Here is a 55,932-nt window from a genome sequence, read left to right as displayed (position 1 = left end):
GTCCGAGCGACAGGACGAGGCTCGTGGCCATTACCGTGTATTTGTTCATGTCCCCGTTGGTTTCCGCACTGGATGATCTTTGATGCCTGCGGAAGCATAAGGGCTCCTGACGATCCTAACTCCATGGCCCCAGAGCGATGTTCACCGGCTGAAGGGTGGCTCGCCGCCCCCTACTTCTGGTGGTGAGTACCTCTGGGTGCCGCACCCGGGTCGTCGCCCTCGCGGCCCTTGTCGGTTTCGTCGAGTTCACGCATGCGGCGATGGACCGCCTCCCGTAGGCTCTCGCCAGCCCGCGGGGCCTCGTCCGAACCCTCGCCCTTCGGAGCCGGTTGCCGGGAGCGGCGCCTGAGTTCGTCGATCGCTGCGCGCAGTTGCTCTGCGCGGGCCTTCCTGTTCGCGGAATCCTCGCTCATAAGGGCCTCCTCGACCGACCCGCCAGGGGCCGCTCGCAGTCACTCGCTCACCATGTCCTCAGTCGTGCTCAGTCACCCTCAGCCATTGTCGCCGTCTGCCCACGCCTGCGCGTCGGGGTTCGCACGGCGCAATTCGTCGATCTGTCCGCGCCATGCTTCGGCGCGGGCGCCCGTTGACTCACGAGCTGCCGCCATGAGTTCCCTGGCCGCCTCGAATCGCTCGGTTTCCGGGCCGCTGCGGGCGATACGGCTGACCGTCTTGGTCTTGGCGTCGACGGCCGCGCGGATGTTCGTGCCACTGGCCAGCCGTCCCAGTTTCTCGAATTTCGGCTTGTTGCCCTCGAACCAATGCTGCTGCCACCACTCGTCCGTCAGGGGATTCCGCCAGCTGATGTATCCCCCACGCAGGATCTGGCGGGGCTCCTTGATGTGGCCGCCGAAGCTGTAGCGGACGCCGTCGGAGGCAACCGGATCGTAGAAGCGAGGTGTGAAGAAGTCCGAGACGAGCAGCCCATTGACCATGTAGCCGAATTCAGCGGCTTCGGACGGGTCCGCGACCTCGACCAGGAACTCGACCAGGCCCTGGTTCGGATGCGGGGACTTTCCCGGGATCAGCCGGTTCCCCCATGGATCGGCCAGCATCTCGAGCATCTCGTGGCTCGCGGTCAGTGACCAGCTGTCGCTGAACTCGATCAGCGAGAACGGCTGTCCGTTCTTGTCGTGGTGGTATCCGGCGGCGTCCTGGACGTCGTCCACGACGATGAGCGGCCAATAGCCGACCGGAACATCCTCAAGACGGTCGAATGCGTCGACGGTCGCCTCGACCTGCCACAGCGGACCGAAGTCGCGGGTGGCCTGCTTCTGGAGTGCGGCAGCGACTCGATTCAGTTCGGAAGGGGTGATCGGATTGCTCTGCGTTTCGGACACGAGTGCGAGCTGGGTGAGGAACATGTTGAGGCTCCCACTTCACCGTCGACTGCGGGCATATGAGGGTTAACACCGTGCGAGATCCCCTAAACACAGCGGCTCTTGGACGCGGCGGCTGGGGTAATCGCCGGCCGGAACGAACCACGCGTACTGCCGCCCTCGTGCGGTCACCGGCCTGCCGCGCAACTCCTCGACGAGAGGCTGTTCGCTTCCGGTGGCGGCCGGGGCCTGACGATCCATGCGCAGGGGCGGCCCGCTCCGACCCTGATTCCACGGCTGGGCGGTGCCGGACGTCCCCGTACCTGGCCGGGGTGAGGCGAGCCGACTCACCTGTGGTCGACATCGCCCGGGCGACTCAGTGCGAGCTCTTCGACCGCTACGTGGCCTACGCGCGGAGCGTCCTTGCGGACAGCAGACCGGCAACCTTTCCGTAGCCGGGCGGTCCCGGCACGGTCAGGGTCGGCGGCACCCGTCGCGGGACAGTCACCGCGGGATTCCGCGCCGGCCTCCCTCTTCACCCAAGCGCGTCGGCCACGAACGCCGCGATGTCGGCGACGACGCGATCAGGCTGCTCCCAGTGCACGACGTGTCCGACGCCTTCGTACACCAGGATCCGTGACCCATGGATGGCATCGAGTGTGACCTCCTGGTCGGCGCGCGGAAGGAAGCCGTCCTGGTCGCCCCAGATGACGAGGGTCGGCACCAGGATCCCGGCGAGGGTGGCGGGAAGATCGGCCTCCATCAGGCCGCGCATGGTCTCCTGCCAGACACGGGCGGGAACCTTGAGGTTCTCCTCGGTCATGGTCTCGATGAGCCCCGGGGCGATGGGCCGGGCCGTCATCGTGCTCATGAGGCCGTCGACGTACTCGCGCGGGACGGGATCGGAGAGCCCCTGGATCTCCTCCCAGGCGTCGGCGATCACCGGCTTGTCCGCGAGCGTGGCGGGTACGCCGATCAGGACCAGGCCCGAGATGCGGTCGGGGTGGCTGCCGGCGACCATCCGGGCGGCCACACCGCCGCTGGAGGCGCCGACGAGGACAGCGCGCTCGATCCCGACGGCGTCGAGGAAGCCCACGATGTCAGCGGCGAAGTCGTCCGGCCGATAGCCCTCGTCCGGACGGTCGGCGTCGCCGTGCCCGCGCTGGGTGAGCGCGTACCCGTGCAGGGCCATCGGCAGCCGCCTCAACATCGGCTCGAAGGACCACCATGAGTCGGCGATGCCGTGAATGAAGACGACGGGCGTGCCACCGGAATAGCCGGCCTCGGCGTAAGGAAGGGTCGGCCCGTCCCGCAGAGACGCGCTCTTGACGGAGATCGTGGTCATCCCGTTCAGCGTCTCCCCGAGACGCGGGCGCGGCAACATCTCGGCCGCCGTCCGGACCCTCGCCCTCCACGGCGACACCGCCGCACGAACGTTGGCCCACGCCGAGTACTCCGCCCTGCGGGGCAACCGGTCGTACCGTCAGCGCAGGGGTGTGACCCGACCCGAAAGCACGGCCAGTCGGGCCCAGAGGAGGTGTCCGAGGGATTCGGCCGCCAGGGCGGCGATGGCGAGCAGCGGGGGAAGACTGTCGCTGAACACGATGACGAGCAGCGGGATGCAGATGCCCGGCACGGCCCAGACCGCGATGCCGGGCAGGCGGCGTCCGTAGCGCAGGGCGATGGCGGCATGTGCCGTGTGGTAGAGCGCCTGGCCTCCCGCGACGGCCACCACGGCGCCGAGGGCGAGATGGGGATGACTCGCCTCGTCCACCGCGGTGGCGAGCCCCGCGGCCATGGCGATGATCCCGGCCGTGACGAAGAAGTGCAGGAACCCGGCCGTGTCGCGGGCCAGGAGGTACGCGTCCTTGCGCTGGGCGGAGTCGAGGACGCGCTCGGCGCTGGAGGAGGCGAAGTCGAAGTACGACCACCACAGCGAGGTGAGCAGGACGAATCCCACCACGGCGACGGTTCCTGACGCGGCCGTCCATGCGTGGTCGACGGCGGTGATCAGGCTGACCACTGATTCGCCGAGCACGATGATCACGAAGAGGCCGACACGTTCGACGAGGTGGCCGGCGTGCAGCCGACCGGGACCTTCTGGCCAGGTGTAGCTGAGCAGGAGCACGATCTCGAAGGCCAGCGACACCGCCCACAGGACGTACCGCCCCGGCGCGGGCACCACGGCGGACACCGCCCACAGCGCGCCGCTGCCCAGGCAGTAGGCGACCGGCCGCCAGCGCGGCAGACTCACGGGGCCCGACAGCCTGGTCGCCGGCCACCACAGCGTCCACAACACGACGCGGGTGCCCGCGTACCCCAGGGCGTAGGCGGGCGCGCGGTCGCCGAACGCGTCCGGGACGGCCGCGCTCATCAACGCGAGGCAGAGCATCGCCACCAGCATCAGCAGCCGTCTGCGCGGACTGTCACCCTCGAACAGGTTGGCGAAGAATGTGATGTTGATCCAGACCCACCAGGCCGGGAAGTACAGCGCCAGGAAGCGGCCGAAGTCCGCCGCGCCGGGATTCCCGTGCAGGGTGTGGGCCAGCTGGGCCGCCACCGCCACGAACACCAGGTCGAAGAAGAGCTCCAGCCAGCCCGCGTGCCGTACCGGCCGGTGCTGCGCCCCAGCTGAGGCAAGCGTCATCGTGCCACCTTCATCGCCGTTACTCCGTCGGATCACCCGCACCGAGCCGCCCACGGGGCGGGAGGGTCAGCCGGTGGAGACCCAACCGGCCGTCTTCGAGGTCGTCGCGGAGCCGTCGAGGTCCGCGAGCTTGGTGGCGACGAAGTCCCGCGCCCAGTCCGAGGTCTGGACGCGGAACGCCGGGCGCTCGGCGTTGAGGGCGTCGATGATGTGCGCGGCCGCGTCCTCGATGGTCTGCGGCGTCGAGAAGCTTTCCCTCACATGGGCGAGGTAGTTGGTGAGGGCAGGCGCGTACGGGCCGGCGGCTGCCAGGTAGGAGGGAATGTCGATACCCACATTCGCCACGAACTCGCTTCCCACGGCGCCCGGCTCGACCACCACGACGTCCACTCCGACCGACCCGGCCAGCGGGGCCAGAGATTCCATGAAGCCCTCGACGGCGAACTTGGCTGCGCAGTATGCCTCGTTGAAGGGCTGTCCGATCACACCGCCCACACTCGACACGGTGATGACGCGGCCACCCGAGGCCCTCAGGTGCGGCATCGCGGCCTTGGTCACGGCGACCACGCCGAAGAAGTTGACCTCCATCGTGTCGCGAACGTCCTCGATGGTCTCGAGCTCGATCGTGCCGACGTGACCGGCGCCGGCGTTGTTGACGACCGCCTGCAGCCCGCCGAACTCGGCGACGATGTCCTCGAAGCAGGCGGCGACGGAGGCGGGGTCGATCACGTCCAACTGCTTGAGCCGCAGCTGTCCGGTGACACCGGCGGCCTCGGCGGCTCTCACGAGGGTCTCGGACCTGCCCAGGTCACGCATGGTGGACATGACCGTCCAGCCGGCGCGGGCGGCGGCCACGGCTGCCGCCAGGCCGATGCCGGAGGAGGTGCCGGTGATCAGGACTGTCCTGGGGGTGTCGGACGCCATGGACTGAATCCCACTTCCGTAAGGGTCGGCTGACCGCTCTGTGTATGGTGCGCGCAGTTTAGGCGGACCACGAGGAATGTCCGCTATCAGCATGTATGTCGGTTGGTGCCGGGCGCTCTGCCCATGGCTGTCTCCGGGTGCGTTGACTGCCGATGGTGAGGCGATCGGATGACACGACCGCTTGTCGCAACGACACACGGTGGCCTTCCTCCGTAACGTGGGCCCATCCCAGGCGAGGAGGCGGCGCGGCACGGCGCTGTCGTGGGGTATGCCACGGCCCCGCCTGCCGGGGACGTGACGTATGCCACCGCGTCTGTCCAACACGCGGTGGCGTACGAAGCGTCATAGCGGCTGCGGCTTTGTGCGCCATCGTGGTGAAGCAACGGTGGGAGCGTATTCAGTCACAGCCGGCGGAGGCATATTCGGCCCATGAATGTGAACCCCATCGAAATGCAGAAGTCGCTCAGCGGCGTGGACTACCCCGCCTCCAAGAAGGACATCCTGAAGCAGGCGGAGAACAACGGCGCCGGCCGCGAGATCAAGGAAGCGCTCAAGTCGCTCCCGGAGAAGCAGTACGACTCCCCCGCAGCGGTCAGCAAGGAAGTCGGCAAGTAGACCCGCCGGCGGACCGGCCCTCTCACGGGCCCACGCGAGGCCCGGGCTTTCGGCGGTCGCCGCCGGCCCGGGCCCTCTCACGGGCCCACGCGAGGCCCGGGCTTTCGGCGGTCGCCGCCGGCCCGGGCTTCAGGCGTTCGAGAACGCGACGGGAAGCGCCCTCTGTCGTCCGGCGCCCGGTCAGGTACGAGGACCCTCTCCCGGAGGCACTCGCAGGGCGAGTATGGCGATGTCGTCGTCGTTGTCGCGGGGACGGGTCCTCTCCATCAGAAGGTCACTGAAGGCTTCCAGTGGCCGGTGCGCCAGGGACGCGGCGTGCCGGCGTAGTCGCTCGAGGCCGTCGTCGATGGGGTGGCCGGGGGATTCCACCAGGCCGTCGGTGTAGAGCACCAGTGTGGACAGCGGCGGCAGGTGGACCGTTCCGTTGGTGCGTGTGACACCGGCGGCGTTGGCGCCGAGGAGGATGCCGTGTCCGTCGGTGAGGTACTCGGTCCGCCCGTCGTGCGTGACGAGCAGGGGCGGCGGATGGCCGGCGTTCGTCCACTGGAGCTGCCACCGGCCGTCGGCGTCGGTCGCCAGTCTGCCGAGGATCATGGTGGCCATGTCCACTTCCGTGATGTGGGGAAGGGCCTGGTCGACATGGCTGACGATGACGCTGGGGGGATCTTGGCGGGACCAGGCGTAGGCACGCAGGATATTGCGGAGCTGGGCCATGTCGGCTGCGGCGTCCAGGTCGTGCCCGACGACGTCGCCGATGACGAGGGCCAGGGCCTGGTCCGGGAGATGGAAGGCGTCGTACCAGTCGCCGCCGACCTGGGAGGCGTGCGGCGCGGGCAGATAGCGGGCGGCCATCTCCAGGCCCGGGACGTGAGGCATCTGGGGCAGCAGGTGGCGCTGCATCGTCTCGGCCACCTTGCGCTGGCGTTGGTAGAGGCGTGCGTTGTCGAGTGCCAGGCCGGCGCGGCGGGCGATGTCCTCGACCAGCGGAATGTCGAACGCGGTGAAGTCGTCGGGCTGCTTGGATCTGCCGAGCGTCAGAGCTCCGAGGACTTCGCGCAGTCCGTGGATGGGCGCGATGACCGCCGACCGCATACCGGTGGTCTCGAACAATCTCCGCTGTTCGACGGCGATTCCGGAATCGGGAGGCCCTTGGTACGTCCTGGGTGTGGCAAGCGTGGAGCCGGCGCCGCGCAACGCCCTGGAAAGCGGCAGCGGCGAGGACTGCGGCACCGGTGGCATGGCTCCTTGCAGGTCTGTCAGGCGTGACGGCCTGCCGCCGTCCTCGTACGCGACCACTGCGCGCCACACTTCGTCGTTCTCCGTGATGAGGTCGATCACGGCCCAATCCGCCAGTTGGGGAACAACGAGCCGCACCAGTCGCTCGAGCGCGTCGTCGATGTCGAGGGTGGAGGTGAGCTGAGTGGTGGTCTCGGCCAGCAGCGCCAGTCGCTCCAGCTCCGGCAGCGGCCCCGTCCGGACAGGTGCCCCCTGCCCCCGGACGCCGGAAGGCTCATGTGCGTGGAACACGACGAGCGCGCCCAACTCGTCGGCCGTGAGGCGAAGCGGGGACACGAGCCACGACAGGAGCGCCGAGGTCCCGTCGCCGCGTTCGAAGTACCCCGACTCCTCCTGCCTGGCCCGTCCGGCCACGAAAGCCTCCATCATCGGGCACTGGCTTCTGGGCATGGCGTGCCCATGAGCGTCCCGGTGAAGCAGATCATGCGCGTCCTGACCCAGCAGGGTGTCGGCACGGCGTCCCAGCAGCGCTTCCAACTCGGTGTTCACGGCGACGATGGAGCCGTCGGCGTCCACCACGTACGCCCCGGCCTCGAGCCGGTCCAGCAAACGCTGCCAGTCGTCGACACGCTCCTCGACTCCCGTCCGTTCCGGTGGAACGCCCACTTCCGCACACCTCCGCACTCGTGCCGCTGTCGCTTGACCGTCTGCTACCCCGATCCGGCGCCTTGGATCACCCTCTGCCGGCAGCAGCGACGACGCAGAGCTGTCGAAACCGCGCGGACGGTTCCACACGTGCCGGAGCGCGATGAGCCAGCAGGCTGAGTGGCGTACGACGAACGGGTCATTCGTAGGGGATGCGAGTGCCTGCGGCGGGCGACTCTGGAATATTCCCCTGGCACGGTAGTTCGCGGCGCTGTCGGCAAGGCCGAATGCTGGTTCCAATGCCGAAAGAGCCTGGGCCGGAAAGATAGGGAGACCTGTAATGGCCGTTAGCTACGACCCGGCAGACCACTTTATCGCCAAGAACACTACACTGGGCTTTTTTTGGACCTTCGGGGGTAATGCCTACAAGGGTCCGATTGTCCTCGGTGCCGCGCCCAGAACGAAGAATGTGGCACTAAACGCTTCGCTTGGGCATGTGGACTTCACTGCGATCGGCAGTCTGACCAGTCCGTGCGGCTACCACAACACGGTCACGAACAACAACAACTTCGGAGTGACCTACCGAAGTCATGCATTTCATGATTGAACGGAGGCGTGATGAACAAAATCACCCTGGTCACCGATGAGGCCGGAAACGTCATCGGTGGCTCGCTTACCAGCAGGTCAGAGCGAGAGAGCCGGGCAGACTTCTACCAGACCATCGTGGCTCTGGAAGGGCAACACGTCCACCACGATGTCGACTTGCCGTCGGATCTGCTGTCGCAGCCGGACGTGGACGCACTCGTCGAGGAGCTCCTGAAGCACAAAATCGATTCCTCCGGGCAGCTCGTGCGCAAGGGGTGAAATATCGCCTTTGCTTCGAGCGCCGAAAGGGTACATCGGGCGACGCCTACCTGGCCGGCCTGGACCCCGGCACCGGACACCCCCGCCTCGGTGGGCCAGGAGTCGATCACGGCGGTGGGTCTCGACGGTGTGGCGGCGTGCCCGCTTCCTGACTGCCGATGTCCGCGCCTCAGGTCCCCGATCCGACCCTCGTACGGCGGCAGAGGTGACGTTGGACGGCGAAGGCCGAGGGTACCGATGACGTCGGCGCGCGAGGTTTCGCCCGGGGTCGCTGGGAGGTAGGCGTGGACGCTTCGGTGGACCGGATCGCTGAGCCGTGGGGCGGCCGTACCCCGTACGGACGCCATGAGTCCTGGCCGGCGCGTGTGGACACCCACTTGGCAGAGGGCGTCGAACCGGACGCGGTGCGGCAATGGGTGCAGTCGGCGTCGATCCTGCACTCCGACGGAGACGCGATGGACATCGCCGTCCGGGACGGCCGGATCGTCGGCGTACGAGGACGCCCGGAGGACCGTGTCAACCACGGGCGGCTGGGACCGAAGGACCTTTTCGGCTGGCAGGCCAACGCCTCACCGGACCGCCTGACCCGTCCCCTGGTCCGAGAGGGCGGGCGTCTGGTGGAGACCGATTGGGACACCGCGATGGAACGGGTCGTTTCCCGTTCCAGAGCTCTGCTGGATGCGCGGGGTCCGGGTGCGGTCGGCTTCTACACCACCGGTCAGCTGTTCCTGGAGGAGTACTACACGCTCGCGGTCCTGGCCAGGGCGGGAATCGGCACCAACCATCTGGACGGCAACACACGACTGTGTACCTCCACCGCCGCGGAAGCGCTGAAGGAGTCCTTCGGCTGCGACGGGCAGCCCGGCAGTTACGACGACATCGATCACTCGGACGTGATCGCGCTGTTCGGCCACAACATCGCCGAGACGCAGCCGGTCCAGTGGATGCGCGTCCTCGACCGTTTGGAAGGCAGTGCCCCGCCCCGGCTGGTGTGTGTGGACCCGCGCCCCACTCCGGTGGCGCGCCGGGCCGCTGTCCATCTGGCGCCGCGCCTCGGAACCAATGTGGCGCTGCTCAACGCGCTCTTGCACGAGATCATCCGCACCGACCGGGTCGACCACGACTACATCGCCGCCCACACCGTCGGCTTCGACGAACTGGCGGCGGGCGTCAAGGACTGCACCCCTCGGTGGGCCTCCGGAATCTGTGACGTCCCGGCCGACCGGATCTCGGAGGCGGCGGAGCTCCTCGGCGCGGCGGACCGGCTGTTGTCCACGGTGCTCCAGGGCGTCTACCAGTCCCATCAGGCCACCGCCGCCGCCGTGCAGATCAACAATCTGCACCTGATCCGCGGGATGCTCGGCCGGCCTGGGGCGGGGGTGCTGCAGATGAACGGCCAGCCCACCGCGCAGAACACTCGCGAGTGCGGTGCCAACGGGGACCTGCCCGGCTTTCGCAACTGGGCGAACGACGAGCACGTCGCCGACCTGGCGAAGGTGTGGAACGTCGAGCCGCGGGCGATCCCGCACTACGCCCCGCCGACGCACGCCATGCAGATGTTCCGGTACGCCGAACAGGGCTCCCTCCGCCTGCTGTGGATCAGCGGCACCAATCCGGCCGTCTCCCTGCCCGAGCTGTCCCGTATCCGCTCGATCCTGTCCCAGGAGCGGCTGTTCGTCGTGGTCCAGGACCTGTTCCTGACCGAAACGGCGCAGCTGGCCGACGTGGTGCTGCCGGCGGCGACGTGGGGCGAGAAGACCGGCACCTTCACGAACGCCGACCGCACGGTGCATCTGTCCGACAAGGCCGTCGAGCCGCCGGGCGCGGCCAAACCGGACCTGGACATCTTCCTGGACTACGCCGCGAGGATGGACTTCAGGAACAAGGACGGCGGCCCGCTCATCACCTGGCACGACCCCGAGTCGGCGTTCGAGGCGTGGAAGCGGTGCAGCGCCGGCCGCCCCTGCGACTACACCGGGATCACCTACGCCAAGCTGCGCGGCGCGAGCGGCATCCAGTGGCCCTGCAACGAGGCCGCACCCGGGGGGACGGAGCGTCTGTGCACCGAAGGCGCCGCCTGGGCCCACCCTGACGTCTGTGAGAGCTACGGCAAGGACCTCGTCACCGGAGCGGCGAACGGCGTGGTCGAGTACCGCTCGCTCAACCCGGAGGGCAAGGCGATGATCAAGGCCGCCGCGTACATCCCGCCACACGAGGAACCGACCGACGACCACCCCTTCCAGCTGACCACGGGTCGGACGATCTATCACTTCCACACCCGCACCAAGACCGGGCGCGCCGCAACTCAACGCCGCCGCACCGGATGTGTGGGTGGAGATGTCATCCCCGGACGCCGACGTGCTCGGCCTCGGCGAAGGAGACCTGGTCGAGGTCACCACCCCGCGCGGTGCCCTGCGGGGGCGTCTGCGGGTCACGGACATCCGCCCGGGTCTGCTGTTCGTGCCCTTTCACTACGGGTACTGGGACACGCCCGCCGGACACGGCCCGGGCGGCACCACGGAGGGGCGGGCCGCGAACGAGGCGACCGTCACCGACTGGGATCCCGTCTCCAAGCAGCCGCTGTTCAAGACAGCGGCAGCCGCCGTGCGTCTCGTCGAGCGCGGTGACGGCAAGACCGCTCCGGCACCCACCACCACCGCGTCCGCCCCCTCTCGGGGCGCCCACCTGCCCCCGACCGTGGGCGGTCCTCCGGCCTACGTATCGCAGTCGGCAAGCGCCCCACGGAGCACGCGCGAAGGAGACGGCACGTGAACGGCATCAGGCTCGTCCTGCGCGCTGTCCATCACGGCGAGCGGCACTTGGCCGGGGAACTCGTGGCCGTGGCGGACCGGCACCGCACCGAGCACGAGATCCACCACGTCGCGACGGACCTCGCAGCCTGGTCGCGCGAGCACGTCCGGCGACTGGCCCGGACAGCCGCGGACTACAGCCTGAACCTGGGAGATCCCCCGGACGAGACCTCCTCCGGCTTTCTGGCGACGGTGCGGCGGAAGATGGCCGAGGCGGTGGGGCGCCGACCCGAGCCGGGGCTGCTTCTCCTGCGCGATCTGCGCGATCTGCATGTGAGCGCGTCGGAGAATTCGTTGTACTGGGAGATGCTGGCCCAAGCCGCTCAGGCCACGAAGGACGACACGCTGCTCGAGCTGGCTTCCTCGTGCCACCCGCAGACGCTGCGGCAGATGCGCTGGACCAACACCATGGTCAAGACCCTCGCCCCTCAGATCCTGACCAGCTTGTGAACTGATGCAGGGAGGCCGGGAGGTGGGCCTCCGGAGCCGGAGTACGGACCGGCAAGCGATCACGCGCGTACGCGCTCGCGGGTTTCGAGGTACGGACCAGCACCTGGCCCGGCGCCGGGTCGGGGACGGCGACCTCGGCGATGTCGAAGCAGTCGGGAGTGGCGAGCCCCCCGGGCCGTGTGACGAGCCGTGCCACCAGCCCGGTCCCAGCGATGCCGGGAAGGGCAGCGCGGCACGACGGGAAGCATGGGGGCGACCCCCGGCGTGCCCGCGCCACCCTCAGGACCGGCCTATGGCGCTCCTCACATGTCGTGACGCAAGAGCTCTACGATCACCGCCCACAGGGCGCGTACGCCCAGACCGGCGGCGACCCGTATCGCGAGTTCACGCCTCAACCTTGCCCGCATGGACGACGGCTTGTCGGCCATATCTCCTCCTTCCGGTCGGGGTCCGCCTCGAGGTGGCGGCCCTCCCCCATCGATGGGCGTTGCCCCTACAGCTGGACACCGACGGAAAGAGACCCCTCCAAACTAGCTGCCACGAGCGTGAGTTCGGAAGAGCGCGCCCCCAAGGGGCTGGAGGCGACACCTCCCTGACGGGCCGGCGGGCCCAGTCGGCCCCCAGGGCGCGTCCGGGTGGGTGGATTCCAGACCCGGGCGGCGCAGTCCGTGTGGTGGGGGTAGCGGCCGCCGCTTTTGCTGGGCGCCATGACAGCGACAGTGATGCCACGACCGAAGACCCTCGTTGCCGCCGCGGGCCTCGGCCTGTGCCTGGCCGTGATTCCGGCCACGCGGGCGCACGCCCAGATCCTCGTTCCCTGTGGGAACACGACGGCCTTGCGGGCGGCGATCCAGCAGGCGAACACCACGGGCGCACCCGTCTTCCTGGCTCCGTTCTGCACCTATACGTTGACGCAGGCCGACAACACGTCCGCCGGCCTGCCCCGGATCACCGGCAACGTCAGCATCAACGGCTTGGGCACAACCATCCAGCGCTCCACCACCGCGAGCACCTTCCGCATCTTCTCCGTCGATTCCGGCGGATCCCTCACCCTGAACCAGATCAACGTACGCAACGGAGTGGTCGGAGGCGACGGGGGCGGTATCGAGAACCACGGCAATCTCACCGTCCAGGGCGGCTCCCTCACCAACAACCAAGCAACCGACGGCGGAGGCGGCCTGTACAACGCCTCTGACGGCCGCGCCACCCTGAACTCCGCGAATGTCAGCGGGAACAGGGCGACCGTGTTCGACGGCGGCGGCATTCTCAACACCGGCACTCTGCGACTGAGCTCCACCACTCTGCAGGGCAACAGCGCGGTCCACCGCGGCGGCGGCCTGGGCAACTTCAACGACGGCGTGGCCACCTTGACCGCCAGCCGGGTCGTCGGGAACACCGCCAGTACGGCCGACGGTGGACAGGGCGGCGGCATCTGGGAGCACCCCGGGTCCACGGTCAGCCTCGTCCAGACCAGCGTCACCGGGAACACCGGCGGCAACTGCCGCCCGGCCGGAAGTGTCCCCGGCTGCGCGGGCTGATCCTGTCCCCCACGGCGCGGCGGGCCTGCCGATGTCGTGTCTCTTCGGATCTCCGGCAAACACCCGGTCGGTCTCGTTACGAAACCGCTCCTACGGGAATTGCTGGATTTCATCCTCTTCCGCAGAATCGAGAAACGCCATGGTATTGAACCCGGGACACGGTGGCCTCCTCTCCCACCTCCTCCACGCCATTGAATCCCTGCTGGGAATCCTGCTGTAGCGGCACGAAGACAGGGCCTGGTCCTCGCCGAGGATCAGGCCCTTTTTCAGGTGCGCGTGGATCCGGTCGCATGATCTGAAGTAACCCCACCAGAAGCGTGTCTCGCTTGTCCTGTATGCCCGCCTTGGCACGATGCTCGGAATGAGCCCTTGCATCTGTCGAGATTGGTGAGGCGTTCTCATGCCCGCACGAACGCTCCCACCCCGTCTCTCGTGTCCGGCGGTGTGGGATCCACGCTTCGCGACACGCTTCACCAGGCCGTCGGTGCGGACTGCTGCCGTCCGGGTCTTCGGCGAGCTTCCGGCATGGGCCGTGCTCACCGACCGCGACGCCAGGGCCGTACTGGCGGACACCCGTTTCGCCAAGGACGTGAGCGCCGGCGGCCTGTCATGGAACGGCGCACCGATCGACGCCAGGGCTCTCACGAACACCGGTGTCCTGCTGGCTGATACGCCACAGCTGCTCGCCGCGAGCGGGCCCGCCCACCGGGAACTGCGCGGCGCGCTGGGCGAGCGACTCAGGGGCGCGTCGGTGGGGGCCGTCGCCGATGTGGTCGACGAGGCGTGTGCGGCGCTGGTGCGGCGGGCTGCCGCGCAGGGCGCCTTCGACCTCGTGACCGATGTCGCCGTGCCCCTGGCGGAGGCGACGGTGGCCGCGGTGCTCGGAGTGCCGGACGATCTGGCCCGTGACGCCGTGGCCGCGGTGGTGGGCGGCGGGTGGAGCGTGCGACCGAGTCCGTCGGCGCAGCGTGCGCTGGACGGCATCGCCGTACGCATGGTCGCGCATGCCCGGCGGCGGCGCAGCGACGGTGTCGCGGGTGTGCTGATGGAGGCGTACGAGGCGGGCCGGCTGAGCGGGCCGCAAACGCTGGCGGCCGTCGAGCTGATGGTGTTCGGAACGGTGGAGTCCCTGGTCACGGTCATTCCGGCCGCCTCGCTGCTGCTGATGCAACGCCCGGCGGTTCGTGAGCTGCTGTGCCGCGGGGAACAGGCTGTCCGCGACCGCGTACTGGAAGAGCTCTTCCGGCTCGCGCCCCCGTTCCCGTACTCGACCCTGCGGGTGGCGCGGGAGCCGCTTCGGCTCCCCGATGCCGACATCGGGCGGGGCGAGGCGGTCGTGGTCTCCTTCCTGCACGCCAACCTCGACCCCGAACGGTGGCCCGATCCGCTGAGCGTGCGGCTGGACCGTCCGGCTCCCGCCGCCCATCTGTCCTTCGGCTTCGGCGCCCACTTCTGCCCGGGAGCGGCGCTGGCCCGCCGGGAGGTACGCAGCGCGCTCCTCCAGATCTTCACCCTCATGCCCGACCTCGCCCTCGCGGTGCCCGTCGAGGCGCTGCGGGCCCAGGAGGGCGCGGTCGCCTCTCTGGAGAGCCTGCCGGTCACCTGCCGCGCCACGGCGAAGGTGGGTTCGGTGTGAGGGTGGACAACCGCGTCAGCGTGGCCGGTGCCGCTCAGTTGCTGCCGGGGATCCGCCATTCCTCACCGCACGTACCGGTTCCGTCCGCTCACTCGCGCCCCGGCATGAGCGGCGTCACGGCGACCATGCGCACCGGTCCGGAGCTGGCGTGCGAGGTGACGTGCCGACTGCTGCGGCAGACCGGGCAGGCGGCACAGCAACTGGATCTGCTGTGTCTGGCCCTGGGTTTCGACAACGGTGACGACTGGCGCCTGGCTCCCTTCCATCTCGCCGAGTCCTGTGGGGCGCGGGCAGCCACGGTGCTGGGTATGCAGCAGATGTCCAACGGCGGAGCAGCCGGCGTCACCCATGCGGTGATGAGCCTGTTGTGCGAACCAGGCATGGAAGCCGCGCTGGTGGTCGCCGCCGACAGCTTCGCCGACCTGTCCCCGGACCACTGGGGTCACGGTTCGGTCCAGGGTGTCGAACTCGAGGACGGTGCCGCCGCGGTACTGCTGCGCCGGGGTGGGCGCGGTCCGCTGTCCATCCGTTCCGCTGCGACGGCGGGCGTCCCCTTCGTACGCCAGTCCCCGGGCCCATCCGGCGCGCCCGAGCAGCGGCGCGGTACGCGCATGGTCGTCGACGACACGGTGCGAGGCCATCTCGAGCACGGCATGGCGGTGCTGCGGGCGGTGAAGACAGCCGTTCACCACGCTCTGCTGGATGCCGGGCTGTCGGTCGACGACCCGTCGATCGGCCTGGTGATGCTGCCGCGGCTCGGTCCGATGCTGGCGCGCCGGCTGCTGTCGGCCCTTCCCCAAGCGCTGCGAGCGAAGGTGAGCACCAGCGGACAGCACTCCGCGCACCTGGGGCCGGGCGATCTCCTTGCCGATCTGGCCTGGCTGTGCGCCCGCGGCGCCGACAGGACCGCACCGGTGTCGGTGCTGGTGTCGGTCGGCGTCGGCCTGACCGCCACCTGCCTGGTCGTGGAAACCCAAGCGTCCGGATGAACACACCCCGCGGGACCACTCGACGAGAAAGGTATTCGCCTTGTCCGCAATGCTCGATCTGCTGATCCGTACCCTGACCGACCACTTCGGGGTGGATGAAAGCTCCATCACCGGTCAGTCCCGGCTGGAGGCACTGGAGGTGGACTCGCTCGCGCTGATGGAGATGCTGACCATCCTGGAGGACGACCACCACATCACCCTGCCGGAAGACCTGAGCGGCATTCAGAAGCAGTCCACCCTCGCGGAGGTCGCCACGCTGCTGGAAGACATCCAGCCGGCGCACACCACCGCGGCCGGCGGGCCGGTGGCATGAGCCGGGACGCGGTGGCCGTCACCGGCGTGGGGATGATCACCTCGGCCGGCAGCGACGTCGCCGGGACGTGGGAGCGGATGCGCCTGGGTACCGGAACCGCCGCTCAGCAGCCCGAACTGGCCGGCTTGCCCGTGACGTTCTGCTGCCGGGCCGACGGTTTCGATGCCGAGCAGAGGCTCGGCCGCAAGCTGGTGTGGCGCATGGACCGCTTCATCCAGCTCGCGCTGGCGGCCGCCCGCGAGGCGGTCGGCCATGCGCGGCTCGATCCGGCCGACTGGGACCCCGTACGCGTCGGTGTCATCATCGGAGCCAGCGGGCAGAGCGAGGAGACCGCCGGAAACACCTGGAAGAAGTTCCTCGACGGCCGCGGCAGCAGGATCGCCCCGAGCACCATTCCGCGCAGCAGCCCCAACATGGCCGCGGGCGAGATCAGCCTCGACATGAACATCCAGGGTCCGGGACTGACGGTGAGCACGGCCTGCGCCTCGGGCGCCACCGCCATGAGCCTGGCACGTCACCTGCTGCGCTCCGGCACGTGTGACGTCGTTCTTGCCGGCGGCACGGACGTGGCCTGCGGCCCGATGGCGGCGATGTGTTTCGACCGGCTCCAGACGCTGTCGCGCCGCACGTCGGCGCCGGACGCCGCCAGTCGCCCCTTCGACCGTGACCGGGACGGGTTCGTCCTCGCCGAGGGCGCCGCGGTCCTGGTCCTGGAACGGGCCGAGCACGCACGGGCTCGTCGCGCCCCGATCCACGCCTACCTCGCCGGCGCCGCCGTCGCCGGCGAAGCGCACCACCCCACGGCTCCCACCCCCGACGGTTCGGGGGCCGCGCGCGCCATCCGCCTCGCGCTCGCCGACGCGGGCCTGCATCCGGCCGACGTCGACCACGTCAACGCCCACGGCACCTCGACCCGTCTCAACGACCTGGCGGAGGCACGGGCGCTGTGGTCGGTCTTCGACAGGCCGCCACCGGTCACAGCGCCCAAGAGCGTCACGGGTCACAGCATCGCCGGAGCCGGCGCCATCGAGGCGGCCCTGACCGTCCTCAGCCTCGTCCACCAGGAGATCCCTCCCACGGCGAACCTGGACTGTCTCGATCCGGACATCGACCTCGATGTCGTCACCAAGGTGCCCCGCCGGCACCGGATGAACGCCGCCATCAGCAACTCGTTCGGCTTCGGCGGACAGAACACCGTACTGGTCTTCACCACGGCCTGACCGTGCACCGTGCCGCGCGGCCCGACCGTGCGGCTGCCGCCCACTCCGCCACACCGACCTTGACGAGCTGACCATGAGCCCTCGCCTGCCCGACCGACGTTATGCCGCCACCGCCGTGGTGTGCTCAGGACTGTTCCTGCTCGGGCTGGATCTGACGATCCTCAATGTGGCCATCCCCGACCTCCAGCGCCGGCTCTCCCCGTCCATGGCCCAGGTGCAGTGGATCGTCGACGGGTACGCCCTCGTCCTGGGCGGCACCGTCCTTGCCCTGGGCGCCGTCACCGACAGGATCGGCCGGCGTCGTGCCTTCATGCTCGGTCTCGCCCTGTGCGGGGCGGCCGGCGTCGCGGGAGCCCTGGCCACCACCCCGGTACAGGTCATCGCGGCACGAGGCGCCATGGGCGCCGGAGCAGCGCTGCTCATGCCCGCCACCCTGTCCGTGATCACCAATCTCTTCCCCGAACCGGCCCTGCGCCGGCGGGCCATCGCCATCTGGGCGGTCATCGGCAGCGCGGGTGGCCTGACGGGGCCCCTGATCGGCGGCTGGCTGGTCGAGCAGTTCTCCTGGCGGGCCGGGTTCTGGTTGAACCTTCCCGTCGCCGCTCTCACCATCACGCTGGCCCTGTGGCTGGTACCCGAATCGAAGGCGCCCCGCACGGGACGCGTCGACCTGACGGGAGCTCTTCTGTCCACCGCGGCGCTGCTGACCCTCGTGTGGTCGATCATCGAGGCACCCCGACGCGGCTGGACCAGCACCCCCATGGTGACCGGCTACCTTCTGTCGGCTCTGCTCCTCACCGCTTTCCTTCTTCAGCAGAGCCGCGGCAGGGCCCCGATGCTGCCGCTGTGGATCCTGCGCGAGGGCCGTATCGGCGCGGGCGCGCTCACCCTGGCGATGAGCTCCTTCGGCATCTACGGCGCCCTGTTCATGATGACCCTCTATCTGCAGGGCGTCCTCGGCTACACACCCTGGCAGGCCGGCCTGCACACCCTGCCGCTCCTGGCCGCTCTCGGTGCGGGCGCGACGGCCGCCCTGCCCCTGCTCGCCCGGGGCGGGGAGATGCCGCCCATCATCACCGGACTCCTCCTGAGCACCGTCGCCTTCGCCGTACTGGCCGGCACCCAGGACACCTCCGGCTACCTCCGGTTGGTCGTCTTCCAGGTCATCGCGGGTCTCGGCGCCGGCATGGTGGCGGCGGCCGGCACGGAGGCGGTCATGAACGCCGTCCCGTCCGCGCGGGCGGGTCTGGGGTCCGCGATCAACGACGCCACCCGCCAGGTCGGCGCCTGCCTCGGGGTCGCCGTCCAAGGCTCGGTCCTCGCCACCGTCTGCACCGCCCGCCTGGACACCTTCGCCGAGGAACAGAGCCTCCCTCCGGGGATTCTCCGGGGCATTACGGAGCGCACGCCGCAGGCGGACCAACTCGCCGCTCTCCCCGACGCCGTGCGTGTCCGGCTGCTCGGCGCCGTCCACCACGCGTTCATCGACGGGCTCACCACGGCCGCCCTGGCCGCGGGAGCCGTGACCCTGACCGCCGCCTGCGCCGCTTTCCTCCTCAGCCGGCCCCGGGCCGTCGTCCAGCTCGGCTCGCGACTCCGAGCGCGGCCCGTCGTGGATGAACCGGCATAGGGCGTGCCGACACGACGGGGTCGGCATGCGGCGGTGGTGACCGGCGTGGAGGTCAGGCGGGGGCGTCGAGGAGGTGGGGGCCGTTGTTGCGGACGCTGTTGACCGCGGTCGACACCGGTCGTACGTCGAGGCGGCCGCCCCCGGGAGTGTGGAGCAGCGCGCGGAGCGCGTGCACGTCCTCGTGGGTGGGGTCGAGCCAGGCCTCGTAATCGCCGGGGTCGAGGGCGAGGGGCATGCGGGGGTGGATGCGACCGGCCGCGTCGGTGGCTTCGGTGGTGATGACCGTGCAGGTGGTGAGCCACGCCTCGGGCGCGTCCTCGTCGGTGACGGCCGGGTCGCGCCAGAACTCGTACAGTCCGGCCATCGCCATCACCGACGTGTCCTGCGGGCGGATGAAGTACGGCTGCTTGTAGGCCTTCGCCGTGCCGGTCGCGGGGACGGGTTGCCACTCGTAGAAGCCGTCCGCCGGGAGCAGGCACCGGCGTGTGGCGAACGCCCGCCGGTAGGCCGGCTTCTCGTGGACCGTCTCGACGCGTGCGTTGATCATCCGCGAACCGACTGAGGGGTCCTTCGCCCACGACGGCACCAGGCCCCACCGCACCGCGCGCAGCCGGCGCTGCAGCTCGCCACTGCCACGGTCCGGGCGTTCCAGGACGGCCCACACCGGGTCGGTCGGGGCGACGTTCCAGCTCGGGGCGAGGGTCTCCTCCGGATTCCAGCGGGCCTCGAAGAGGCCGGCGAGATCCTCCGGTGCTCGGGTGGAGGCATATCGGCCGCACATGACACCACTCTCCCATCCTCTCCGCCGCGGGGGCGGCACCGACGGGCGGACAGCCGGGCCGCACCGGCACCCGGCGCGGCCCGTGCTGGTTCGCACCACCCCGCGCTACAGGTGGTCCCTGGGCAGCGTCTCGTTCCAGGTGCGGGAGAACACTCGGCGCTCTCCCTCATAGCCGTCGAGGGTCGCGTCGACGAAGAACTCCGTCTCGCTGCACGTCAGCCGCGTGCGGGTCTCCACGCGCACATCCCAGTCGTCCCGCCGGAAGCGCATGGTCCACGCCGATTCGCCCCCGACGGAGGTGAAGTCGTCGGCCGTGGCGGTGTAGCGCTCGTAGGCCCGGCATCCGACATCGAGACCGATGTCACCGATGCGTACGGTGCCCCGGTCCTTCACGATCTCCAGCGCCCAGTCGTAACCGATCAGGTCGCGCCTGACCTCCCAGCGCTGCTCCGGAGCGGTCAGCGAGGTGGTCGCGAGGGGCTGGGTGCCTTCGGGCTCCCCGAAGGGGCGCTGAGGCACCTCGTCCGGTTCCCCGGCCGGTCGCACCGGCAGCGTGAGGGTGCTGGTCCGCTGATGGACGCTGAGCAGGGCGGGACGCGGCGGCGGCCAGGCCAGCGGCCAGTAGGAGGTGGACAGCGAGAGCCGGATGCGATGGCCGCGCGGGAACACCTGGGCCACCCCGTTGAGTTCGACGGTGGCCCGGTAGCGCCGCCCCGGCTCAAGGGGCTCCGGCTCGCCGGTGCCGCCGCGGTGGGCGAGGTTGAGCAGGCCGTACGTCACACGGGTGGCCCGGCCGTCGGGTGCGACGTCGGAGAGGCGGGCGGCGACGGTGGCCACCGGTTCGCTGACGGACACGTCGAGTTCGACCGTGGGAGAGCCGAGGATCTCGACGGGATCGCTCAGCGGTCCGGTGTCGAAGACGAGCGAGCCACCGTCCTCCTCGCGCTGGTCGTACGGCAGGTCCGGCGGGGCGTTGTACGAAGCCCACTTGCCCGCGAACTGGCCGACGGACAGCGGCGACTGCACGGTCATGGCGTGGTCGGTACTGTCGCCGTCCTCGTCGCCGCAGGACTCACCGTCCGCCGCTTCCTCGGGCCGGCCGATGCGGTGCGGCAGAAGCGGGTGGGTGACCGGTGTGATGTGTGGCGAGGGCCAGTCCGGCTCGCCGACCCACCGGCCGGGGCGTTCTTCGTATGAAGTCGACGGCGGCACGCTGTCCTGCATCCATGCCCGCAACATGGGCCCGTCCATGACTCCGTTGTCCACGCCCTTGAGCCAGTGGTCCCACCAGCGCACCACTTCCTGGAGGTAGCCGATGGCGGGGCCCGGTTCGCCGAGGTGGGGCAACTTGTGCGACCAGGGACCGATCAGGCCCTTGCGCGGTACGTCCAGATGGGACAGCAGCCGTGTCACGGCGTTGGAGTACCCGTCGGCCCAGCCGCTCGACGCCAGCACGGGGCAGCGCACCGCCGCGTAGTCCTCGCAGACAGAGGCGTGCCTCCAGTAGTCGTCCCGTCGCTGGTGGCGCAGCCACTCCAGCACCCAGGGCCGGGTGTGCTCCATGCGTTCGTGCCACATCTCGCGCCAGCGCTCGCCGACCACGGCGGGGTCCGGTGGGCAGGTGGCGTAGGCGAACATGGTGCCCGCCTCGGCGAGGTTGTCGGACAGCATGGTGCCGCCCATGTAATGCATGTCGTCGGCGTAACGGTCGTCCGTGAACGACGCGATGACGATTGCGCGCAGGCTCGGCGGCCGGCGGGCGGCCGTCTGGAGGGCCGCGAACGCGCCCCAGGAGATGCCCATCATGCCGGTGTCGCCGTCGCACCAGGGCTGCTCCGCCAGCCACCCGAGAACCTCCTCGGCGTCCGCCAGTTCCCGTTCGGTGTACTCGTCGGCCAGCACGCCCTCGGAGTCGCCGGTGCCCCGCAGGTCCACCCGTACGCACGCGTAGCCGTGACCGGCGATATAGGGGTGGTGGATCGAGTCGCGGCGGGCGGTCAGGTCGCGCTTGCGGTACGGAATGCACTCCAGCACCGCGGGCACCGGTTCCCCGTCCGAGGAGACCGGACGCCAGACGCGGGCCGACAGGCGGGTGCCGTCGGACATGGGCACGACGACGTGTTCCTCTTGCTTCGTCGCACAGGGCAGATTGCTGACAAAACGCATACGGCCGGTCCGCTCCCTTCCCTCAGGCGTTCTTCGTGTCTCGGCCGCCCGGAGTGGTCCCGTCGAAGGCGAGGCCGAGGGCCGCCACGCAGCGGTCGTACTTCGCCCGCAGGTCCTCCTCGCTGTCCCCGCCGGTGAAGATGTGGGCGATCTCGTAGCTGTAGCTGTCCTGCTGCGGGGTGTGCGACAGGCGCTGCCCCTCCTCGGGCACCACGTCGATCCGTACGCCCGGGATCTCGTGCTCGATCCGGTCGAGCTCCTCCCGCGTGGGCACCTGATGGACCACGCCGTCGGCGAACCACCGGTGGTACCACTTGGCGGCCACCTCGTACGGGCCGGCCCGGTGCGGCAGGGAGGGATCCCTGCCCAGGGCAAGGCTGATCATGCAGTGATGGTTGGGGACGCCGTCGACGTACTCGAACAGCTCGGCGTGCGACTGGGAGTGCCGGGGGTTGATCTCCAGCAGATTGATCGCGTCGGTCCGCGGGTCGTAGAAGTACTCGATGCTGAACGTCGCCGCGTCCATGCCGATCTGCCGCATGACCCGTGTCGACACGTCGTGCAGTCGCCGGACGACCGGCTCGGGCAGAGCGGACGGGTACTGGTGGCGCAGGAAGCTCGACGAGTCCGGGTAGTTGATGGAGTCGAGGACGCCGTAGACGGTGACCTCGCCGTCGTGGACATAGCCCTCGACGGCGACCTGGACCCCGGACAGCGCCTCTTCCGCCAGGCAGACCTGGCCTCCGACGCCCTCCATCTCGGCGGGCAGGTCGATCCGGTCGAGCACGTACTCGAAGGGCCGGCCGACGCGCGCGACCCCCTTGCCGATCTCCTCCACCGCTTCGCGGAACTCCTTCTCGTCCTTCACGCCGAAGGCCAGTTCCGAGGAGTACGACAGGGCGGGCTTGACCCACATGGGGAAGCTCATGCCCTCGGGCGGGCGCGGGTCGTCCGCCTCCAGGTCCACCCGGCCGAAGCGCGGATGCTCCTCGACGACCTTCTGCTGCTCCAGTCGGCTCCAGTACTTGTGCTCGCACTTGACGACCGACTCCAGGCTCGTGCTGCGCGTGCCGTAACGCTCGCTGAGGATCGGTACGAGTGTGCTCACGGGGAAGTCCCAGTAGCCGACGATCGCGTCGATGCTGCCGTCGAAGGCGTCCAGCACGCCCTGTGCCTTCTCCCTCAGCTCAGCCACGGACACCTCGCCGTGCTGGAGCTCCTCCACGGTCAGCAGCGGATGGAACACGTACTCGTCGGCGTGGGGCACGTTGCGCAGGGTCGGCAGGTTCGCCTCGTCCAGACCCAGGACGAATATGTTCTTGCGTTCGGTCACGGGCTCTCCTCCGGTCGTGATGCTCACGGATCGTCCTGGACCGCCTGCCTCGCCAGACTCGTCTCACACATCCCGGGGTTCGTCTCACACATCCCAGGTCGGGGACGGTCAGGCCTGGGGCGGGGCCGGCGACGCCAGTGAGGCCAGGTGGTCGTCGAGGAGCTCGACCTGGCGACGGGGCGGGAAGGCGTTGGGGTCGAACAGGGCCTGTACCACCAGCCCGAGTACGAACGACTGGGCGCCGGCCGCGATGCGCGCGGGGTCTCCGGGCGGCAGTTCGCCGAGTTCCTGGGCCGAGGCGACCAGGGCGCGCAGCCTGTCGCGGCTCTGTGCGTACTTGCGGGCGTAGTCCTCGCTCAGAGCGGGGTCGGCGAGTGCCGCGTCCCAGGACGACACCCAGATCCGGTTGCTGTCGGTGGCCTCGGGAGTCAGCGGCAGGACGTCGAGCAGGGCGGCCCTCACCGCTGACAGGCCCTGCCCCCGGGCGCGCCGGGGACGGGACGCGGTGCGCTGTTCGAGCAGGTCGAGCGCGTGCGCGACCAGATCGCGCTTGGCCGGGAAGTAGTGGGTGAGCAGACCGGTGGTCGCGCCGAGTTCGGTGGCTACGGCGCGCAGGGTGAGGCCGCCGAAGCCGTGCGCGGCCAACACCCGCCAGACCGCCTCGGAGACGTCGCGACGGCGGGCCTCGTGATCGCCCTTGGTGCGTGGCATGCTGCTACGGTACATACCCGTAACGCTTGTTGTGTGAATGGGGTCATCATGTTCTCGCTGCCGCTGCGGGACAACGCCCGCCTCGAGCCGCTGGAGGTCTGGCACGCCGAGGAGTTCGCCACCCACATGGACCGGGCCCGCGAGCACATCCGGCCCTGGGTCGGCCCGGCGTTCGTGACCGACGACCTCGACGGCGCACGGGCCACCCTGCGTCGGTACGCCGAACGACAGGCCGCTGACGGTGCCCGTCTGTACGGCATCCGGCTCGGCGGCACGCTGGTCGGCGGCGTGATGTTCGTGGACTTCAGCGCCGCCGCCGGTTCGTGCGAGATCGGTTGCTGGCTGGAGCCCGCCGCCGAGGGCCACGGGCTGGTCACTGAGGCCTGCCGCGCCCTGCTGGACTGGGCGTTCACCTCCCGGGGGCTCCATCGCGCCGAGTGGAACTGCCGAGCCGACAACGAGCGGAGCTCCGCGGTCGCCGAGCGGCTCGGGATGACCCTCGAAGGGGTGCGGCGCCAGTCCTGGCCCGTCGGCGGCACCCGCCACGACAAGCAGATGTGGGCGGTCCTCGCCCCCGAATGGCGAGCCCAACGCCCTTGAACCGCCCTCAGGAGCTGGGCGGGCCGTCCGGGGGCTGAGGCTGGTGACGCAGCTCGAGAGGCGGTTCCGGGTGATGGTTCGCCAAGAGCTCCGGTTCCAGGCCCTGCGCGACCGTGGTCCGCGGGCGCCCGATGTCCGTACGCCAGGCCTCGAAGACACAGGTCGTCGCCGTGACCACGGTGATGCCGAGCAGCCATCCTCCGACGACGTCGCTCACCCAGTGCACGCCGAGCGCGACACGGGTGTATCCGACCCCCAGCACGGCCGTGACGGCGAGCGCCCATGGGAGCGGGCGCCAGACACGGGGCACCAGAGGGAGCAGGACCAGCAGGAGAATGGCGCAGGACGTGGTGGCTGTCATGGCATGACCGGAGGGGAACGAGAAGCCGGGCGCGTGGGAGACCGGATCCGGCAGATGGGGGCGCGCCCGTTCCACGGCGTTCTTCGTCAGCAGGCCGATCAGGCCGCCGGCCGCCGCCGTGACGGCGGCCCACGCCGCCAGCCGCCACGCGCGGCGCGTCATCAGCCACACGACCAAGGCGGCGACCAGCAGCCGCATCAGCACCGGGTCCCACGCGTAGCTGGTGAGAAACTCCAGAAGGCGCACCCAGCCGGGGTGTTCCAGGGCGGTGTGGTGCAGCCGCTCAGCCGTGGTCCGGTCGAGGCGGTGCAGCGGTGCCCACTGGGACTCCACGAGGACCAGGGCCAGGGCGAAGGGCACGGCCACCACGGCGGTGGCGGCCACCGTCAGCACGAGCCTCATGCCGAAGGTCGCATCGGTCCCGCCGTGACGGGCAAGGAGTGCGCGGACGACGGGCCCTCGGGCTCGGACGGTGCGCTGTGCCATGGTGACGCCCTCCTCCTTCGGTGAGCGGTGCGCGGGGGCGGCGGGTCGGCGCCGGGCTACGCGGCGGCCGGGGCCGGTCAGACTCCGGGGTCCCGCGTGACTGGTCTCCTCACACCCGCTCGCGCCGCCTCCAGCTGGGCGGCGAAGGCGAGGCCGAGGAAGAGCGCCATCGAGGTGAGGTAGGACCACAGCAGCAATGACATGACCGCGCTGAGCGGCCCGTACACGCTGGTGAAGGAACTGCTCACTCCGACGTAAAGACTCAGCCCCCAGGTCGCCGTGATCCACAGCGCCAGGTACACGACGGCTCCGAAGGCGAGCCAGGTGTAGCCGGGTTGGGCACGGCGGGGCGAGAGACGGAAGATCGCGCTGGTGGCCAGCACGGCCAGCAGGATCCCGATCGGCCAGCGCAGGATCTCCCAGGCCCGGGTGGTGGCCGGGCCGAGGTGGTAGACCCGCGCGAACGCGTAGGTCAGGTCGGAGCCGAGGACGGTGAGGATGAAGCTCAGCCCCAGCGGGAAGCCCGCCAGCGCGGCCATCACCAGCCCGCGGGAGTACTTGTGCAGGAAGGGCCGGTCGCGCTCGTTCCCGTAGATGCGGTTGGCGCCGCGCTCGACCTGGCACAGGCTGGTGGTGACGTTGACCAGGGAGAACAACAGGCCCAGCCAGAGGGCCGCCTCACCGCCGTCGCCGGCGTGCCGACGGCTCTGGCGCAATGCCTCGTCGACCATCTCCTGACTGGGACCGCTCGTGATCCGGCCTATCGTGATCTCGGCCACGCGGCCGATCTCCTCCGTGTGGAGCACGCTGGACAGACCTATGGCGGCGATGGCCAGCGGCACGATGGACAGGACGGTCTGGAGAGCCAGCGCGCGGGAGTGGCTGAACCCGTCGGCGTAGCGGAAGCGTATGAAGGAGTCACGGGCCAGACTCCAGCCGCCGTAGCGGCGCAGGGCGGCCCACGCTTCGTCGCCGGACAGTTCCTCGCCCTGGACGTCACGTCTCTGCGGTACGCGAGTGGCGGTGCCATCGTCATCCTGACTGTGTGTGCCTCAGCGCGTGGGGCGCGAGGACGTTCGGCGGGTCGGGGGGACTCGGCGGTGCGGGCAGGCTCGGCGGTACTGGGGGACGCGGCGGGGTCCGGGAATTCGCGACCTCGCCCCGGCCGACCGTGTCCGGCGCGCGCCCGGTGGTCGCGCCCGGAGCGCGGGGCAGCTGAATCCGCAGGGCGCCCGGCTCTACCTCCGCGGTCAGCCGGCAGCCGTCCATCACGGTGTCGCCGTCGACTTCTCGAGGCTGCGCCGAGGCGAAGCGGATGTCGATCCGCGTTCCGGTGAAGTACTTCAGAGCTCCTCCGGCCTCGGACCGGTCGCCGTCCGTTCCCGGTCCCAGGTCGGCCGCCGGCCCCCGCTTCGGAGTGCCCCTGTGCACGAGGCGGGACGCCAGGTGTCCAACGGCGGCGAACCAGCCGGAGGCCCCCCTCGGGTCGAAGAGCACGACCTCCAACTGCCCACTGTCGGGCCGTGCCCGGGGCAGGAGGTCCACACCCCCTTGCAGAGCGCCCACGTTGCCGATGACGACCATGCGGGCCCGGTGCCGATGACGCCGGCCGCCGTCCACCTGGACGGACAGCCGTGTGCGGGGGTCTCGTAGGTGCTGGGCCGCCGACAGGACGTACGCGGCCCAGCCGAGCCTGGCCTTGAGCCGCGGGGAGGCGTCGCGGACCATGGCGGCGTCGAAGCCCGCGCCCGCCATGACCGTGAACCGCGTCGACGGGAGGCCGTCGCCTCGCACCCGTCCCACGTCGATGCTGAAGCGGTCTCCCGCCAGGGCCTCGGCGAGGGCGGTCGCCGGATCCAGGGGGAGGCCCAGATTGCGGGCCAGAAGGTTTCCGGTGCCGCAGGGCACGACGGCGAGCGGGATCCCGGTACCGGCCACCACATCGGCGCACGCGCGGACAGTGCCGTCCCCTCCGCAGACGACGACCAGGTCGACGCGGCCGGGGCCCTCGCCCGGGGCGCCGGGCCCGGCCGGTCCGCGCTCGCCTGCCACGCCGGGCCCGGTCGAGGCGCACTCTTCGGCCAGGTCGCCGCTCGGCCGCTCGACCGACGTCCGCGTCCACCGCTGATCCGGGCAGCCGTGGTCGTGGAGGACGGCACGCACGCGGTCGGCCAGTTCGTCCCCGCAGGCGAGCGGATGGCGGACCACGACGACGCGGCCGCCGGTGGGACCCACGGGCTCAGAGGGAACGGTGTCGGGTGAGGACCGGCGGCTGCCGCGGCTGTCGGCCGGGCCCCGGCCGGAGAGGAACACGGCCCCGACGACGAGGAGCGTCAGGGCGCCGTTGATCAGGCCGCCCATGACATCGGTGGGGTGGTGCATGCCCCGGTACATCCGCGAGAGCCCCACAGCCGGAGGAACCAGCAGCAGTCCAAGCGCCGTGACATGGCGCCAGGGACCACGGATGCGGGTCAGTGCCAGCGTCGCCAGCCCTCCGTACAGTGCGACGGATGCTCCGACGTGCCCCGACGGGAAGCTCGACGTCGGTGGGGCTCCGTCCAGATGGGGCACGTCGGGGCGGGGCCGTTGCACGAACATCGTCACGACGAGGAAGACGGCCGACTGCACGGCGACGGACGTACCCAGGAACACGGCCTCCGTCCAGCGCGGGAGACCAGGCAGCATCAGCAGCGCGGCCATGCAGACCAGCGTGACGCCGACGATGCCCTCCGTGCTGGCCACTACCGACAGCCATTGCGAAACGCCGTCGGCCAAGGAGCCGCGGTGCGCGACGAATCCCCGGTTGATCCCGTCCTCGGCAGGGACGAGCGGCCGGCCGGCCGGGGCACCCGTCACCAACAGGCCCAGGCCCACCATCAGCGTCACCTGCGCCGGCACCAGCACCACAAGCCAGGAACGTCTCGAGGCCGCACCGCTCTCCGTCGTCATGGAATCCCTCATTGCCCGTCGCGGCCGGATGATTCGCCGAACCGCGCCGCCGCCGCGGGAACGGCTTGGCGTCCGCGGTCCGGTGGGCCTCCCGATGGCCGGTGGCACACGAAGATCTGTTCTAAAGTCAGCCGGGCACTGGGCGGTTCCCTCGAACACGCTCGTTCACGCGAAGACGCTCGTCCGCCCACTCCGAGAGGAAGCCTGTGGCCGATCACGATCTGTCAGGATTCGAGCGGGAGACGTTCACCCACCAGGGAGCCACCCGCGAGATCCTGCGGCGCGGCACCGGACCCGCCGTCATCGTGCTGGCGGAGATTCCGGGAATCACGCCCAAGGTCCTGGAGTTCGCCGAGCGGGTGGCCGCGATCGGCTGCACGGCCGTGCTCCCCGTGCTCTTCGGCATACCGGGCCGTGACCCGGCTCCCAGCGCCCGAGGGCCGCTGCGTTCGGCGCTGTACGCGGGCGCGTCGATCGCCCGGGTGTGTGTGAGCCGCGAGTTCACGGTCCTGGCCACGGGGCGGAGTTCGCGGATCGTGGACTGGCTGCGGGCGCTGGCCGCAGCCGAACACGAGCGCTGCGGAGGGCCGGGGGTCGGGGCCGTCGGCATGTGCCTGACCGGCGGTTTCGCGCTCGCCATGGCCAGCGATCCGCGCCTCCTGGCCGCCGTACTGTCCCAGCCGTCTCTGCCGCTGGCCGTCACACCGCGCCGGGCGGGCGGGATCGACATCTCCGCGGACGAGCTCGCCACCGTACGGGGACGCTGCGAGCGCGAGGGGCTGCGGGTCCTGGGCCTGCGGTTCCACGGCGACCGGCTCGTCCCTCCGGACCGCTTCGCGTTCCTGCGCAAGACCCTCGGAGACGCTTTCGTGGCCGTGGAACTCGACGGATCGACCGCCAACCCCGAAGCGGCACATGCCCCGCACTCCGTCCTGACCGAGCACCTCATCGATGCGCCGGGCCAGCCCACGCGCGCCGCGCTGGACACGGTGCTCGACCTGTTCCGTCACCGGTTGCTGGGCTGACACACCGAGCGCCGGAAGGCGGCCAGCCGGCGCGGGCCGAGGTGCCGCGCACCGGCGACCGTTGTGGACTCGGCAAGGCACCGTCACCAAGCTGTGAAACTTCTACGGGAAAGTGGTGCTCACTCCAGCGCACTTCGCGCTTCTCACTCGGGGGAACACATGATGAGCACCGTCCGCAGAGCCGCCCTCGCCCTCGCCGCCGTATCGGCCCTCGCCCTCACCGCCTGCGGGCCCACCGAGGACGGGGCGGGAGCGGCCAAGAAGCCGACCACGAGCCCCAAGAAGTCGGCGACGCCGTCGACACCGTCGAAGCCCCCGGGCAAGGGCTCGTCCGGCGGCGGTGACGGCTCGTCGCCCGACCCCGACTACGACGTCTTCCCGTGCAGTACGTTCGACGTGAAGTTCACCGCGACCCTCGCCGAGCCCACGACCAGCAGCTACCTGCTGAAGATCACCAACAAGGGCACCAAGGCGTGCAAGGCGATCGGCCATCCGGTCGTGACGTTCGGCGATCTGGACGGGCAGGCCGAGAAGCGGGGCGCGTCCCCCGCCATCGAGGACGCGATCAGGCTCGCGCCGGGCCAATCCGCCTATGCCGGGCTCATGGGCGGTCTCAAGGACGGCACGGGCAAGACCGTCGCGTCGATCGCGATGACCATGGACACCCAGTCCGACCTGGAGCAGACGCCGCTCAAGGCGTCGACTCCCGGCCTGTACGTCTCGCCCGCCAAGAACTCCGTGACCCCGTGGATGGACAACGCGGAGGACGCGCTCACCCTGTAGGCGCGGCGCCCCTGACGTCGGCGACGAGCAGAGGGCGTCGGCCCGGTGGTCCCGCGCTGCCATCTGGAGCACCGGGGTGCGGCTCGCGCTCTCCTGACCGAGCGTCCGCCCATCCCGGCGCGGGGCCGGCCGCGCTTCGCGGACGCCGACGCGTCCGACGAACGGCGCCTGCCGTCCTCGAACCGGAGCCGGGGCGCACCGACCCCCCGTCGGCGCCCGCTCGGATAACCCATCGCACAAACAGATCATCGCGAGCACAATCGGCGCATGCCGACAACCGCGGAGCAGTTGCTCTCCGCACTCGAACCTCTGCCGTTCCCCGCCCGCCTCTCGCTCACCGCGAGGACCGCCCGCCGACTGGCGGAGGAGGGCGAACTCGTCCCGCTGCTCACCGACTTGGACGCCGGTGGGCCGTACGAACGGCGGCTCGCGGCGCTGGCCGCCTCCGCCGGGCGCGACGCCGGCTTCCTCGCCGAGCGGCTGGCCGATCCCGATCCTGTCGTCGCCGGCTACGCCCTGCGGGGCGCGCGTGTCCTGGCCGTGCCGGACGAGGCGGTGGAGGCGGCGTACGAGGACGCGCCGGCGGCCCTGCGGCACCGGCTGGCGCGCCTGCTCGCCTCCGGCGGCCGTACCGCGCTCGCCGAACGCCTGGTGGTGCGGCTGCGCGCGGAGTGGGGCGACGCCGAGGCCGCGCGACTGCTGGTGGCCTGCTCCACGCCTTTCGTATCAGAGCGGTTGCCGGAGCTCGCGCATGCCGTCGACGGCTGGACCACCCTCGCCCGCCGACATCCCGAGCCGGTTCTGGACCACGCCGAACGCGGCCTGGCCGACCGAGTCGGGGACCAGCGGGAGGACTGGTGGCGCGCCCATGCCACGACGGTCGCGGCACTCTCGCCGCTGCGGCCCGAGCGGGTGCTGACGCTGCTGGAGCGGTACGGGCCCGGTAGCCTGCCGCCCGCGCTGCTGCGGAGCGGTCTCGGCGCGCTGGTCACCGCCGACGCCGAGCGCGTGATCCGGTGGATCGTCTCCCCCGACCGCAGGGAACAGCGCCACGAGCCGATACCGCCGCCGGGAGTGCTGCGCGGACTCGTGCGGGCAGCACCTGCGTCGCTGCCGGCGCTGGGCCGCCACTGGCTGCACCGCGGCGGCCATCTCGAGGCGCTGCTGAAGGCCATGGCCCCTGCCCGGCGCGCGGTGTTCCTGGACACGGTCACTGCGGGAGGGGCGCCTGGAGAGCCGGCTCTGAGCGTCCTCGACCTGCTGCCCCGCGAGCGCCGCTGGGCGGAGGTGCGACGGGCGGCGGCCGCGTTCACCGACGAAGCCTGGTCCTGGTGGGACGACCTGGACACCCTCGCCCATGGCCCGTTCGCAGAGGCACGGACGGCACTGCTCGCGGCGGTCCGACGGCCCGACGCGGACGACCGCGCCCTCGCCTGGCCGCTGCTGGTGGCGTGCGCCGGACGGGACGGCTGCCGCGAGGCGGTCACCGTAGTACTGACCGCGATGGAGCGCCTGCGCAACGAGCGCGATCCCGTGCGCGCCGCCGCGCTGGGCGCGCTCGCCGCGGTACGCCCGGGACTGTTCCGCTCGGACGACGCCGCGGCGCTGGACCGGATCGCGCTCGACGCATTGGAGGCGCGGGACAGCTCGGCCGGCAGCAGGACCGCACTGCGCACCCTCGCCGAGCGGGTGGTGGTCGAGCACGCCACGGACGGTGAAACGGCCCTGCGCACATGGGCGCTCCGCACGCTGGAGCGGATCGCCGGGCGGATCGGCGTGCCGGACTTCGGACCGCTGCACCGGGTCCTGCGCCGGGGCCAGGAGCACCAGGTGTTCGAGGCACTGCGACCCTGGCTCGAAGCCGCGGCCGGGCGGGCCGACTTCCGGCTGCTGCTGGGCCTGGCCGAGGCACTGGGGCCGCGTGCCCGATCGATGCCCCAGCTGCAGCACATGCTGGTCACCGCGCTGGAGCGCGGCGACGACGAGACGTTCGCGGCGGCCGCGCGGCTGTGGCTCGCCGCCCCGGCCACCCGCGACGACCGGGTGGCCGGGATCGTCGCGCTCGAACCCTCGGCGGTCGTCCTCGCGCCCGTACGGGATGTGCTGGCCCGGCGACGCACGGATCTGCTGGACCCGCTCCTCGACGACACCCCGCCGTACGGCCGCTTCCTGGTACGGGGCACCCGGCGCCCGCTGCCGGACCTCGCCCAGAGCCACCGCTGGCTGCCTCGCCAGCAGCGGGCGGCGGTGGGTATCGCCGGGCGGGCGGTCGCGGACGCCTCTCTTCCCCTGGACGACCGCGCTGCGGCGATCCGGGCCGCCGCGTCCGTACCGGAGCTGGGGCATGCGCTGGCGATGCGACACAAGGACGACGGCGACGCGGTCGTCGCCGAGGCAGCCCTCGGCGCTCTGCCCTGGACGGACCGGCCTCAGGTCGTGCTGCCGGTGCTGCTGGAGCACGCGGGCGGTGACCGGGCGCGGGTCGCCGTGTACGCGGCGGGACGCGCCGCACGGTTCACTGCTCCGTCCCAACTCGCTGTCCTGGTCGGCCCGTTGCTGACCGGGGAGCACCCGGCGAAGGTGACCTCCCGCAAGGAGGCCGTACGGCTCGCCGCCCGCTTCCTGCCGCCGCGGCGGGCCGTGGACCTGCTGGCGAGCGCCTTCCACGCTCCCGACCGGCACCCGGACGTGCGGGCCGCCGTCATCCGCGCCCTGCCGCCGTTGCTCGGTGTGTCCGAGGCCTGGCGCCTCCTCGAGGACGCCGCACGAGACGACGCCCCGTCGGTGCTCGGGGCTCTCCTCGAGGTCACCCCCTGGGAGCTGGCCGACGGGCACCGCCGCGGGTACGCCTCCGTGGTCGACGCGGCATACGACGCGTGCCTTGCGACGCTCGACGGCTTCGCGAGCTACGGCACACTGCGGGCCGTGGGTGTGTGGTCCCGTTACGCCCCCGAACTGGCCGGCCGGCTCGCCCGTACGGTCTGCGATCTCGGCAGCCGCGGCCCCTGGCAGTACGCGGCGTGGACGCTGCGCGACCTGGCCGTCTCCGAGCTGCCACACCCGGTGGGCGGCGCGGCTGTGGGCAGTGTGTTCCACGGGGCGGTGGAGGAGCTCCTGGCCGCGATGCACGGGCCCGGGGGCGGGGGCGACGCGCTGGGGGACCGGGACGTTCCGGCGCTGCAGCGGTTGCGGACTCTGGTGTCGCTCTCCGACCCGGGCGCACGGCCCGAGGTGTCCGAGGAGGTCGCCAGGCAGCTGGCGCCGGAACCCCTCCTCGTCGCCGAACGTGCCGACCTGCTGAGCCGGTTGATCGACCGCGCCGCCGAGCCGACCGTACTCCTCGGGCGCCTGCGGGAGCTCGCGGACGTCCTGGAAGCCGGCGGAGTGACCGTCGCGACGCAGACCGCCGCCCGGCTGTGGACCACCTGGGCGCATCGACCGCTGCCGCAGGACACCGGCCCGGTACTGGCCGCGGCCGACCGGCTGGCCCGGGACGGCGGCACCGCGGCCGGCCTGCTGGCGGTCGCTCTCGTGACCGGGACGGCCAACGCCCTCGACTGGCCGGAGGAGTGGCGGTCGGTGCTGCGGCTGCTGCGCCGGCACCCGGACCCCGATGTGCGCCACGGGGCGTACCGGATCTTCACGGCGACGGAATGACGTCCGGGGCCACCCGCGGCGCCGGGGCTCACGGGTGGTCGGCCGAGGTTACGACGAGCCGGGGGGAGGCCTCGTGCCTCTCACCACGGGACGGGGACAGATGTGGCTGTCATGAAGGGAGGGGGGCACCGGTGTGCGGCTCGTCGGCGTCCGGCTCGTTCGGGGGCTCGCTGAGCTGCTCGCGCACGTAGTTCCAGACCACCGCGATCAGCGCGGCGACCGGCACGGCGAGCAGACTGCCCACGATGCCCGCCAGGCTGCCGCCCAACGTCACCGCCAGCAGGACCACCGCCGCGTGCAGACCGAGCCCGCGGCTCTGGATCATGGGCTGGAAGACGTTGCCCTCGAGCTGCTGCACCACGACGATGATCGCCAGAACGATCAGCGCGTCCGTCAGGCCGTTCGACACCAACGCGATGAGCACCGCGACGAGACCGGCGAACAGTGCGCCCACGATCGGCACGAACGCGGAGACAAAGGTCAGCACCGCGAGCGGCAGCACCAGGGGTACGTCCAGCACCCACAGGCCGAGGCCGATGAAGACCGCGTCGAGCAGACCGACGAGCGCCTGCGAACGTACGAACGCGCTCAGGGTGTCCCAGCCGCGCGCGGCCACGACGGGAATGTCGACGGCGAGCCGGCCGGGCAACTGGCGGGCGAGCCACGGCAGGAACCGTGGGCCGTCCTTGAGGAAGAAGAACATCAGGAAGAGCGCCAGGACGGCCGTCACCAGACCGTTGACGACGGTACTCACCCCGGTGACGAGTGCGGTGACCATGCTGCCGACGCTCTTCTGAATACGGGCGACCGCGGCGTCGACTCCATCAGTGATCTGGGCGTCGCCGATGTTGAGCGGCGGCCCGGCGGCCCACTCGCGCACTCGGTGGATGCCTTCGACCACGCCGTCGGTCAGCTCGCCGGACTGGGACGCCACCGGTACCGCGATCAGTGCCACTACGCCCGCCGCGACCAGGAGGAACAGCAGGGTCACGGCCGAAGCGGCCAGGGCCGGGCGCCATCCGTGCCGCCGCAGGAAGCGGGTCAGGGGCCAGGTGAGGGTGGTGAGGAGCAGGCCGACGATGAGCGGCCAGACGACCGACCACATCCGGCCCAGCACCCAGAGGGCCACCGCGGCCATCACGAGGACCAGCAGCAACTCGGCGGATATGCGCGCCGATGCGCGGAGTGCGGCGCGGGTTCTCGTGGAACTCAACGTGGCAGACATGGGATCACCTTATGGGCACTCCCGTTCGGCTCGGTGATCCGACCGGTGGTCATGGACGGTTCGGCGTGTGCCGCCGTCTTTCGCGCCGGTCTTGGTGATCGGTGGCCGGGCCGCGCCTGCGCGACGAGAGCGCGGGGTGGCCGGGCCGGGCCGCGCCTGCGCGACGAGAGCGCGCCGCCGCTCGGCTCACGCGCGGCGAGGTCACGCAACTCCGCTCGCCGGGGGGTGCTTTACGGCTCAGGGCGTGACGTGATCACCCCGAGGACGTTGAGTGGGCATGATCGTCCCCGTTCGTACGCCCTGGGCCGTGGCCCTGGTCGGTGCCCTGACCGGCTGCTTCTTGGCCGGCTGCTCGGCCCCCGCGCCCGGGCCGGCCCCGGACGAGGTGATCAAGGCCGCCACCCAGCGCCTCACCGATGCCTGCCTCGCCCGCCAGGGCCTCGCCGCGCCTCGCCCGGGCCAGAGCCCGTCGCCGGCCGACCAGCAGCGGGTCGCCGACGCGCTCTTCGGCTCCGGTCCGGCGGAGCTGTCCCTCGCACTGCCCACCGGTCATGTCGTACGCGCCCACAGTGACGGCTGTCTCGCCGCCGCCCAACAGCGTCTCTACGGCGACCAGAGCCTCTGGTTCCGGGCATCGGTGACCGTCAACAACCTCCAGCCCGAAGCCGAACACACCCAACGCGGCATGGCCGAGGTCCGTGCTCGGCACCGCGCCGAGATCGACGACTGGCGAAGGCTGCGCGACCACGCCCTCTCCGAAGCCACCACCGTGCTCAACCACCCCTCACCGAACGGAGAACCCTCCCGATGAAGCGCCTCACCGCAATCCTCGCGGCCACCCTCCTGTCCACCGGCGCCGTCCTGGCCCACGCCGCGATCGCCCAGGCGGCGGACTGCCGCAGTGGCTACTTCTGTGTGTGGACGGACGCGAACTTCGACGGCATGAAGATCGAGCACAGCGGCGACGACCACTGGTGGGAGGGCGACATGTTCAAGCACGATTCCTCGTGGGCGAACCACGGCCTCTCCGGGCCCGGCGTCCCCGACCACGTCAAGGTCTACGAGGGCCGCGAGCTGCTGGGACGGGTCACCCTCTGCCTGGCCCCCGGGCAGGAAGTCGGCTACAACGGGGGCGCGAACGACCTCGGCGGCTCCCACACCTGGTCCGCCGGCTGCTGAAAAGCCCCACCAGGTCCGAAGCCCCGACTGCGCAGCGCTCCGCCCGCACCCCGCCCTGGTGCGGGCGAAGCGCTGTTCGCGCCAGTGTCCGGTGCCCTCAGTCCGGCGCGGCGGATTCGTCACGGCCCCAACTCGTCGGTCGTACGACCGATCCGCTCCCTCGCCGAGCCGGCTCGGGACGCCCCGACGGTCGACGGGTGCGCTCCCTCAGCTCGCCAACGTGCCTTGGTGGAAGTACATCCTCCAGCCCGTTTCCGTCAGGCGCCACAGAGAGCTCCGCCACGCACGGCGTCCTCGGTCATCGGTGAAGTACGTCAGATGGACGATGCCCGGAGCGAGCACGACCCCGGTCATCTCGCTGACCTTCACCGGGGACTGCGGAACCACCGAACCGGCACTCGTCACCGTGAGAATCGACGTCGCGTCCCAGCGTCGTCCCGACGCTCCGATCTCGGTGAACTCCCGGTCCAGAAGCGCCGATACCAGGGCCGGCGACGCACGCACGTCGGGGTCGAGGAGCCGCAGCTCCGCAGCGATGGCCGCCTGCACCGCCGGCTCGCTCTCGTCTGCCATGAACGAACCCTACGCGGCCCCGGGACGGAGCTTCGGCGCCCGGGGCGCGGTCTCGATCGCTCCGCCAGATTTGGTGATCATTTGGGATCCAGCCTCTGGTTCCTGGCCGCCGGCCTGCATAGCGTTCGCGAGACCGCATTCACCAGGCACTTCAGGGGGAACCATGTCCACTCAGGACACCGCTCACACTCCAGGCGCTCCAAGCGCTCCCCACACTCCGGGGGCCGAGGGCGAGCCGGCGACGCGGCGCCATGAGCGTCCGGCGCCGCCGGCGCGGTCGCGTGGCGCCGCGGCCCTGGGCTGGGCGCTGACCATATCGCTCAACGTCGTCGCTCCGATCGTCACGTACAACGCGCTCCACGACCACGGCTGGAGCGAGTTCTCCGCGCTCCTGGTGAGCGGCGCCTGGCCGGTGCTCGACTGCGCCGTCCACTTCGCCTGGCGGCGCCGCCTCGACGAATTCGGCATCGTCACCCTGGTGTTGCTCGCGGTGACCGCCGTGGTGTCGGTCGTCGGTGAGCAGTCGGCCCGCTCGCTGCTGGTCAAGGACTCCGCCGTCACGGGTCTGTTCGGACTGCTGTGTCTGGCGACGCTGTTGGCGCGGCGGCCGCTGATGTTCTACTTCGGCCGCAAGTTCGCGACCGACGGCACCGCCGAGAGCACCGCGTGGTGGAACGGTCTCTGGCAGTTCGAGGGCTTCCGCACGACCATGGTCACGATGACGACGGTCTGGGGTGTGGCCTACTGCGTCGAGGCCGTGGTCCGCATCGCGTTGGCGTACACGCTGAGCACGGACACGATGGTGGTTCTGAGCCCCGTCCTGATCTACGGGGTTCTCGGCGTGCTCGCGGTCTGGACGACCTTGTACGCCAAGCGGGCACAGCGCAAGGGCGAGGAGCGCGCCGCTCAGGCGGCCGCGGCCGCCGCTCAGGCCTGACCGGCCGAGACCTGACGACGGCGCCCGACGGCCCGCCGGAACCTTCGAGGTCCCGGCGGGCCGTCGGTGTCTCAGTGACGGGTCACTTGCCGTAGTACGGGGATGGTCACGGTCGACCGTGGTGCGAAGCCGCGAACGGCTTCGTGGCGGCAGGGCCGCAGGCGCCGAACCGCGACCGCGCAGGTCCGGCCACCTATGGACGGGCGGATGAGCCGGACCGTGCTCCGCACGACGGCGGACCACGGTCCGGATGCGGTTCGGCCTCCGTACAGACAGTGATCACCGCGGCCCGGGAGAACGGCCACGCGCTGCCGCTCGGCGTGCGCCTACCACGCCCACCGGATTCGAGCCAGGCGGAAAGGTCACAGCCCCTACCCCTTATGGCCCTCTTGCTCCGTATGTCACTCTGGCGGGGTGGACCGGGTCCTCCACTTGCCGCACGGCCCGGCCGATCGACACGGATCACACCCATGCACCTGCTCTCCCCGCACCGCACCGCATCCGCCGTACTGGCCGGAGCCATGACCGTCCTGCTGGCGGCGTGCGCGCCCGAGGCCCTCGCAGGCACGCCGGCTTCCTCGCCGCGGACGACGGCAGCGGTACCCGCCACGGCACCCGTCGCCCCGCCCGTGACCACCGCGGCCGCCACGCCCCGCCAGGAACCGTCCGCGGCGACTGAGAGCTCCCCCTCCCCGCGGCCCTCGCCGCGCACGCAGGTGTCCATGCTGTCCATACCCTCGGCGGGTATCGCCGCGCTGCGCGTGGTCCCGTACGAGGGCACCACCGACGACGCGCAAGGCACCCGTATCCAGGACCGCGGTATGGCGGCCAGCCCGTACGGGAAGCGGGGCGGGGTCGGTCCCGGCCAAGTGGGCAATTTCCTGATCACCGCGCACCGCCTGTCGGCGGGCGGCCCGCTGCGCGACCTGCCCTCCGTGGACGAGGGCGACACCGTCCTCGTGACGGCCGGGAAGGTCGTCTACACCTACGAGATCGTCGCGACCCGCAAGACGTCCTTCCGCTCGGAGCGCTCGCTCGAGGAACAGCGCGCCGCCGTGCCGGGCCACCCGGGGGTGGCACCGACCCGGGCCATGATCACGATCTCGACCTGCGCCACACCTGAGGACCACGCGGCGGGCAACTTCTGGAGCGACGCCCAGGGCAACCCCGAACACCGCATCGACAAGATAGGCGTTCTGCGGAAGACGTCCGGGGCCCCGGCCGCCGACTAGCCCACAGGTGCGCGTCGATCACACCGCGTTCGGCTCCGCCTCCTGCTCGATGTCGGCGATCTCCCCGAGAATGTCACGCACGCGGGGGGCCACGGGGCCGAACAGATCGGCGACGGTGGTCAGGGCTGCGCCCTGGAGGGCCTCGGCAGGCAGAGCGGTGCCGTCGGGGGCGACGAGAGTGCGGGTGGCGGTCGCTTCGGCGACGACGGTGGGCCGGTAGCCGAGGTTGAAGGCTCCTTGTGCGGTGAAGGTGACGCACATGTGCGTCATGAATCCGGCCAGCACCAGATCAGGACCCGCGCCCAGGTCACGCAGCGTCTTCTCCAGGTCCGTCTCGTGGAACGCGTCGGGGAACCGCTTGACCACCACCCGCTCCTCCTCGATCGGGGCGACTTCGGGGCTGATCTCGCCGATCTCGGCACGGATGTCGTACGGCGTGCCCTCGCCACCGTCGTTGACTATGTGCACGACGTGCGCGCCCCGGGCGCGAGCGGCGGACAGCAGACGCGCGCCGGCGGCCAGCGCCTCCTCGACCCCTTCCAGAGCCATGACGCCGGTGCGGTAGGTGTTCTGGAAGTCGATCATCAGGAGGGTGGCGCCGGCGAGCTCCGGGAGCTGGTTGTCCAGACCGATCACGTCGCGAAGTGTCCTGGAAACAGGCATGGTTGTCTTCCTCTGGGGATCTGGGAATCTGGGGATCTGGGGATCTGGGAACAGGGTGGAACCGGCATGGCCGGGCGCGCGGACGTGCGCGCCGGTGAGCCGTGCCGGGGGTTGTTGACTGGTCAGGCCGTGGTCGTGCGGAAGCGGCGCCGATAGGCGGCGGGGCTCGTGGCGATCTGCCGCCGGAAGGCGCGGTGCAGGGTCTCCACCGAGCGGAGCCCCGTCGCCTGGGCGATGAGCTCCAGGGGCTGGTCGGTGGTCTCCAGCAGACGGCGCGCGGCCTCGACTCGCAGGGCCTCGACGTACGCGGCGGGTGTGGCCCCGGTCTCCTGGGTGAAGACGCGGGCGAAGTGCCGCTCGCTCAGGCACATGCGCTCCGCCAGCGCGCCCGCCGACAAGTCCGCGTCGAGGTGATCGGAGACGTACAGGCGCAGCTCGTCGATGTCCCGTCGGGACGCCGGCGGGCGGCTGATCGGAACGCTGAACTGACTCTGGCCGCCCTGCCGTTTGAGGTAGACGACCAGGTGCCGGGCGACCGTGAGCGCGAGATCCTCGCCGTGGTCCTCGGCGACCAGGGCGAGCGCCAGGTCCAGGCAGGCGCTGATGCCCGCTCCGGTCCAGACCCGGCCCGAGCGGATGAAGATCGGGTCGGGGTCCACGGTGACCTCGGGGTGGTCGGCGGCGAGCTGGTCGGCTGTGGACCAGTGCGTCGTCGCGGCCCTGCCGTCCAGCAGGCCGGCCGCCGCCAGCAGGTGCGCACCCACGCACACGGAGGCGATCCGCCGCGCGTGGGGGGCGGTGTCCTTGATCCAGCCCACGACGTCCTGGTCGATCCGGGGCCGGGGCCCGTCGGCGTACGTGTCCACCGCGCCGGGCACGAGGAGGGTGTCCACCGCGTCGCCGACATCGACGAAGCCGAGATCGGTGACCAGACGCACTCCCGCGGAGGTGGCCACCACCTCCCCCGCCCGCCCGGGACCGGCGAGGCGGACCTGGTAGCGGGCGCGGCCGCCGGACTCTCGGTTGGCCAGCGCGAAGACCTCGGCCGGCCCCGTCACGTCCAGCAGATCGACGTCGGGGAAGACCGCGATCACGACGCGGTGCTTGATCTCGGGCATGCCCCCATCGTTCGCCCTGGGCCCGTGCGACCGCAATGACGGGCTTGTGTCACATCCGGACACCCCCATCCCGATGGGGCTGCCCGCTCAGGAGGCGGGGAGCCGGTGACGCAGCAGGTACAGGCCCGTGGCGGCGGTCACGACCATCGCGCACGCACTGAACGTCAGTCCGGCTCCCACCAGCCCCAGCCACAGGGTCAGGGCGCCGACGCCCACGACCGGCAGCGAGATGCCGGTGTAGGCGACGACGAAGAACGAGGAGACCGTGGCGCCCCGATGCGCGGCCGGTGCCGCGTCGCTCACGGCGCTGAGCGCTGCCCGGAACGCCACCCCCTGCCCCAGGCCGCCGCCCACCGCGCCGGCCAACAGCAGTACCAGGAGCTCGGTCCACAGGGACGCGGCGACCAACAGCAGGCCGACCACCAGGATGAGACAGCCGAGCGGGAGCGCCTTCGACACCGGCATGTGGCCGGCCAGCCATTGGCCGAGGGTCGAACCGAGGAACACCGAGAAGACGACGAGCCCCACCACCGCGTGGTTGCCGACGCCCAGGGTCTCCCCCAGGAAACTGGGCGCGAGCGAGGTGAACAGACCGAGCAGGGCGAATCCGGCGAAGGCTGCCAGCGCGCACGGCACGAAGACGCCCCGGACGGACGCCGGGACGGACAGACCCTGGGGCCGCAGCGGGGCCAGGCGCCGGGGGTCTTCGACCGTCTCGGGTAGCAGCAGCACGACAGCACACGCCACCGCCAGCAGGGCCAGATGGGTGAGGAAGGGCAGGATGAGCGGCGCGGGGGCGTACTCGGCCAGCAGACCGGCGAGCAGCGGGCCGCAGCCGAGCCCGCCCATGTTGGCGGCGGTCGCGACGAGGGCGGCGCGCGCCTTGCGTTCCGACGGGGCGAGCTCCAGAACGGTGACGGTTCCCGCCCCGCTGAGCAGCCCGGCCGAGAACCCCGACAGCACCCGGCCGGCGAACAGCAGCGGCAGCCCGCCCTCCAGAAGGAAGCAGAGGGCGCTCAGGGCGCCCAGCCCGAGCGCGTAGAACAGGACCGGGCGGCGTCCCACGTCGTCGGAGTAACCCCCCGCCAGCAGGAGGGTGAGGATCACGCCGACCGCGTAGGCGGCGAAGACCAGCGTCACCACCAGCTCCGAGAATCCCAGCTCCTGCCGGTAGAGCCCGTACAACGGGGTGGGCAGAGTCGTACCGGCCATGCCGATGGCGAACACCGCCCCGGCGCTCACGTATCCGAGCCGGCGGGGGCTGCGGATACGGGACCGTCCGGCGATCTGTGTCATGGATCACACTCTAGGGTCAGCACAAGAGCCAAAAAATTCGGACGGCGATGTCGAGAACCCGTGACCGGCTCCGTCCCCGAGGTGAACGCGACCACAATGGGTCGCACCAGCGCTGAGGAGAAACACCATGGCCAAGTACCTGCTGCTGAAGCACTACCGCGGCGCTCCGGCCTCGGTCAACGACGTACCCATGGACCAGTGGGCCCCGGAGGAGATCTCGGCGCACGTGCAGTACATGCGCGACTTCGCGGAGCGGCTCGAAGGGACCGGCGAGTTCGTCGACGGACAGGCGCTCGCCCCCGAGGGGACTTGGGTTCGGTACGACGGCGAGGGGCGCCCGCCGGTCACCGACGGCCCGTTCGCCGAGACCAAGGACCTCATCGCCGGCTGGATGGTGATCGACGTCGACAGCTACGAGCGCGCCGTCGAACTGGCCGGGGAGCTGTCGGCTGCCCCTGGAGCGGGCGGGAAGCCCATCCACGAGTGGCTCGAGCTGCGCCCGTTCCTGACCGCGCCGCCCACCATCACGGAGTGACCACATCGATGGACGAGGCCCTGCTCCGCAGCCTCACGCCGAGCGTGATCGGGATCCTCGTCCGCCGCGGAGCCGACTTCGCGGCGGCCGAGGACGCCGTCCAGGACGCGCTGGTCGAGGCGGTCCGTGTCTGGCCGACCGGTCCCCCGAGGGACCCGAAGGGCTGGCTGGTCACCGTGGCCTGGCGCAAGTTCCTCGACCAGGCCCGGGCCGACACGGCCCGCCGCCGGCGTGAGGACCTCGTCGACGAGGAGCCGGCGGCTGGGCCCGCGCCCGCGGTGGACGACACGCTCCAGCTCTACTTCCTGTGCGCCCACCCTTCGCTGACGCCGTCGTCCGCGGTCGCGCTCACGCTGCGCGCCGTGGGCGGGCTCACCACCCGCCAGATCGCCGAGGCCTACCTGGTGCCCGAGGCGACCATGGCGCAGCGCATCAGCCGTGCCAAGCGCACCGTCTCCGGTGTCCGGTTCGACCGGCCCGGCGACGTCGCCACCGTGCTGCGCGTCCTCTACCTGGTCTTCAACGAGGGCTACTCCGGCGACGTCGACCTCGCCGCCGAGGCCATCCGGCTGACCCGGCAGCTCGCGACAGTGATCGACCACCCCGAGGTGGCGGGGTTGCTCGCCCTCATGCTGCTCCACCACGCCCGCCGCGCCACCCGGACCGCGCCCGACGGCCGCCTGGTGCCGCTCGGTGAGCAGGACCGCGGCCGGTGGGACACCGGGTCGATCGCCGAGGGCGTCGAGATCCTGCAAGGGGCCCTCGCGCGCGACCGGCTGGGCGAGTTCCAGGCCCAGGCCGCCATCGCGGCACTCCACGCCGACGCGCCCACCGCCGAGGAGACCGACTGGGTGCAGATCGTCGAGTGGTACGACGAGCTCGTCCGCCTGACCGACAGCCCGGTCGTCCGGCTCAACCGCGCGGTGGCCGTCGGCGAAGCCGACGGACCGCGCGCCGGGCTGGCGGCGCTCGCGGCGCTGGACGACTCCTCCCCCAGCTCTTCGACCACGGGACGCCCCATCCCCCGCCACGCCGCGGTGGCGGCGTACCTCCACGAACGCGACGGCGACCCGGCCACGGCGGCCCGGCTGTACGCCGAGGCCGCCCACAAGGCACCCAACCTCGCCGAGCGCGATCACCTGATGCGCCAGGCCGCCCGGCTCAACGCCCACCGGTCCCGCTGACGGATCGCGCCCGGACCTTCTCGCGGCACTGGGCGTGCTCGGTGATCAGAGCGGTGACCTCGCCCCTCAAGCCCCATTCCCGGGCGGTGTGATGGCGCGGCGTACGGACTCCACCACCGCGGCCCGGTGCCGGGCCAGCCGTGTCGGTGGCCAGTCGGCGCCCGTCTCACCCGCCGCCGGGCCGCCCACCGCACCGAACCACGCCTGCGACAGGCCCATCACCAGCGTCAGCACATCGGCCGCGTCCAGCCCGGCGTCGATCCGGCCTGCTTCCTGCGCCTGCCGCACTGCCATGAGCTTGGCCTGATAGGACTCCGCCTCCACGCCCGTGGACCCCGGACGCTCCAGCTGCTTCCACAGCACCAGACGCATCAGCGACGGCCGCTCGACGAGGTGGTCGAAGACAGCGCCCGCGTAGCCGGGCAGGTCGTCGGCGTCGAACGGTACGGACTCCGAGCCCGTCTCCAGGGCCCGCTGGAGCACGGCGTCGAAGAGCTGCTCCTTGTTGCCGTAGTAGACGTAGATGAGCCGCTTGTTCGCCTGCGCGGCCTCGGCGATGCGGTCGACCCGCGCACCGGCGATGCCGTACGCCGCGAACTCGGAGAAGGCCGCGTCGAGCAGCCGAGCCTTGGTCGCGCTGGAATCCCGTGCCATGTTCGAATCCTAGCAAGTAACTATCTGGTTATTGACATCGGTGGCGACTGTGCCGCATTCTCTATCTATCCAGTTAGTTACTTACTTATCGAAGGGCACCACCATGGAGACGACGATGGAGATCCGTACGCTGGGCGGCCAGGGGCTGGAGGTCGGCGCCGAAGGGCTCGGCCTCATGGGCATGAGCGCCCACTACGGAGCCACCGACGAGACCGAGGCCCTCGCCACCATCGACCGCGCCCTGGAGCTGGGCGTCACGCTTCTCGACACGGCCGAGGGCTACGGCCCCTTCCGCAACGAACAGCTTCTCGGCAAGGCGCTGACCGGCCGCCGCGACGCCGCCGTGGTGGCCACGAAGACCGGAGTCGAGTTCACCGACGATGGCCGGCTCCGCGGCCACAACGCGACTCCTGAGTACATCCGCCACTCGGTCGACCGTTCCCTGCGCCACCTGGGCACCGACCACATCGACCTCTACTACCTGCACCGCATCGACCCGAACGTGCCCGTCGAGGAGAGCGTCGGTGCCATGGCCGAGCTGGTCGCCGCAGGCAAGGTCCGCCACATCGGCCTGTGCGAAGTCGCGCCTTCCACCATCGCCCGCGCGCACGCGGTCCACCCGCTGGCCGCCGTACAGACCGAGTACAGCCTCTTCGAACGCGGTATCGAGCACGACGGCGTCCTCGACACCCTGCGCGAGCTCGGCATCGGGCTCGTCGCCTACTCCCCGCTCGGGCGGGGATTCCTCTCCGGCGCCATCACCAGCCCGGACGACTTCGCCGCCGACGACTTCCGCCGCACCGACCCCCGTTTCCAGGGCGAGAACTTCCACCGCAACCTGGCCGTCGTCGACCAGGTGCGCCGTCTCGCCACCGAGAAGGGCGTCACGCCCTCGCAGCTCGCCCTGGCCTGGACCCTCCACCAGGGCGCGGTGCCCATCCCGGGCACCAAGCGCCGCCGCTACCTGGAGGAGAACATCGCCGCCACCTCGGTGACGATCACCGACGCGGATCTGGCCGCCATCGACGCCGTGGCCCCGCACGGCGTGGCCTCGGGCGACCGGTACGCCCCCGAGCTGATGAGCTCGCTGAACGGCTGACGGCCGAACGGCCGGGGAGAGCCTGCCCCACCGACGGGAGTAGGAGCTCCCGGGGCGCGAGGACGAGTTTCCGGGCTCCCGCCCCACATGTCGGGTGGGCAGGGCCCACGACGCGGCCTCAGCTATCCGCGGTCGCCGGGAAGGGGCTGGGTGACACGCCACAGGCGGCGGGGCAGGTCGCCTTCCTCGAAGGCGTGCACCTCGTCGAGGGTCCAGCCGACGGCGAGGGAGTCGACCAGGGCGCGGGGAAAGAAGTGGACAGCGAACCCGCCCGCCCGGCCGCAGTACGCGGCGGACTCCGGGACGAAGCCGAACTGCGAGTTCCCGGCTCGCCACAGGTGACCGTGGAGCGGCAAGGGAGGCCACGGCGCCCCGGCATCGAACCCGGGACGGCGTTGGCCGCCGTGTTCTGCCTGGTGATGACGGCCCTGCTGGTGACCGGGTCCTGGGGAGGCGCGTTCTGCTGGGTGTTCGTCCCGATGGTGGCCGGTGCGGGCGTCTCTTTGATCGAGCTCGGCTGGAAGCCGACGCGGGAGGGCTGGGCCCTGACGACCCGGGGGATCACGGTGGACGGCCACCGGAAGAACTCCGGCTCCCTCGACCGGGGCGACACCGACGCGCAGTACGTCTATTTGTTCACCGACACCGACGGGGTGGCGCGCGCCTACCGGGTGTGAACCTGGGCCGTGACGAGGAGGAGATCACCTACGATCCGCGCGACCCGGGCGTCTGCCAGCTGCGGCGCCGCACTGTCGCACAGCTCGTCGCCGGACTGGCGGTCCTCCTCATTCTGGCCCTTCCCCCTGGTGGGCAGTGGCCTGGCCCTCAGTCTGCTGGCGTTCGCCGACCTGCTCGGCTTCCGGTCGTTCACCGACGTCTAGGGCCGCCCGGGCGGCCGAGCCATAGGCCGACTTATGCGACCTCAAGGAAACTCTTTCAGTCGGCGCACCATGCGTGATCTCGCGAATTCCTTGGAGTGAGGGATTCCACTGACAGTGAGTCAAATAAGAACTTCCCATATCTCGATCAGATCACGGAAACCTTAAATAGGGCTAGACCAATGCGGCGAGAGAAAGACAACTCCCGTACAGGCACAGCTAATTGATTTCTCGTCAGTTTGAACCACCAGGTAACGGAACGTACTTATTCATTAGACCCTCTATGCCTGAATTTTCCCTCCATTCGTTCTGGCAGGCTTCCGCGCACCGTCCCTTGACCAAGGAAGAGGTGCCACTTGCCCGGACGCCGAAGACTCACGTCACAGCGCCGCACATCCCGCGGACTCATATTCGGCACGGCCGCGGTCGCGGCCATGGCCGTGCTGGGAGGGGTGGCCTACGAGGTCACCCGACCGGCGAATGACACGGACCGCCCGGTCTCCCTGGCCCAGCCGGCCGGAACGCCGACCGTCGCTCCCGAACCGGCCGCCGAGCCCACCCGGGAGAAGGACCCCAAGCCGCTGAGCAAGACGCCCAAGAGCGAGCCCAATCGGGGAATCGTCTACAAGGGCCTGTCGCCGGCGCCCGCGGGGGATCCGTGCGCAGGGGTGTACCGCACCACCGACGGGCACTGCACCCACGGCCCGGACGCCCCGCCCAAGGGTGTCGACATCAAGAAGGACACGCCGCCGGCCGTCAGGTCGACCGCGCCGGCGGCCGACCCGACCACGCCGGGTGCCACGAAGCCGTCCGACCGCGAACTGCCCCGCACCACGCCTCGGCTCGACGCCGCCGCCCCGAAGGCCGGCGGGCCGCCCGCCGCCACGGGTTCCGGCGCCCCCCGGACAGCGGGCGCCGGCGCCCCGGCCGGACAGACCGTGCAGTGCGACGGCGACGGCAGCACCGGCAACCGCGTCCAGGTCGTCTACGTACACGCTCCCGGAAGGGACAGGTACGCCGAGTACCTGGCGTCCTTCCGCAAGTGGTCGTCCGACGCCGACCTCATCTTCTCGGAGAGCGCCAAGGACACCGGCGGTGTGCGGCACATCCGCTATGTGACCGGCTCCGACTGTCTGCCCACCGTGCTCGACATCGAGCTCCCCGCCTCGTCCCTGGGCGAGTTCAGTGCCACGAACCGGGCGCTCGCCGGCAAGGGCCTGGACCGTCGTGACCGGAAGTACATGATCTTCGCGGACACGCAGGTCTACTGCGGCATCGGCACGTTCGCGGGCGACGAGCGCCCCGGCCAGAGCAATCTCAGCAACTTCGGCCCCTCCTACGGGCGTACCGACACCGGCTGCTGGGGCGGCCACACCGCCGCGCACGAACTCGGCCACAACCTGGGCGCGGTCAACAACAGCGCGCCCAACACCAGCCTGGGGGCCCACTGCACCGACGAGTGGGACGTGATGTGCTACTCGGACACGCCGTACTACCCCAAGATGCGCTCGATCTGCCAGGACGGCGCGTACGAGAACCGGCTGGACTGCAACCACGACGACTACTTCCACACGAACCCCAAGCCCGGCAGCTACCTGGCCACCCACTGGAACATCGCCGACAACCAGTTCCTGATGGGCACGAAGGGCACCACGCAGCCCGACCCGAAGCCGACGCCGACGGGCGGCCCCACGACCGGACCCACGACGGCGCCCGACGTCACCGTCGGGCAGGTCGCGTCCGACTCCGCCGTGGCCAGCTGGAAGGCCGTCGGCACGGCCGCCTGGTACCAGCTCTTCCTGGACGGAAAGCCGCTGGGCTGGGTGCAGACGAACACCGCCCGCGTGTACAACCTGAAGCCGGGCACCGCCTACACGCTCGCCGTCTCCGTACGGGACACGTCCGGCCGGGACACCGGTCCCGGCAGGGCCACGGCCTTCCGTACGTCCGGCAGCGGCGGCGGTACCACCACGCCGAGTACGCGCTACCTCCTCACCAACGGCCCCACCGGAACGGCCGCTGAGGTCTGGGGCGGCAGGACCGCCGACGGCACCGTCCTCGTCGGCTCCCAGCGCAATGGGTACGCCCAGCAGCAGTGGTACTTCGACGACGCGGGCAACGGCTTCAGCCGCGTCCGTTCGGTCGTGTCCGGGAAGTGCCTGCAGGTCGGCGGTACGGCCGGCGCCGGCATGTGGGTCTCCCAGCAGCCCTGCGGGAACACCGCCCCGCAGCAGTGGAGGGTCGCGGCGAGCGGCAACGGTGTGACCGTCAGTGCCGGTTCGAGCGGCTATGTGCTCGCCGTCAGCAACCGCCCCTACTACGGGTCCTGGCTGATCGAGCTGCAGCACCCGGTAGGCGGCCCCGCGCAGGTCTGGACGCTTCAGAAGGCCTCCTGACCTGTCGGCTTCTGCCACCAACCCGGCCGACGGGCGGTCCCCACCGCCCGTCGGCCCCACCCACTTCGCCCCACCGGAGGACGACGACCATGCGCACAGCGCTCCGACCCGCCCTGCTCACCGCCGTGACGGTCTTCGCACTGACCGCCCTCGGCACGGGAGGAGCGTGGGCACACGGCGGCACCCTGGCGGTCGACATCAAGGGCCAGCAGGCAGGCCACGTGACCGCGGTGGTCACCTGGGAGAACGACGAGGACCCCGTCACCGAGCGGGTCGCCGCCACCGTCAACGCCGTGAGCGCCGACGGCTCCCGTACCGCCGGGCCTTGGATGCTCGTCCGCGACCCCGCCCACCCGAACTCCTACACCACGGCCGAAGCGCTGCCCCCCGGCACCTGGAAGGTCACCGTGGAGGCGGGCCACCCGGCACTGGGACGGGACGAGGCGGACATCACCGTGGCCACCGCACCCGCACCGCCCTCCCCCACCGTGAAACGGCGCCCCGCCCCGACGACGGCCGCGCACACCGACGAGGCGCAGACCCCTACGGCCGCGGCCGGCACCGGTCCCCTGACGGCGGCTCTCGTCGGAGGCGCCCTCGTGGCCGGGGCGGCGGCAGTCTTCGGGGCCGTTCGCCACAGGCGCGGCAAGAACAAGTAGCCGCTTCACGCGGCCGGTTGGCGTTCAATGCGGTGAAGGAGCAGCGATCACCGAAGACGCGTGATCATCCGTGTTGACAGGTGCCTGTCGAATGCATGTAATGGAGCCGGTGTCGCGTGGCGCCGGCCAAAGAGCAGTGGGCCGGTCGGCGATCGGGCGAACACCCTTCCTCCAAGGGGTCCGTCATGAGTTCCTACTCCGCGCCCTGTATCTGACGTAGCGCAGCCGCACGTCGTCTTTTCCGCCTTCGCGTATCCGGGCACCGTCACGTGTGTCGTGTGCCATGCGCGGACCGCGCCCGAAAATGGGGCGCCGGCGGCACCATTCCGACCGCTGTGTACATCCGTCCGCAGCCCGTGTCCGGTGAGAGACCGTGCGGCCGCTTCGCCCCGCGCTCGTCCATCAACCGCGTCCGCACGCATCCGTACGCACCGCGGACGCACCCGCGTCTTCCGGAGACACACACGCATGCCCATGTCTTTCAATGAATCGGTCATCGAGGAATTCCGCGCCAACGGAGGAAAGGTCGGTGGCCCGTTCGAAGGCGGGAACCTGCTCCTGCTGACGACCACCGGCGCGAAGTCCGGGACCGAGCGGACCACTCCACTCGGTTACGTCCGTCACGGCGATTCGCTCCTGCTCGTCGGGTCCAACCTCGGCGGCGCGAGGCATCCCGCCTGGTACCACAACGTGCTGGCCCACCCGATGGTGCGGGTGGAGATCGGCTCCGAGACCTTCCAGGCCCTCGCGGTCCCCGCCGAGGGAGCCCGGCGCGACGAACTGTTCGCGCATGCCGTGCGGGAGGTTCCCGGATACGGCGACTACCAGGCCCGAACGTCCCGCCCGCTGCCCGTCGTGGTGCTGGAGCGGGCCGAGCCCCACGACTGGGAGGGGCCCCGGGAAGTCCGCACACTCGCCGACAAACTCATGGAGGTCCATACCTGGCTGCGCGGCCAGTTGCGCCAGGTCAGGGCGGAGGTCGAGGCCCACTTCGCCATCCGCGCGGCTCACCAGGGTCCCGGTGAGCCGCCGGCCCCCGGTCTCGGGCTGCAGATCCGGGAGCGCTGCCTGGCGTTCTGTCAGGCGCTGGAGTTCCACCACACCAGCGAGGACGCGCACATGTTCCCCGGGATCGCCCGCCATCACCCCCACCTGACCGACACCTTCGACCGACTCGGCGACGAACACCGCACGGTCGCGCACATCCAGAGCCGGCTCGTGGCCCTGCTGGCCGGCATCAGCATCGCCGAGCCACAGCGCTTCCGCACCGAGCTCGAGGAGATGTCGTCGGAGCTGAACGCACACCTCGACTACGAGGAAGCGTCCATACTTCCCCTTCTGGCCGACGTCCCCTGGCCGCCGGTCCCTCCCGCGGACGCGGCTGAAGAAGGCGAAGACGCCCGCACCTGACCGGACATTACGGGGGCCGCGACATCCACCGACCGGGCGCCGCGGCCCCGCCGGTCCGGTCACGTCGACGGTCCAGGGAGCGCGCGTCGCGGACAGGGGGTTCGGAGTGTGCGCTAACGCCCCTTGTTGAGCAGCTCGTTGATCAGCGCGCCGTCCGCCGGGAGTACCCGACCGTGCCGCAGCGGCACCCCGAGCACCTCGGCCAGCCCCTTGAGGCCGGTGTCGACGGCCGCCTCGACGGCCACGGCGAAGCCCGTCATGGCCGCCCGCCCCTCGCGCACACCCGTCAGGGCGAGGCCGGTCCCGATCACGAGTGCCGGCCACCAGAGGGCGGCCGTCGCCAGCGCCCCGTACGGCACCGCCCAAGCCGTGCGGAGGGCCGCGGCCGCGTAGCGGTCCCACGCGGCGTTGACCTCCTGCCGGGTGCTGTCGGGGGCCAGTTGCCACAGACGCGGCCACACCAGGGACATGTGGACGCCGTGCTGGACCCGTATCCGCTCCTCGACCGCGCCGAGTCGCCGCCCGATCCACGTGGCGCGGTCCGGGACCTCTCCCGCGCTGCCCCGCAGCCTCCCCACCGTCCGCCGCAGCAGGCGCGACCGTCCGGCCCACAGCCGGCCGACACCCGACGCCAGCCAGTCCGCGCACAGCGCCGAAGCCGCGGCCGCGAGGATCAGGATCACCAGCCCGGCCGCCTTCCCGGAAGGCGAGGCGTACCGGCCAGTGCGCAGCCGCTCCAGCCAGTCGATGGTCGCGGCCACGTCCACGGCTCCAGAGCGGCCGGGGGCCAGGGCCACGGCGCAGGCGACCACGAACAGCAGTCCGGGCAGCACGATCCGGGTCAGCCAGCGTTCCGTGACCTTCTTGCCGACCTCCGAGAGGAATCCGTCCATCAGACCGGACTCCCGTCCGCCGGTTGTGCCGCCGGCTTGAGGGGGACTCCGTCCGGGTCGTCCGGGTCCAGGTAGCACATCGGCCAGGCGCCGGACTCGTCGCGCGAGCGGCGGGCCGTGCAGCGGCCGGTGGCGCGCGGGCACCGGAACACGCTGTTCACCTCGGGCTCCTCGCTCCACAGCCCGGCCGCGCCCACGCCGTCCTTGCGCCGTTCGCCGAGCACCAGGGACGGATCATGACCCAGCTGCCGCAGCGCCTCCAGCGCACTGCCGCCTTCCCGTACCTCGTCGAGGACGTCCTCGAACTCGTCGAGGGCGCCGTCCTCCTCGAAGTCCGCGCGGACCTCGCTGTAGTGGTCGCACAGCCAGGTACGGGCGCGTTTCTCCAGGGCGCGGTCGGTCATCTTCTCCTCTTCCTGCGACGAACGGGGTCAGGCCCCGACATGGATGTACGGCATCCAGATCTTGGGCTGATGCGGGTGGGCGGCACGCAGTTCGGCGAGGGCGGCGTGCAGGGCCCATGGCGCCCGGCCCGCGTCCAGGTCGCCGTCCCCCCGCGCGAGACGCCCGTACACCGCGTCGGTCACCGCCGGGGCGCTCGCGTCCTGTACGGGATAGAGGCTGGCCAGTACGTGCCGGAAGCCGGCGAAGTGCAGCACCGCGGCCGGGTGGGTCGCCTCGTCCAACACGTCCGGATCCGGTACGGCGGTGTCGCAGGCCGACAGGAACGCGAACTCCGCGTCCACGGCAGGGACACGGGACAGCTGGAGCGGGGTGAGGACCTCGCCGCCGCCCAGCCGCAGGCCCTCGCGGGCGACGCCGTGGCAGACCGTGTGCAACCGCGTGTGGTCCGGCAGCAGACGGGTGACGGCGTCCACGGTCGCCTGCTCGTCGTGCAGTCGTCGCAGCGCCGGTATGTGCCGGGCGACCACCTCGGCCTCCGCTCCGACCTCCGGCAGATCCGGCTCGGGGACGGTCACCAGGAGCAGACGCCCCGGGGCGCCGGCGCGGGTCACGGGCCTGCGGGCGTGCAGCAGGGAGGTGAGCGTCGGCGCGTACGAGGGCACGACGCGCCCCGGTACCGACTCCCGTTCGCCGCCGCGCCGGGCGCCGGCCGCGTGCAGCGGCAGATAGGTCGCCAGACCGGTGGGGCACCACCACAGCCGCGGCAGCTCGCCGGTGCCCCCGTCGAGCTCGGGGAGGGCGTCGAGCACCGGACGGGCGAGGCGGCTCCACAGCCAGTCGAGCATCCGCGCGGAGGCCTGCGTCCGGCGCATCTCGGCCCGGATGACGAGCGCCTCGGCCGCCTCGACGTCGGCATCGGTGGCCTCGACGGCGGTGGCCCCGGCCCCTCGGGCGTCCCTGGCGCCGGCGGCCCCGTTCGCCCGGGCCGCCCTCAGCGTCGCGTGGGCCTGGACGAGCCGCTCGTCGGCCCGGGCCGCGCGCTCCAGGGCCTCCCCGACGTCCGTGTGGGTCAGGCCCTCCAGCGGCACGACGGCCGGGGAGCCCTCGGCGCGTACGACCAGGGCGTGGCAGCCCAGAACGCTGATGTTCACGATCACGACGGGCCCGTCGGCGCCGGCCACGCGCAGCGAGGCGTAGTCGGGGCTGCGCAGCAGGCCCGACTGCCGGATCCGCGACTCCCACTCGCGGGCCAGGGCGGTCCGCCGCTCGGCCGCCGCGGGGCTCTCCTCCTCGCCCTCCGGGAGCGAGCCGTCCAGCTCCGCCCGGATCGTGTCGAGCCGGGCGAACGTCTCCGGGTCCTCGGCGCGCAGCCGGGAGAGTTCGGTGGTGCGCAGGTCGAGCAGCTGCGACCACATCACGGTCCGTCCCCGCTCGAGGAGTTCGACGGCTCGCTCGGGGCGGCCCGCTCCGATGGCGGCGGCCGCGGCGTCGACGGCGAGCTCGTTCAGTTCGGTGAGGAAGGTGCGCTGGTCGTGGTGGGCGACGCCGCGCCACGCCACCAGCGGCATGAGCTCCACCGCGAGCGCAAGGCCGTCCGCGCCGGACGCCCACAGCCGGTCCACGGTGTCGCCCGCCGCCTCCGGCGTCAGCCGGCCCATGACGATCTCGACGGCGGTTGCCGCCGCCAACAGGCCCCAGTGCCGGGCCGCGTGTACGCGCATCCGGGCGGGCAGGGCCGCGTTCTCCGCCGCCGCGCGGCAGGCGCGGGCGCACTCATCCCACAGCGCCGGGACCGGATCAGGATCGTCGTTCACCTGTTCCAGCAGGACTATGCCCAGGAGGTTGCGGTACTCGCCCTCGGCCCTGCTCCCTGGGGCCGCCTCGTCGGCCAGACCCCGGGCCAGTTCCTCCGCCTCGGCCAGCGCCGCGGCCCGCGGTCCCTCCCGGGGCGCCTCGAGCAGCGATACGGCCAGCTGGTAGCGGCAGCTCCGCCCGCCGGCCTCCGCTTCGAGCGCGATGCCCTCCCGGAGAGCCGTGACGGCCGCCTCCCACGCGGCCGGGCCGTCGATCCCCTCGCGCACTCCGCGGATGTGCTGCATGCCCAGGACCCGCAGGGCCTCTATGCTCGGGCCTTTCCCCAAAGGACGGGATCGCACGGCTCGTTCGGCCACGTCGACGGCCTCCCGCAGATCCCGTTCGTCACCGCTCAGGTCGAACCGGGCGCCCAGCGCCTCGCTCAGCTGGAGCAGGTACGGGCGGTCGTCGACGCCCTTCGTCCAGCGCGGGGCGGCCACGACCTGGCGGCGGATCAGGATCGCCTCGTCGAGCGCGGCCGAGCTGAGCGTTTCCAGGTGCCGTTCCCAGAGCGCGTCGCCGAGGGTGTCCCGGAGCGTCCACAGGAACTTCCGGGAACTGCGCCCCGGGAGCGCCTGCATCCCGGCCAGCCCGCGGCGGACCGCCGCCAGGCATGCGTCCAGGGACTCCGGTTCGTCGTTCTCGCCCAGGCGGTTCAGCAGGACGAGACTGTCGAGGGACGCCACCACGGCCTCGTTGAACGCCGTCACGCTCGGCAGCCGCCGGGGCTTGCGCAGCGGCGCGGTGACCAGCTGGAGCGCCTCGGTGTCACCCGACTCGATCGCCTTGCGGGCCGCGAGGAACACCAGGAACCGCAGCCCCAACTGCGCGCCCTCGTAATGGACCACGGGGGTCCAGATCAGCAGGGGGGCGGCCAGGGCGACCATGAGCACCCACAGCTGGTGAAGCGGGGCGGACGCCCCCGCCCACCACTGCCGCGGGCTGTCGACGAGGTCGAACTCGCTGCCGAGGACGGCCACGCGCACCGCCAGCGCCACGAACGCGAGGAACACCATCAGGGCGACGTACGCCAGGGGAAGGAGCACGCGCAGCGCCGGGGGCATGTACCGCCAGCCCTCCCCGATCACCGGATCGTACGCCGCACGCAGGAGGAGGCCGACCACGAGCGGGCCGAAGAGGACCATCGAGGCCACCTGAATGAGCGTCATGTCGACGGGCGGGCCGTCCAGATACACGGACACGGCGGCCGCGCCGGGCAGCACGGCGTAGACCGCCCCCAAGATCCATAAGCCGATGCGCATGGGGGCAGTGTTTCAGGGGCGGACAGCATCGCAGTGGTGAGGGGTACGCGTGCGGGACAGCGACGGCCGTCCCTGCCCGCCACGCGTTCCACGGATGCCGTCCTGGACGGTTCAAGTGCCCAGTATGGAGAGGATGGAGGGACCTGCCCGCGGAGTCGGGGCGCTCCTACGTCCGTACGACTGCAGCCTCACACATTGCGGCTGATCCACCGCCGGAGCGCGGTGTGGGTGGCGTCGTCCAGAGCGCACAGGGCCTTGATGGCCTCGAGGTCGCCGGGCAATGGTGCGATACCGGCTGTGGTCAGGGCGGCGTGCAGGTCCAATCGCCTGCGGTCCGCCGGCTCCAGCGGCAGCGACACACGCTGTCCGGGATCCGGGGCGGCCAGAAGGAAGTCGTCGGGCTCAAACGCACAGGCGGGTGCGGTGAAATCGTCGATGACCGCACCGGGGAACCGGTAGGGGTCGACCGTGAATCCCGCCGTCGAGGCCATGGTGGAAAACTTCCCAACAGTCATGACTGCCTCCTTGGTTGTCGTGCAACTGGTCACGACGACGGCACGGAGACCGGGACAGTTTCCATACGGGCCATTTCCCACCCGAATGTCCTCTATGCCATTTCTTCACACCACTCGATGAACCGACGCGCTCACTGACGCGCCCATCCGCGGCGGCGGCCGTCGGCGAGCCGACCGCGCCGCGTCGACGATCGTTTTCCGGCCAGCAACGATCGCAGAAAGAGCCCTGGCCCAACCCAGGGCGGGCAAGTACCGTCAAGCCGTCACAGAATCACCA

The 55,932-nt window shown here is 71.0% G+C and carries 51 protein-coding genes and 1 pseudogene (1 of these 52 only partly in view); 26 read left to right on the top strand and 26 right to left on the bottom strand.

The features are described from left to right. From ACZ7J0_RS25635 to ACZ7J0_RS25610, 6 genes are all read right to left on the bottom strand, one after another. A protein-coding gene (locus ACZ7J0_RS25635; protein WP_470891073.1) for a hypothetical protein crosses the window boundary here: on the bottom strand, positions 1-49 show its beginning. Its footprint begins 1,370 nt before the window's first position; only the first 49 of its 1,419 coding nucleotides appear in the window; the start codon lies at positions 47-49; its stop codon lies off the left edge, out of view. 121 nt (positions 50-170) lie between these two features. Continuing rightward, complete coding sequence (locus ACZ7J0_RS25630) at positions 171-413, bottom strand: hypothetical protein (RefSeq protein ID WP_470891071.1); 243 nt, start codon at positions 411-413, stop codon at positions 171-173. Positions 414-491: 78 nt separating this feature from the next. Then, the gene (locus ACZ7J0_RS25625; RefSeq protein WP_470891069.1) at positions 492-1,364 is read right to left on the bottom strand and encodes a hypothetical protein; all 873 of its coding nucleotides are present in this window, start codon (positions 1,362-1,364) and stop codon (positions 492-494) included. Positions 1,365-1,854: 490 nt separating this feature from the next. After that, entirely contained in the window at positions 1,855-2,664 is an 810-nt protein-coding gene (locus ACZ7J0_RS25620; RefSeq protein ID WP_470891067.1) for an alpha/beta fold hydrolase, read from the bottom strand. 138 nt (positions 2,665-2,802) lie between these two features. Continuing rightward, positions 2,803-3,966 carry a low temperature requirement protein A gene (locus tag ACZ7J0_RS25615; RefSeq protein WP_470891065.1) on the bottom strand — a complete coding sequence of 388 codons (1,164 nt, stop codon included), beginning with the start codon at positions 3,964-3,966 and terminating at the stop codon, positions 2,803-2,805. A 66-nt stretch (positions 3,967-4,032) separates the two neighbouring features. After that, positions 4,033-4,890 carry an SDR family NAD(P)-dependent oxidoreductase gene (locus tag ACZ7J0_RS25610; RefSeq protein ID WP_470891063.1) on the bottom strand — a complete coding sequence of 286 codons (858 nt, stop codon included), beginning with the start codon at positions 4,888-4,890 and terminating at the stop codon, positions 4,033-4,035. A gap of 429 nt (positions 4,891-5,319) precedes the next feature. On the opposite strand from ACZ7J0_RS25610, the gene ACZ7J0_RS25605 reads away from it, so the two are divergent. Further along, positions 5,320-5,505, top strand: a complete 186-nt coding sequence (locus tag ACZ7J0_RS25605) for a DUF2795 domain-containing protein (protein ID WP_470891061.1) — start codon at positions 5,320-5,322, stop codon at positions 5,503-5,505. 180 nt (positions 5,506-5,685) lie between these two features. On the opposite strand, the gene ACZ7J0_RS25600 is transcribed toward ACZ7J0_RS25605, so the two are convergent. Next, the gene (locus ACZ7J0_RS25600) at positions 5,686-7,407 is read right to left on the bottom strand and encodes a PP2C family protein-serine/threonine phosphatase (protein WP_470891059.1); all 1,722 of its coding nucleotides are present in this window, start codon (positions 7,405-7,407) and stop codon (positions 5,686-5,688) included. Positions 7,408-7,726: 319 nt separating this feature from the next. On the opposite strand from ACZ7J0_RS25600, the gene ACZ7J0_RS25595 reads away from it, so the two are divergent. The 4 genes and pseudogenes from ACZ7J0_RS25595 (at position 7,727) to ACZ7J0_RS25580 (ending at position 11,510) form a co-directional block, all read left to right on the top strand. Beyond that, complete coding sequence (locus ACZ7J0_RS25595; RefSeq protein WP_470891057.1) at positions 7,727-7,993, top strand: hypothetical protein; 267 nt, start codon at positions 7,727-7,729, stop codon at positions 7,991-7,993. A gap of 11 nt (positions 7,994-8,004) precedes the next feature. Beyond that, the gene (locus tag ACZ7J0_RS25590; RefSeq protein WP_470891055.1) at positions 8,005-8,250 is read left to right on the top strand and encodes a hypothetical protein; all 246 of its coding nucleotides are present in this window, start codon (positions 8,005-8,007) and stop codon (positions 8,248-8,250) included. A 284-nt stretch (positions 8,251-8,534) separates the two neighbouring features. Further along, positions 8,535-11,022, top strand: a pseudogene (locus ACZ7J0_RS25585) (molybdopterin oxidoreductase family protein). Beyond that, the gene (locus ACZ7J0_RS25580; protein ID WP_470891053.1) at positions 11,019-11,510 is read left to right on the top strand and encodes a hypothetical protein; all 492 of its coding nucleotides are present in this window, start codon (positions 11,019-11,021) and stop codon (positions 11,508-11,510) included. Before ACZ7J0_RS25585 ends, ACZ7J0_RS25580 begins: the two are co-directional and overlap by 4 nt. A 302-nt stretch (positions 11,511-11,812) precedes the next feature. Here ACZ7J0_RS25580 and ACZ7J0_RS25575 read toward each other — a convergent pair whose 3' ends face one another. Continuing rightward, positions 11,813-11,938: a hypothetical protein gene (locus ACZ7J0_RS25575; RefSeq protein WP_470891052.1), complete on the bottom strand. Its 126-nt coding sequence runs from the start codon at positions 11,936-11,938 to the stop codon at positions 11,813-11,815. A gap of 279 nt (positions 11,939-12,217) precedes the next feature. On the opposite strand from ACZ7J0_RS25575, the gene ACZ7J0_RS25570 reads away from it, so the two are divergent. From ACZ7J0_RS25570 to ACZ7J0_RS25545, 6 genes are all read left to right on the top strand, one after another. Then, positions 12,218-13,048: a hypothetical protein gene (locus tag ACZ7J0_RS25570; protein ID WP_470891050.1), complete on the top strand. Its 831-nt coding sequence runs from the start codon at positions 12,218-12,220 to the stop codon at positions 13,046-13,048. A gap of 484 nt (positions 13,049-13,532) precedes the next feature. Continuing rightward, a complete protein-coding gene (locus ACZ7J0_RS25565) occupies positions 13,533-14,684 on the top strand; it encodes a cytochrome P450 (RefSeq protein ID WP_470891048.1) in 1,152 nt (383 codons plus the stop codon). 104 nt (positions 14,685-14,788) lie between these two features. Continuing rightward, entirely contained in the window at positions 14,789-15,673 is an 885-nt protein-coding gene (locus ACZ7J0_RS25560) for a beta-ketoacyl-[acyl-carrier-protein] synthase family protein (RefSeq protein WP_470891046.1), read from the top strand. Positions 15,674-15,722: 49 nt separating this feature from the next. Continuing rightward, a complete protein-coding gene (locus tag ACZ7J0_RS25555; protein WP_470891044.1) occupies positions 15,723-15,986 on the top strand; it encodes an acyl carrier protein in 264 nt (87 codons plus the stop codon). Further along, positions 15,983-17,206, top strand: a complete 1,224-nt coding sequence (locus tag ACZ7J0_RS25550; protein WP_470891042.1) for a beta-ketoacyl-[acyl-carrier-protein] synthase family protein — start codon at positions 15,983-15,985, stop codon at positions 17,204-17,206. Before ACZ7J0_RS25555 ends, ACZ7J0_RS25550 begins: the two co-directional genes overlap by 4 nt. Before the next feature lie 73 nt (positions 17,207-17,279). Beyond that, positions 17,280-18,836 (top strand): MFS transporter, encoded by a 1,557-nt coding sequence (locus tag ACZ7J0_RS25545; RefSeq protein ID WP_470891040.1) that lies wholly within the window; start codon positions 17,280-17,282, stop codon positions 18,834-18,836. Positions 18,837-18,888: 52 nt separating this feature from the next. Here ACZ7J0_RS25545 and ACZ7J0_RS25540 read toward each other — a convergent pair whose 3' ends face one another. From ACZ7J0_RS25540 to ACZ7J0_RS25525, 4 genes are all read right to left on the bottom strand, one after another. Next, on the bottom strand, positions 18,889-19,617 hold the full coding sequence (locus ACZ7J0_RS25540; RefSeq protein ID WP_470891038.1) for an SOS response-associated peptidase: 729 nt from the start codon (positions 19,615-19,617) through the stop codon (positions 18,889-18,891). A gap of 105 nt (positions 19,618-19,722) precedes the next feature. Continuing rightward, positions 19,723-21,783, bottom strand: a complete 2,061-nt coding sequence (locus ACZ7J0_RS25535) for a CocE/NonD family hydrolase (protein WP_470891036.1) — start codon at positions 21,781-21,783, stop codon at positions 19,723-19,725. Between the two features lie 22 nt (positions 21,784-21,805). Beyond that, a complete protein-coding gene (locus tag ACZ7J0_RS25530) occupies positions 21,806-23,116 on the bottom strand; it encodes an ATP-grasp domain-containing protein (RefSeq protein ID WP_470891034.1) in 1,311 nt (436 codons plus the stop codon). A gap of 108 nt (positions 23,117-23,224) precedes the next feature. Further along, entirely contained in the window at positions 23,225-23,827 is a 603-nt protein-coding gene (locus ACZ7J0_RS25525) for a TetR/AcrR family transcriptional regulator (protein WP_470891032.1), read from the bottom strand. Between the two features lie 48 nt (positions 23,828-23,875). On the opposite strand from ACZ7J0_RS25525, the gene ACZ7J0_RS25520 reads away from it, so the two are divergent. Next, positions 23,876-24,427 carry a GNAT family N-acetyltransferase gene (locus ACZ7J0_RS25520; protein ID WP_470891140.1) on the top strand — a complete coding sequence of 184 codons (552 nt, stop codon included), beginning with the start codon at positions 23,876-23,878 and terminating at the stop codon, positions 24,425-24,427. A 7-nt stretch (positions 24,428-24,434) separates the two neighbouring features. Here ACZ7J0_RS25520 and ACZ7J0_RS25515 read toward each other — a convergent pair whose 3' ends face one another. The 3 genes from ACZ7J0_RS25515 to ACZ7J0_RS25505 form a co-directional block, all read right to left on the bottom strand. Beyond that, positions 24,435-25,274 (bottom strand): phosphatase PAP2 family protein, encoded by an 840-nt coding sequence (locus ACZ7J0_RS25515; protein WP_470891030.1) that lies wholly within the window; start codon positions 25,272-25,274, stop codon positions 24,435-24,437. Positions 25,275-25,351: 77 nt separating this feature from the next. Beyond that, positions 25,352-26,254 (bottom strand): YihY/virulence factor BrkB family protein, encoded by a 903-nt coding sequence (locus tag ACZ7J0_RS25510; protein WP_470891138.1) that lies wholly within the window; start codon positions 26,252-26,254, stop codon positions 25,352-25,354. 52 nt (positions 26,255-26,306) lie between these two features. Next, positions 26,307-28,223 (bottom strand): bifunctional phosphatase PAP2/diacylglycerol kinase family protein, encoded by a 1,917-nt coding sequence (locus tag ACZ7J0_RS25505; RefSeq protein ID WP_470891028.1) that lies wholly within the window; start codon positions 28,221-28,223, stop codon positions 26,307-26,309. A gap of 206 nt (positions 28,224-28,429) precedes the next feature. Here ACZ7J0_RS25505 and ACZ7J0_RS25500 point away from each other — a divergent pair, with 206 nt between their 5' ends. The 3 genes from ACZ7J0_RS25500 to ACZ7J0_RS25490 all read left to right on the top strand — a co-directional run bounded on the left by ACZ7J0_RS25500 (position 28,430) and on the right by ACZ7J0_RS25490 (position 33,688). Continuing rightward, entirely contained in the window at positions 28,430-29,248 is an 819-nt protein-coding gene (locus ACZ7J0_RS25500; protein WP_470891026.1) for a dienelactone hydrolase family protein, read from the top strand. A gap of 162 nt (positions 29,249-29,410) precedes the next feature. Then, positions 29,411-30,031: a DUF4232 domain-containing protein gene (locus ACZ7J0_RS25495; RefSeq protein ID WP_470891024.1), complete on the top strand. Its 621-nt coding sequence runs from the start codon at positions 29,411-29,413 to the stop codon at positions 30,029-30,031. 267 nt (positions 30,032-30,298) lie between these two features. Further along, positions 30,299-33,688: a hypothetical protein gene (locus ACZ7J0_RS25490; RefSeq protein ID WP_470891022.1), complete on the top strand. Its 3,390-nt coding sequence runs from the start codon at positions 30,299-30,301 to the stop codon at positions 33,686-33,688. A 109-nt stretch (positions 33,689-33,797) separates the two neighbouring features. Here ACZ7J0_RS25490 and ACZ7J0_RS25485 read toward each other — a convergent pair whose 3' ends face one another. Continuing rightward, a complete protein-coding gene (locus ACZ7J0_RS25485) occupies positions 33,798-34,913 on the bottom strand; it encodes an AI-2E family transporter (RefSeq protein WP_470891020.1) in 1,116 nt (371 codons plus the stop codon). 277 nt (positions 34,914-35,190) lie between these two features. Between ACZ7J0_RS25485 and ACZ7J0_RS25480 the strand changes: the two genes are divergently transcribed. Together ACZ7J0_RS25480 and ACZ7J0_RS25475 are read left to right on the top strand one after the other, a co-directional pair. Then, entirely contained in the window at positions 35,191-35,724 is a 534-nt protein-coding gene (locus ACZ7J0_RS25480; protein ID WP_470891018.1) for a hypothetical protein, read from the top strand. Continuing rightward, positions 35,721-36,092: a peptidase inhibitor family I36 protein gene (locus ACZ7J0_RS25475; protein WP_470891016.1), complete on the top strand. Its 372-nt coding sequence runs from the start codon at positions 35,721-35,723 to the stop codon at positions 36,090-36,092. The genes ACZ7J0_RS25480 and ACZ7J0_RS25475 overlap by 4 nt, the downstream gene beginning before the upstream one ends. Before the next feature lie 207 nt (positions 36,093-36,299). On the opposite strand, the gene ACZ7J0_RS25470 is transcribed toward ACZ7J0_RS25475, so the two are convergent. Further along, positions 36,300-36,665 carry a nuclear transport factor 2 family protein gene (locus ACZ7J0_RS25470; protein WP_470891014.1) on the bottom strand — a complete coding sequence of 122 codons (366 nt, stop codon included), beginning with the start codon at positions 36,663-36,665 and terminating at the stop codon, positions 36,300-36,302. Between the two features lie 163 nt (positions 36,666-36,828). On the opposite strand from ACZ7J0_RS25470, the gene ACZ7J0_RS25465 reads away from it, so the two are divergent. Together ACZ7J0_RS25465 and ACZ7J0_RS25460 are read left to right on the top strand one after the other, a co-directional pair. After that, complete coding sequence (locus tag ACZ7J0_RS25465) at positions 36,829-37,602, top strand: VC0807 family protein (protein WP_470891012.1); 774 nt, start codon at positions 36,829-36,831, stop codon at positions 37,600-37,602. Between the two features lie 470 nt (positions 37,603-38,072). Next, the gene (locus ACZ7J0_RS25460) at positions 38,073-38,834 is read left to right on the top strand and encodes a class E sortase (protein WP_470891010.1); all 762 of its coding nucleotides are present in this window, start codon (positions 38,073-38,075) and stop codon (positions 38,832-38,834) included. An 18-nt stretch (positions 38,835-38,852) separates the two neighbouring features. On the opposite strand, the gene ACZ7J0_RS25455 is transcribed toward ACZ7J0_RS25460, so the two are convergent. From ACZ7J0_RS25455 to ACZ7J0_RS25445, 3 genes are all read right to left on the bottom strand, one after another. Further along, positions 38,853-39,497, bottom strand: a complete 645-nt coding sequence (locus ACZ7J0_RS25455; protein ID WP_470891008.1) for a cysteine hydrolase family protein — start codon at positions 39,495-39,497, stop codon at positions 38,853-38,855. Between the two features lie 122 nt (positions 39,498-39,619). Beyond that, entirely contained in the window at positions 39,620-40,615 is a 996-nt protein-coding gene (locus tag ACZ7J0_RS25450; RefSeq protein WP_470891006.1) for a GlxA family transcriptional regulator, read from the bottom strand. Positions 40,616-40,702: 87 nt separating this feature from the next. Beyond that, positions 40,703-41,911, bottom strand: coding sequence for an MFS transporter (locus tag ACZ7J0_RS25445; RefSeq protein ID WP_470891004.1), 1,209 nt, complete (start codon positions 41,909-41,911; stop codon positions 40,703-40,705). A 127-nt stretch (positions 41,912-42,038) separates the two neighbouring features. Here ACZ7J0_RS25445 and ACZ7J0_RS25440 point away from each other — a divergent pair, with 127 nt between their 5' ends. Further along, on the top strand, positions 42,039-42,446 hold the full coding sequence (locus tag ACZ7J0_RS25440) for a YciI family protein (protein WP_470891002.1): 408 nt from the start codon (positions 42,039-42,041) through the stop codon (positions 42,444-42,446). A gap of 8 nt (positions 42,447-42,454) precedes the next feature. Beyond that, a complete protein-coding gene (locus ACZ7J0_RS25435; RefSeq protein ID WP_470891136.1) occupies positions 42,455-43,630 on the top strand; it encodes an RNA polymerase sigma factor in 1,176 nt (391 codons plus the stop codon). Positions 43,631-43,696: 66 nt separating this feature from the next. Here ACZ7J0_RS25435 and ACZ7J0_RS25430 read toward each other — a convergent pair whose 3' ends face one another. Further along, positions 43,697-44,284, bottom strand: coding sequence for a TetR/AcrR family transcriptional regulator (locus tag ACZ7J0_RS25430; protein WP_470891000.1), 588 nt, complete (start codon positions 44,282-44,284; stop codon positions 43,697-43,699). 115 nt (positions 44,285-44,399) lie between these two features. On the opposite strand from ACZ7J0_RS25430, the gene ACZ7J0_RS25425 reads away from it, so the two are divergent. After that, a complete protein-coding gene (locus ACZ7J0_RS25425) occupies positions 44,400-45,383 on the top strand; it encodes an aldo/keto reductase (RefSeq protein WP_470891134.1) in 984 nt (327 codons plus the stop codon). A gap of 122 nt (positions 45,384-45,505) precedes the next feature. On the opposite strand, the gene ACZ7J0_RS25420 is transcribed toward ACZ7J0_RS25425, so the two are convergent. After that, on the bottom strand, positions 45,506-45,739 hold the full coding sequence (locus ACZ7J0_RS25420) for a hypothetical protein (RefSeq protein WP_470890998.1): 234 nt from the start codon (positions 45,737-45,739) through the stop codon (positions 45,506-45,508). Between the two features lie 39 nt (positions 45,740-45,778). Here ACZ7J0_RS25420 and ACZ7J0_RS25415 point away from each other — a divergent pair, with 39 nt between their 5' ends. From ACZ7J0_RS25415 to ACZ7J0_RS25400, 4 genes are all read left to right on the top strand, one after another. Continuing rightward, positions 45,779-46,060, top strand: coding sequence for a hypothetical protein (locus tag ACZ7J0_RS25415; protein ID WP_470890996.1), 282 nt, complete (start codon positions 45,779-45,781; stop codon positions 46,058-46,060). A 635-nt stretch (positions 46,061-46,695) separates the two neighbouring features. After that, positions 46,696-48,657 carry an RICIN domain-containing protein gene (locus ACZ7J0_RS25410; RefSeq protein WP_470890994.1) on the top strand — a complete coding sequence of 654 codons (1,962 nt, stop codon included), beginning with the start codon at positions 46,696-46,698 and terminating at the stop codon, positions 48,655-48,657. An 89-nt stretch (positions 48,658-48,746) separates the two neighbouring features. Then, positions 48,747-49,316, top strand: coding sequence for a hypothetical protein (locus tag ACZ7J0_RS25405; protein WP_470890992.1), 570 nt, complete (start codon positions 48,747-48,749; stop codon positions 49,314-49,316). A gap of 468 nt (positions 49,317-49,784) precedes the next feature. Further along, a complete protein-coding gene (locus tag ACZ7J0_RS25400) occupies positions 49,785-50,726 on the top strand; it encodes a nitroreductase/quinone reductase family protein (protein WP_470890990.1) in 942 nt (313 codons plus the stop codon). 113 nt (positions 50,727-50,839) lie between these two features. On the opposite strand, the gene ACZ7J0_RS25395 is transcribed toward ACZ7J0_RS25400, so the two are convergent. The 4 genes from ACZ7J0_RS25395 to ACZ7J0_RS25380 form a co-directional block, all read right to left on the bottom strand. Next, positions 50,840-51,619 carry a hypothetical protein gene (locus tag ACZ7J0_RS25395; protein WP_470890988.1) on the bottom strand — a complete coding sequence of 260 codons (780 nt, stop codon included), beginning with the start codon at positions 51,617-51,619 and terminating at the stop codon, positions 50,840-50,842. Continuing rightward, positions 51,619-52,023 (bottom strand): hypothetical protein, encoded by a 405-nt coding sequence (locus ACZ7J0_RS25390; RefSeq protein WP_470890986.1) that lies wholly within the window; start codon positions 52,021-52,023, stop codon positions 51,619-51,621. The genes ACZ7J0_RS25395 and ACZ7J0_RS25390 overlap by 1 nt, the downstream gene beginning before the upstream one ends. A gap of 27 nt (positions 52,024-52,050) precedes the next feature. Further along, positions 52,051-55,140: a CHAT domain-containing protein gene (locus ACZ7J0_RS25385; protein WP_470890984.1), complete on the bottom strand. Its 3,090-nt coding sequence runs from the start codon at positions 55,138-55,140 to the stop codon at positions 52,051-52,053. 188 nt (positions 55,141-55,328) lie between these two features. Further along, the gene (locus ACZ7J0_RS25380) at positions 55,329-55,655 is read right to left on the bottom strand and encodes a hypothetical protein (protein WP_470890983.1); all 327 of its coding nucleotides are present in this window, start codon (positions 55,653-55,655) and stop codon (positions 55,329-55,331) included. Positions 55,656-55,932: the final 277 nt, after the last annotated feature.

It is taken from the genome of Streptomyces sp. NPDC038280 (assembly GCF_055600045.1).
This window is presented reverse-complemented; position numbering and strand designations above follow the sequence as displayed.

Bases quoted from the DNA above. Each gene is read 5' to 3' on its own strand.
- ACZ7J0_RS25480 (WP_470891018.1), top strand. From the start codon at position 35,191: ATGATCGTCCCCGTTCGTACGCCCTGGGCCGTGGCCCTGGTCGGTGCC.
- ACZ7J0_RS25575 (WP_470891052.1), bottom strand. From the start codon at position 11,938: ATGGCCGACAAGCCGTCGTCCATGCGGGCAAGGTTGAGGCGTGAACTC.
- ACZ7J0_RS25460 (WP_470891010.1), top strand. From the start codon at position 38,073: ATGCACCTGCTCTCCCCGCACCGCACCGCATCCGCCGTACTGGCCGGA.
- ACZ7J0_RS25590 (WP_470891055.1), top strand. From the start codon at position 8,005: ATGAACAAAATCACCCTGGTCACCGATGAGGCCGGAAACGTCATCGGT.
- ACZ7J0_RS25465 (WP_470891012.1), top strand. From the start codon at position 36,829: ATGTCCACTCAGGACACCGCTCACACTCCAGGCGCTCCAAGCGCTCCC.
- ACZ7J0_RS25505 (WP_470891028.1), bottom strand. From the start codon at position 28,223: ATGACGACGGAGAGCGGTGCGGCCTCGAGACGTTCCTGGCTTGTGGTG.
- ACZ7J0_RS25435 (WP_470891136.1), top strand. From the start codon at position 42,455: ATGGACGAGGCCCTGCTCCGCAGCCTCACGCCGAGCGTGATCGGGATC.
- ACZ7J0_RS25490 (WP_470891022.1), top strand. From the start codon at position 30,299: ATGCCGACAACCGCGGAGCAGTTGCTCTCCGCACTCGAACCTCTGCCG.
- ACZ7J0_RS25425 (WP_470891134.1), top strand. From the start codon at position 44,400: ATGGAGATCCGTACGCTGGGCGGCCAGGGGCTGGAGGTCGGCGCCGAA.
- ACZ7J0_RS25385 (WP_470890984.1), bottom strand. From the start codon at position 55,140: ATGCGCATCGGCTTATGGATCTTGGGGGCGGTCTACGCCGTGCTGCCC.
- ACZ7J0_RS25495 (WP_470891024.1), top strand. From the start codon at position 29,411: ATGAGCACCGTCCGCAGAGCCGCCCTCGCCCTCGCCGCCGTATCGGCC.
- ACZ7J0_RS25555 (WP_470891044.1), top strand. From the start codon at position 15,723: ATGCTCGATCTGCTGATCCGTACCCTGACCGACCACTTCGGGGTGGAT.
- ACZ7J0_RS25605 (WP_470891061.1), top strand. From the start codon at position 5,320: ATGAATGTGAACCCCATCGAAATGCAGAAGTCGCTCAGCGGCGTGGAC.
- ACZ7J0_RS25390 (WP_470890986.1), bottom strand. From the start codon at position 52,023: ATGACCGACCGCGCCCTGGAGAAACGCGCCCGTACCTGGCTGTGCGAC.
- ACZ7J0_RS25440 (WP_470891002.1), top strand. From the start codon at position 42,039: ATGGCCAAGTACCTGCTGCTGAAGCACTACCGCGGCGCTCCGGCCTCG.
- ACZ7J0_RS25430 (WP_470891000.1), bottom strand. From the start codon at position 44,284: ATGGCACGGGATTCCAGCGCGACCAAGGCTCGGCTGCTCGACGCGGCC.
- ACZ7J0_RS25410 (WP_470890994.1), top strand. From the start codon at position 46,696: ATGGCCGTGCTGGGAGGGGTGGCCTACGAGGTCACCCGACCGGCGAAT.
- ACZ7J0_RS25595 (WP_470891057.1), top strand. From the start codon at position 7,727: ATGGCCGTTAGCTACGACCCGGCAGACCACTTTATCGCCAAGAACACT.
- ACZ7J0_RS25630 (WP_470891071.1), bottom strand. From the start codon at position 413: ATGAGCGAGGATTCCGCGAACAGGAAGGCCCGCGCAGAGCAACTGCGC.
- ACZ7J0_RS25380 (WP_470890983.1), bottom strand. From the start codon at position 55,655: ATGACTGTTGGGAAGTTTTCCACCATGGCCTCGACGGCGGGATTCACG.
- ACZ7J0_RS25455 (WP_470891008.1), bottom strand. From the start codon at position 39,497: ATGCCTGTTTCCAGGACACTTCGCGACGTGATCGGTCTGGACAACCAG.
- ACZ7J0_RS25520 (WP_470891140.1), top strand. From the start codon at position 23,876: ATGTTCTCGCTGCCGCTGCGGGACAACGCCCGCCTCGAGCCGCTGGAG.
- ACZ7J0_RS25405 (WP_470890992.1), top strand. From the start codon at position 48,747: ATGCGCACAGCGCTCCGACCCGCCCTGCTCACCGCCGTGACGGTCTTC.
- ACZ7J0_RS25400 (WP_470890990.1), top strand. From the start codon at position 49,785: ATGCCCATGTCTTTCAATGAATCGGTCATCGAGGAATTCCGCGCCAAC.
- ACZ7J0_RS25445 (WP_470891004.1), bottom strand. From the start codon at position 41,911: ATGACACAGATCGCCGGACGGTCCCGTATCCGCAGCCCCCGCCGGCTC.
- ACZ7J0_RS25610 (WP_470891063.1), bottom strand. From the start codon at position 4,890: ATGGCGTCCGACACCCCCAGGACAGTCCTGATCACCGGCACCTCCTCC.
- ACZ7J0_RS25485 (WP_470891020.1), bottom strand. From the start codon at position 34,913: ATGTCTGCCACGTTGAGTTCCACGAGAACCCGCGCCGCACTCCGCGCA.
- ACZ7J0_RS25545 (WP_470891040.1), top strand. From the start codon at position 17,280: ATGAGCCCTCGCCTGCCCGACCGACGTTATGCCGCCACCGCCGTGGTG.
- ACZ7J0_RS25395 (WP_470890988.1), bottom strand. From the start codon at position 51,619: ATGGACGGATTCCTCTCGGAGGTCGGCAAGAAGGTCACGGAACGCTGG.
- ACZ7J0_RS25560 (WP_470891046.1), top strand. From the start codon at position 14,789: ATGAGCGGCGTCACGGCGACCATGCGCACCGGTCCGGAGCTGGCGTGC.
- ACZ7J0_RS25475 (WP_470891016.1), top strand. From the start codon at position 35,721: ATGAAGCGCCTCACCGCAATCCTCGCGGCCACCCTCCTGTCCACCGGC.
- ACZ7J0_RS25450 (WP_470891006.1), bottom strand. From the start codon at position 40,615: ATGCCCGAGATCAAGCACCGCGTCGTGATCGCGGTCTTCCCCGACGTC.
- ACZ7J0_RS25540 (WP_470891038.1), bottom strand. From the start codon at position 19,617: ATGTGCGGCCGATATGCCTCCACCCGAGCACCGGAGGATCTCGCCGGC.
- ACZ7J0_RS25535 (WP_470891036.1), bottom strand. From the start codon at position 21,783: ATGCGTTTTGTCAGCAATCTGCCCTGTGCGACGAAGCAAGAGGAACAC.
- ACZ7J0_RS25620 (WP_470891067.1), bottom strand. From the start codon at position 2,664: ATGACCACGATCTCCGTCAAGAGCGCGTCTCTGCGGGACGGGCCGACC.
- ACZ7J0_RS25525 (WP_470891032.1), bottom strand. From the start codon at position 23,827: ATGCCACGCACCAAGGGCGATCACGAGGCCCGCCGTCGCGACGTCTCC.
- ACZ7J0_RS25470 (WP_470891014.1), bottom strand. From the start codon at position 36,665: ATGGCAGACGAGAGCGAGCCGGCGGTGCAGGCGGCCATCGCTGCGGAG.
- ACZ7J0_RS25615 (WP_470891065.1), bottom strand. From the start codon at position 3,966: ATGACGCTTGCCTCAGCTGGGGCGCAGCACCGGCCGGTACGGCACGCG.
- ACZ7J0_RS25550 (WP_470891042.1), top strand. From the start codon at position 15,983: ATGAGCCGGGACGCGGTGGCCGTCACCGGCGTGGGGATGATCACCTCG.
- ACZ7J0_RS25570 (WP_470891050.1), top strand. From the start codon at position 12,218: ATGACAGCGACAGTGATGCCACGACCGAAGACCCTCGTTGCCGCCGCG.
- ACZ7J0_RS25625 (WP_470891069.1), bottom strand. From the start codon at position 1,364: ATGTTCCTCACCCAGCTCGCACTCGTGTCCGAAACGCAGAGCAATCCG.
- ACZ7J0_RS25515 (WP_470891030.1), bottom strand. From the start codon at position 25,274: ATGGCACAGCGCACCGTCCGAGCCCGAGGGCCCGTCGTCCGCGCACTC.